We start from the raw sequence: 42,132 nt of genomic DNA, 5'->3' as shown, positions 1-42,132 counted from the left end.
GGCACTGTTGCAAATAGTCGGTGGTGATAAACTTATCATCCCCTTTTGCTGATGGAGCTGCACATGAACCCATTCAAAGGCCGGCATTTTCAGCGTGACATCATTCTGTGGGCCGTACGCTGGTACTGCAAATACGGCATCAGTTACCGTGAGCTGCAGGAGATGCTGGCTGAACGCGGAGTGAATGTCGATCACTCCACGATTTACCGCTGGGTTCAGCGTTATGCGCCTGAAATGGAAAAACGGCTGCGCTGGTACTGGCGTAACCCTTCCGATCTTTGCCCGTGGCACATGGATGAAACCTACGTGAAGGTCAATGGCCGCTGGGCGTATCTGTACCGGGCCGTCGACAGCCGGGGCCGCACTGTCGATTTTTATCTCTCCTCCCGTCGTAACAGCAAAGCTGCATACCGGTTTCTGGGTAAAATCCTCAACAACGTGAAGAAGTGGCAGATCCCGCGATTCATCAACACGGATAAAGCGCCCGCCTATGGTCGCGCGCTTGCTCTGCTCAAACGCGAAGGCCGGTGCCCGTCTGACGTTGAACACCGACAGATTAAGTACCGGAACAACGTGATTGAATGCGATCATGGCAAACTGAAACGGATAATCGGCGCCACGCTGGGATTTAAATCCATGAAGACGGCTTACGCCACCATCAAAGGTATTGAGGTGATGCGTGCACTACGCAAAGGCCAGGCCTCAGCATTTTATTATGGTGATCCCCTGGGCGAAATGCGCCTGGTAAGCAGAGTTTTTGAAATGTAAGGCCTTTGAATAAGACAAAAGGCTGCCTCATCGCTAACTTTGCAACAGTGCCAATCATACGTCGTCGCTTTTTATCATAAACCGCAGAACGAGCAGGCCCGGGATCGGATTGATATGATCACCGGACGCTACAGGCAAAACATTTTTGGCCAGTCCGGAGGTGAATACTGGAAGGACCTGTTTTGCTGGCCGACCCATGTTGTTGAGCATGGGCATAAAATCGGCATCGTGGTTCCAACCTACAAAAGCTACTTTTTCTTTAAATACGGCTCTAAAAACGATGATTTTCTTGGCATAAAAGGTCGTGAAAAGGAAGGCAAATGGTTTGCCAGCGCCAGCAACCAGAACAAATTTCTCGACCCACGTGAACGAGGCAATACGCTTACCTATCTCAAGGTCTGTCTGCTGCTGACAAGAGCCGTCAGAAGGATGCATGCGGCAGGTCTCTGTCACAGCGATCTAAGCTATAAAAACGTGCTTATCGATCCAGAAATGGGACATGCCTGCATCATTGACGTAGACGGCCTGGTTGTCCCTGGAAAGTATCCTCCCGACGTGGTGGGCACCCCGGATTTTATCGCTCCGGAAGTGGTGAAAACCAGTCATCTTTCCAAAGAGGATCCGAACCGCGTATTGCCAAGCATTACTACTGACCGTCATGCGCTGTCGGTGCTTATCTACATGTATCTGTTCTTCCGTCATCCGCTACGTGGCGGAAAAATACATGACATGTCGGATGAAGTACGTGATGAGACCTTATCTATGGGTGAGAAGGCACTCTTCATTGAACATCCGACAGACAAAAGCAATGCAGTCAAAGTCAGTCAGCTATCGTCCTTTTCACTGCCCTGGGCTGACCCGGAGAAAATTCCTTACACCATCATGGGCCCTTATCTGACACCTTTGTTTGAGCGCGCCTTTATAGATGGCTTACACGATGCCACTAAACGCCCGACCGCCGATGAGTGGGAAAGCGCCCTGGTTAAAACAGTCGATCTGATACAGCCCTGCCAGAACAAGGCGTGTGAACAGAAATGGTACGTTTTCTCGGGTAAGACAAAGCCGGTTTGTCCCTACTGCGGTACGCCATACAAGGGTAAATTACCGGTTCTAAATTTATATTCTTCCCGAAAGGAAGGCAGTTATCGTCCTGACGACCACCGGTTGATGGTGTGGAGCGGGCAGTCAATCTATGCGTGGCATGTGAATCGCCTCATTGCGCCAAATGAGCGTACAACCGATTTGCAAAGGAAACGAGTTGGGTATTTTGTTTTCCATAACGATCAGTGGTGGTTAGTAAATGAAGGCATAAATGGGCTTATGTCATTACCGGATAAACGACAGATTGCCATTGGGGAAAAAATTGAACTGACGAATAACGCTCAGTTTGTTCTGTCAAAGGAGGAAGGCGGCAGGCTGGTCGTCGTTCAGTTAGTAGAAAACTAACGGACGCCCATAACGACTAAAACGTTCTGGCAGCATACTGAACCTGTTTAATGAATCACTATATTAAGCTGTGTCAAATTTAAGCTGCCAGAAAAACTGACTGTCTGTGCCGGATATGCGGTACACCTCCTGCGGCAAGGGTTTAATGCGCAAAGCCCAATTTATTTATAAGAGTGAATAGTTTTGTGGCTCTACCCTGCCGCTCTCCTTTCCTGTGTCATGGTTTTTAACATCTGAAATACTGACATTGTTAAGCCGGTGATTGTATAAGGCGATGCGGACAATCTCATGAAGATATTCAAGTTCGTTTTGTGTCAAGGACTGGCCTTCCTGGGTTTTTGAAATCATTTCCTGCCAGCAGATCAGTCTTTCGTAACTGACATGTTCGCTGTTTTCCAGGCAGTGCAACCTGAAATAGCGAAGGAACAAAGGAAATTCATCGGTCTGAGCGATGTCATAAGCCCGAACCGTTAACCGACACAGACATACAATCGTATCCTGCTGTAACCTGACTAACGCGTTATGACTGCCCGGAAGGATATCAGGCAATTTCATCTTACAGTCAGCAAGGCGCTGAAGAAGAGGCCCTTCCTCTGAAGGCTCCCGTCCCCGATACTCCTGAAGAGGTTCAGATTCAAGTTCATGCATTAATGGATGATATAGCCATTCCCGGGAACTGGTCTCATCAATGATCAGGCTTTCAATGCACTCACTGTATGTTGTTTTACGTCGCCCGAGCTGCACCTGACTGATTTCATATTCAATATCTGGAAGATCGATACGCAATGCGGCAACTCTTTCGGAAGGATGAAGGTGGTCAAAGGTTAACTTCGCAGAAATGCTACGATCCCTGTCCAGAAAGACGGCCACACATAAATCATTAACCTTTACGAACAGATCAGCTGTGCCTCCGAACATACTGCCGCTTCCAATAACCTCATTCAGTGAAACCGGCCCACCATCGTCGCCAGCGAGAAGATTTGGGAAACCAAGAACCTGGTGCTCGTTGATGACTTCAATAATTTTTCCCCGGATGGCTTCCATCAGACCATCACAGTCACCGGCTACAGCAGTACTGTGTGAGAAATGCCAAAGCTTGACCTCCCCCTGCTTTGCTAACAGATCAGTTTTGCAAGCGGGGCAGATGCAGTTACAGTCGATACCCCGGCTGACCTCTGTAATATCTAAAAAGAGTCCTGATTCTCTCTGGAGTCCAAATGGAATACCAAATGTGTAACTCTTACGCATGGCTGCACCCCGTTTTTGATAATTATTCAAACTATATCCGAAATAACGGAGGAGGATTTCTGTAAAACGAATTAAAAGAAATGATTTTTTAGTTTTCCAGATTAATGTTTGACAAGAATCAAATGAGAGCCTTACAAATATGGAGAGAGAAGTTTAGGTAAAGTAACTTTTATCACAACTTCTAAAATTAAGGAGAATATCGGATGTATTTAGCAGTGGGCTTGGCTTATGATTAAAGTCTTTCTCCGAACTTAATAAGAAAGTTAAAAAGACAGGCTATTACAGTGCCTTTAGCCCCGAAAGGGGCATAAACTATTTTCAAATCCAGACACAGTCTTTTTGTTGTGCCAATATCAATAATTACTCGCGAACAAAGGTCCACACACTCGCAGGAACTTTGTCATATAACTTTTTCATTGTCAGTTCAGCTTTACGATGATCATAAGCACCAGAAATTTCAAGAGAGGCGACACCCGAGTTTTTTTCACATAACCTTTCAAATACTTTTTCGAGCGTTTCGAACGAACTACACTTACGGAATTTCATTAAATAAGACTGCTTTGTGTCAGACATAATCAACCTTCTTTAGACAGGCCTCAACTGGCCAGGGATAATCTTAATATCATTTTTCACTTAAGCCTAACGATTTCACAACCTTTTTCGTTGTTTCCACCCTGTTCATAACCAGGTACATGAGTGCTAAAATGACTGTAAATAAAACCAGTGTATCCCGGTGAGCAGGATGAAGAATCAATCAGTGATCAGACAGTTTTCGGAAAGCGAATTGCATCAGCAGCTGGAAACGTTCGGCAACCATGATAAACAGCTTTCACGCTTGATCCGTTACTTTTCCCATCTGAGATACAACACAGCTAAAACCTATCTGCACTGGCTACGAGTATGGAACGAATGGTATCAGGCGAATGCCCGGTTGCATACAGACTGGCCAGTAAGTTCGCTCCCCGTGTCTGAGGAAGCTCTGCTGGCGTTTATGGGGCATCTTGAAGGCAAATTGTCACGAAGCAGCATAAACAGCTGTCTTCAGGCCTTAAACAGTATCCATAAAAAAGGGCTTAACCTGCCCGGGATTATTACGTCTGAAGCATGGTACATGCTGGAAGCCTTAAAACAATCGGAAGCCCGGAAGCGAAAGACGACTAAACAGGCAACTCCCTTTCTTATTGGCGATCTCAAGGCTCTGATAAAGTTACGCAGTACTACAAACTCAGTTCGTAAGCTTCGTGACCTGTGCCTGATCTGGACAGGCTTTGAAACACTGCTCCGTTCATCCGAAATTCGCCGTATACGTCTGAAAGATCTGTCTCTGGATAGTATGACCGGTGAATTTAACCTGACGGTATACCGTACAAAAACGAACATCAGTACACTTCTTACCTACCGGCTGACACGTCAGTTAACTAACTGCCTCTTGAGATTGATGAACCTTGTGAAAATGGATCAGCACAGTCATCCGGATGAATACCTTTTCCAGGCCGTAAATTTCCATGATACAGGCTATATGCCACCCGGCTGGAAGCTTCGGAGTAAAGGGAATGAGCTATCTGAGCTTCTTAAACGGCATAACCTGCCCTACCGTGCTAAACAAAGTCTTCTGAACGATGAAGATGAGGAAGACACTGTGGACGATGCCGGTATGCTCAGCAAAAATTCCCTTTTACGGGCATTTAAAGAAATGTGGAATGAGCTTTATCCAAATGAGACTAAAACCCGTTACTGGACAGGGCACAGCGTTCGTGTAGGCGGTGCGATACAGCTGGATATTGAAGGTTACTCGCTACCACAGATTATGGAAATGGGGAACTGGTCGAATGAAGAAATGGTTATGCGCTACATTCGCAATATTGAAGCTGGTAAAAAAGCCATGATCAAGCTTATGCGAAATGCCTTTGATGAATAGCGCCCTCACGGGCGCATAACTTTATTTTTTCTTGAACGGGTTAAGTCTGGTGAGATTAGAGAGTGCCCCTCCCGGAGGCAAAATTCCCGTCCTTTTATATTTGTACACGCCATTTAATTTCATTGTCTGGATTCCAAGATTAATAAGCGTGACAAGTTTAAGGGTATACAGGAGTGTAAATTGGGGAGCAACCTGAATAAAAACTAATAACAAGCCTGCACACATTACACGTAGCCATGCCGCGTACTCCATGCTCAGCGGACGCTTGAAATAGAATCTTTCGAGCAAATCAACTGTCTTATTACTGATCCACGCCGCCGCCACTGAGAGTAACAACACGATGCACACCATAATGCCCAGTTCCATTTTCACTCCCTTCTCTTTTAGTCTGTTTAAGTTGAGGCTTAGCCACAGTAGTTTTGTTTTTTGCTTTTTTCTTAGGTTTGGTATGGTGAAACAGAAAACAATCCACCATTACCCAACCATTTTTATATCGAGCCACCAGCATCTTCTGGCTGGGGTAATGAGCATGAAACAGCATTTTCACGTCCATGGTGCCCATCAACGACTGTTTGCGCTTTAGCTCATCCTCAGCCATCTGAAATTCTTGTAAGAATTCTGAAGACAGACGCTGACGCAGAATTCTTATGGCACTGGAGTTTTCATCATTCTTTGCCAGGTGCCCGAAGCGTACAAGTGCCTTGTGGGTTATCTGGATGGGTCCCAGATGAGAGCTGAGCTGTTCGTACTGCCAGAAGTAGGTCAAATCCACCTTAACCCAGCTGATGCTGTCCAGCAGAGCCTCGTTCATGATGGTTCCGGACATAGGTACCATTGTCAGCCTGGCCAGACGCATATGTATGTAGTCCGTAAGCAACCTCAGCGACTCAGGAACGTTTTTATTGAGTAGGAGATGCTGAAGCACCGGGGTTGCGGTCTGCCAACACAGATTGCGCCCGTCAGGCAGGAAAGCAAACTTTTGATCGTCAGGCGCAGAGTTCGAAGCGTTTTCCTTACGAAGCAAAAAATAATGGCCGCACAGCAGCTCTGCTCTTACCTGGTCCTCGTCAGGGTCATGTCGGGCTTTACTTAGATCAACGGTTAGCACAACGCGGTTAATCGCATCAGCGTGATATTTTTTTACCCAGACGCAGACACGATAGAGACGCTCATCGATTTTCTGGCTGGCTGTGGAAATCCATTGCATTGTTGTTCCTTAATTTTCGGGGCTGACAATGAAAATGCCCAGCTCAGCCCCCGGCACGAGTTCTGTATATTTCAGGCTCAGCTTCCGTTGGTTGGACGGACCCTGGCTGTTTTCAGGAGCCCAGTCAGAGAGCGTTTTTAATTGAGGTATGTTGCCTGCTGCGAAAATGGGCAAGGATGCTTTTACTACTGAATAATCAGTCTCAGCATATTTATTCCCGTTTCGTTCCTGCCCTTCAGGCCTAAATGCAAAAATGTGAGCAATCGGAACAGGGAAAGAGTTAGTTCGACAAAGGCGATAAGATTCGCCCTGCTTCAGTGGGTGAAATTCAAGACGGTGTAAAGCCTTATCGATATTAGACACGACATTCAAATTGGTAGTTGCTACATTTTTTACTTCTGAGGCTCTCCTGCGCTCCAACAAACTCACAAGTTGCTCTGCTGTTTTAACTTCCTGGTTTCGGTTTAGCCGCCATGAAAAAGTAACTTTTTTAAGCTGGGACTTGATGAAAAGGATATTTCTTGTTGAGTGCATAGCGACAAGGCCCGGGAGCTTCTTGTGCACTTTATCAAAACGGACATTCTTTTTATTATCGATACGCCTCATTGCCGCAGCAAAATCATTTTTTGCTTCGTTTATAGAAGTGATCAAGCTTTCGAGAAGATCTGCTCTTTCGGGGACAATGATTAGACCCGGGTATTTAGTGGTTACTTTGGTGGAATCATGACTTAATGACTCTATGTCATCCACACAGATGTCAGTAAGTGCCTGAATAATTTCCTCAACCGAAGCATCGTCTTTAATACTAACCCTGATGGGTTTAACCTGCTTCAAGCGCTCTTCTGTTCTAGATACGGTGGAGACAGTCATCAGGTTTGCCATCATCGGGGGGGTGTTCGAAAGAAAACACTTGAGCGAGTCGATGCGTTCCAGAATCTGGTCACGAAAATAGGGCAAATCGTCATAACTCATACGTTTCTCCAGGCTCATGTTATTTCCAATCAATTTTGCTGCCCAGGCTGACCTTGCAGAACATAAATGTCATGTAAACCTCTAAAGAAGTCATTTTGAAACAGCTTTCACAGCATGCGATTTATGTTCGATAGGGCTCATGAACAAAGGATGATAATGGAGACGCCATGGATAGTGGATAGTCTTACCCACCTGGGTGATCCGATTGAGGCGAAAACGACCATTTATACAGTCAACTGACCAAAGCCCGGGAGAAACTAACCTCTTCCAGCGGTAAAAAGAGAAACCTGCAACACAGAGGTCATGCTCCAGGAAATGTTGAGTTTCGACGACGCGAACTTTTATCAAAAACCCCAGCATTGGCGAAAACCAGATCAACAACCATGTTGGCGGCAGGATGACTTTGTTCAGGAGATGATCTGTCATAAGCAAGGCAGATAACATCAGAAAACTGATAGTCAACCACAGGGCCATCCAACCGGCCCATACGCGGCTCAGACAGGGTTTCCATTCGAGAAGAAAAAGTTTTTTATGCATTCTGCCCCGCCTAATTTTAATGTATTGCCGAAGTATGCTGCATCATGATGGTGGTGCGGGGAAAGATTTCAAACTTCCACAATTCTGAAGCCGTGTTCCAACCATGAAAGATCCCGTCTCCACAGCGAGTGTTAAAAGCAAGAATTTCATCCCTGACCTGGTAAGCGAGCACTTCTGGCATATCAATAAACTCAGGTAAGGAAAGAAGAATTCCATGGATAACTTCTCCGGTTAACTTACTCATAACCTCTTCCTCAGACAGGGCAGCGTCCGGGAACAAACACAACGGAAGTGAAAAACAACATAGGTCAAGACCAATAGCAGCCCTTCCTGCGTCGTAGCCTTCTTCATTAACGACAAAACGAAAGAATTTTTCTGTCTCACCCCGTAATGATGACGGTCCTTCAGACGGAACTTCAATACCACTGAAGACTTTATCGGTCCAGTTGGTAAAAGGACTGGTGAAAACCCAACAAATTAAGGATAACGCCAGCTCTTCCTTAAACATACGTTCAGTGCCGGTAGTTCTGGAAAGTTGCTTTTGAGTACTCATGTTTTACCTGTTGCATGAAATTATTGATGTTATATAAACACAACCGGCATTTTATCTAATAGGTTTGAAAACACTAAAAATCGCAAATGCTGGTACCTTTCTGTTTTAAGAGATTTTCAAGGTAAAGTGAGGCTAGATCAATTGGCTGGTTCTCTTCAAGACAGGCTCGCACAAGATCTTCAATAGAGACCGAATCAACCCCCCTTCCCTGTAAAATTTCTTTAGCAGATGCCAGCGTTTTATGAACGCTTCGACTTAGTTGTAATCTGACTTGTGTGCGGGTATCAAAAAGACAATCTTCTGTGACACTTTGTGAAACGGTTCTACTCATTGAAAAATCACTCCATTTCTGGGATCGAATGAAAATTAACAGCTATAGATGTATCAGGTTTCCCATTTTCTACGATACTCAACCACGTACGCGCTGAGATTTGTTGTTCACAGACGAGTATGTAACCTGTTCCCTGTTGATGATGTAGCTCAAGAGCTTTTAGGATAGGCTCTGAATGAGGTCCGAGAGCATCACGCGTGTGAATAAGCGTTTGCTCTGGCAATACGTTGCTAAGCATAGACAGCAGAACATTACGCTCATCCTCATTATCCGACAAAACAAGAATTATACGAAAACCCGTTTTTATACGAAATCTGATTTCTGAAACTAACTTTCTTAATCTTAATTTATATATGACCAGGCGGAATCGAGTCATCAGTAAAGAGACCACTGTGAAGATAACGATTACTGCGCCATATTTTGACCTGTAGAACCACCAGTTAAGGCCTCCAGCAACTATCAGGATTAACATTAAAATTAAACTCCCATAGAAAAAAAGTGCTGGGTAGCGAGTTGTCTTTCCTTCAATTAGTGCTGAGGCAAATATCAAAATGGATATTCCGTAAATTACCCAGTCAAAAATACTTTCTCCAATCATTCTTTAGTGAACATCCTTAAAAGTGGAAATGTAGGTTTATGGGTTTATGCATTTTCCTGATGGCCTTGACAACCAAGGATTTCACAGAAATTGTCACAGTGTGAAGCTGTAACAAAGCGCTCTCCACGTTCGAATCGCTCAACCAAATCCTTTCTTACTTCACTTCCAGGTTTCTGGAAGATGTACTCAAGCTGGAGATCCTCGGCCGTTGAAAGTAGTCGTTCTATGCTGAAATCAACATGGTAAAAGCAAAACTGATTATCAACCGGGGGAAAGTTGCTTTTGGTACTGTTCTCGTTTTTGGATTTTAGTTCATTCATGAGCTCTCCTTGGTTGAGAACAGTATACAAATCTCTTTAGGGATTTTTTTTCGTTAATAGCACTTTTTTGAGTTTAAAGAGTATGTTCATACCAGAGCATTAGAGGCTACGAAAAGGATAATGGAATTAGAAAGATAGATTTTAAGTGGTGATGTAAGGTGGGATAGGTAGAAGAGGAGTAGACGCTTGTAAGCGAGGCAAAAAAAAGGCACGGAAACCGTGCCATAAGAGTATGTGAGAAAAAATCAAAATCAGGGAAAGAATCAAGCAGCTTGTGAAACTGAATCTCCAACTGCAAGATTTAAATTTCTTAGGTTATCGAAAACTTCAGATACTAAGTCATTACGGTCGTGGATTTTAATCCGCCCACCGGTTAACTCTGAAACATAAACGGTATGGCAGAGGTCAGTAACCACTTCGCCGTATTCATCAACGACTTCCAAAGATGCAATCATCGGAATATAAGAAGCCGCAGCATAGCTCTCATAAATACTTATTATGGAGTCATTGTTGCGTCGAGAAATTACCCTACCAGAAGGTAAAGCCTCATCTTCCATATAGCAATCAGATAGGTCCTCACAGAAGTCATTTTCTTTAAGTGAAATATTAAGGGTCAATTCACTGTTGATAGAGCGTGAATAAGAATATTCACTCAGTTTATAGCAAGCCAAACTTATATCACTAAAAGTTTCATAAGCTTTATAGAGGCTCGATGTTATAGACTCAGATACAAATGTTATTAGTCCAATAAAATGAGTATCCCAGAACTGTTGCAAAGCAAAACGGGCAATCATAACCTGACCATCAACCTGCATCAGTCTGTTATATTCATCCCGGTCATAACCTTTCGACTGAGAAACATCATTAGACATGCTAAGAACTTCACTACAAACATCATCATATTCAAAACGGCTAGTTGCAAAGTGTTTTCCTGAAATCTCAAGGTACTGACCAGAGACTGCGTCAAACACCTCAAGAAAGTAACAGAGTCGAGATTTTAAAGATTCTCTGTTTAAAGCTTCTATTTCATTCTCAGAGATACTATCGACATATAAATCAACAGCATTCTTGAGTTCAATAGCTTTGATATTACAGGTAAAAGAAAGCTCGTCACTTTGACAATGGCAAACACTTAATACTATATCCGCCTCATCAAAATCTATGCCAAGATAGCTCAGAACTGCTCGGACATAGTTTTTATCATCAGATGAATGTGTCATATACACTACCTCAAATTTGAGAGGAAGTGCCCCAGAAGGGAAGCGACTTCCCCACTGGGTTAGATAAAAGTTTGGTTAAGCTAAAAGAAGATGCCAGCGACAGATTTTACATTGTCATAGACAAGTGTCTTCAGCCAACCAAAGTTACTTTTTTGGACTGAAGCAAAAGGATCATTGAGACGCGTTACGAAAATCGTCAAAAGCTTCAGTTATTAGTAATGTGCGATCAGTTACTCTGTATCGGTCATTACTTTCGAGAGATACGTAAGTTGAATGCGAAGAATCACAGACAACACGCCCTCTTTTATTGATCAATCTTACTTCCATCATCACCGGCACATTGATAATTGAAGCAACATCGGTATAGAGGGATATGAGGGCATCATTGTCACAATATAACGCCCCGTTCCCATCAAATGTATCGTTAAACTTAATATATATATCTGGCATATTTGCCGGATAATCATCAGTATTGAAATCAATGCATAACTTTAAGTCATCATTAATACGGCGATTAATCTTATGCTGCCCAACACGTACAAAGCCATGTTCAACAGCTTTGATAATCCTTAAAGTTTCATTAAGACAATCTGTAATTCTTTTCTCGACAAATGAGATAAAGTCACCAAAGTCGGAATGAAAAAACTGTTTAAGTGCAAATTTCGCAACTAACACTTTCCCATCCACCTTCATTTTATCGAGATAAAGATTTCTTATAGCATCAGTAGAAGAATTAGCTTTAGATAACTCTTCACAGTCATTAATAATCATTGAAACAATATCAATAACTTTAACTGGGCTTAAAGTATTACTATATCCGCGAATATCAAACGTAAAAAATCCGAAATTCTTAAATACTCCAAGAAAATAAATTATTTTTTGTTTCAAAAGAATAGAATCGGAGTAAGATGCGTTGTGCTTTATTAGTTCAGATATGTAGAGATCCAACATACAATTTAAATTATCGATATCTACATCGTAATCAAAGGTTACTTTGTCGAACGAAGTATCAGATAATTGAACGGTTATATCGTCAGCGGGAACATTAAGGCCTAAATTTTGATAAAGAAAGGCACTAACAAATTCCACGTGGTCAGATTCTTTAAACATTTACACTACCTCATGACTAAAAAGGAAGTGCTTCCCACCGGGAAGCAAGTTCCCGGATGGGTTAGATTAATTATAAAAGAGTTCTTCAGAAGGTACATGCATTTCTGGTTTGAACTGTTTTAAGGAGTTGTTTATAGCTTTTCGATATAACCCTGAAGAGTGTGGCTTAAACATTTGATATTCCGTAACGAGCAGAGGAGACGTAAAGCATCCTAAGTTCACTAGTGAAATATTTGATGTTTCTTCACAAACATCTAATTCAGCGTATATCCGCCTCTTCATTACCCTGCCTGCTAAATAGCGACGAACATGATTTATAAACTTGTCCGCATCTGATATAGAATTAACTATATAATCAGATGTGACTATCTGATTAGATACAGTTTCAGGTATAGCTTCGGCTATTATTTTTACGTTCATTTCATAATCAACACTATGGAAGCAAGCAAGAATTTGTGGCTTCGCGCTTTCTAAAATCTTTTCAAGAACAGAAAAAATCAGAGAGAACTCGTTTAAAATTCGCTTTTGTATAAGTCCATGTAGATGTTTTATGAAAGGAGAACCGTGTTCAACAAGGCCTAGTATAAGATCCTTAGAGGCCAAATCTGAGCGGTAATAAACGTATTCTAGATTATCCCGGTTAAATCCTTTGATAAGCAAATCAGGCTGCTCTGAGACCAGTCGTAAATGAGTTGAAGCTATAGAAACTTCAAAACGAAAGTTCGCGAGATTTACAGGGCCTGCTTTTAATGTAGCCGCTTCGGAAAAATAAATGAAAAGAGGATGCAAATCATCGTTACCACAGTAAAGATGGTCTGCGCCCTTAAGATATTTCACCAAATGAGGTAGAAAAGATATTACTGGAATATCAGCCACAAATCGAATATGCCGAAATGGTTTTGAATCCAAATATATATTTTCCACTACAGCGCCAACAAAACCCATTTTAACAAGAATAGATTCAACTAACTTTTGTATCGCATTCATTTAAATACCCTCTTAATAGAGGGATTTCTCCCAAAGGGAGAAATCCCTATGGGAGAAAATAATTTTAATTAATAATTGTAGCGAAGCGCATGTTCTTTTTCACTAAGATGGTTTTCATATTCCGACTTACCAGAACTTAAACACTCTTTGAAAAAGACCTTTGAAAAATTCTTCAAGTCACTTCGGTTGTTAATTTCTTTGTCAGACATCAACTTAGCTGAGTGTGAGGTATCCACAGGCCCCAACCACCATTCATATTTAATATAAACACAATTGGTTTTTGTATGTCCATTTAGAAATCGTTTTGCATTTCTAAGTATTTTTCTACAACCGTTAAGGTCTGAAAGTAAGATATCTGGAGCAATGAGCTCTTCCAGAATATGACCAGGTAAGCCTTTCCTAAAAAGCTCAACATCGTAACTACAATACCAGTCACGATAATTAAAAGCTTTAATAAGTCTTTCAGGTGTATCCAAAGATATCTTATTCAGGATTTTTAATGCAAAGCATACAGCATCTTTTAACAACTCGTGCACCTCAACATTGATAAATGAGAAAAACGAGCTTAATTCTTTCTCTAAGGAATTATACAACTTACCGTAAATATCCTGAGAAAAAAGATACTGCAATCTTTCTTTATTATAAGTGCAATTCGAAATTGAATAGACTTCTCCTCTTTCGATTTTGCACCCTTCCCTTAAAACTATAGGAAACCTCAAATGGTTAACAATGAAAGAATGATTCTTTCTTTGCTTCAAAGCATCTAATTGAAATTTCGTAATTTCCTCCAGATTTGCATCTTCAAAACCTGGAAAGGGAATATCACAGAAACAAGAACTATATGCTTTTGCTGATTCATACATAAACTCCAGTGAAACATCAGCATCAAAAGACATACCAGAGAACATGCCCTGCCCATTGTCTAAAAATGTAATGTTTTTAACCTGTATTTTTTTATGTTGAACAACCAAAAAGGCATTAATGATTTTTTCGATAATTTTCATGTGATCCTCTCTCAATAAAAAAGGGATCACTCCCATATGGGGTGTGATCCCCACATGGGTATAATTTAATTAAAAATCTGTAAGACCTAAATCTTTATTTCTACCACAAACTGTAGAAGATATAAGACGTTTTACTCGCTTTCGAGCACTTCGGCCTGACGTATCTTTCAAGTACATCGGTAATGACAATGATGAGATTTGATTACTTCGCTTATGATGGCAGACTATATAGCCCTGCCTCCACCCCGAACGCACAAACTCACGGATGCGGTTAATATATGCCGAAGCTTGAGATTTTGTACTTATCGATTCAGAACACTTTAAGTTCTGTTCGATAGAGTAAAGCTCAGCCGCCATTAATTTCACCTCATACAGGTCATCCCCATAACTTATAGTTTTCAACAGCTCTTCCTTTTCCCGAATGAAAAATACTTGCTGCATTCCAAGGATCAGGTCATAGGCCTCTCGAAAGAGGTCGATAAGCTTATTACGAACATAAATCATAAACTCCTCAAAGTGCTGAAGCCAGAAATAAGCCGCATTACTTATTTGTGAATTGTGAGAACAAACAAGCCCTTTAGCAAGCTCGACCTCTTCCTCCCGAAAAGTAAAGTTACTTTTCTTAAACCGACTTTGTTCAAAAATGCTTTGATGCATTTCTATCCATACAGAAACAAAACCGAGGGATTCAAATTCTTCGTTTAACAAATGTAAACTTTCGAAGATTTTCTGAATTTCGATCCCGATGTCATATGACAGTGGACATTCTTTTATAGAATAAACATAACCGGGTAGGAAGTGAGATAAATGCTCAGTTCGCAAATATAAACTGAATTTAAGTTCTGTCAGTGGTTGTTTCAAAGATAATTTAGATGATTCGCTTATATTTACTGGTTCAACACCATTTCTAATCAAAATAGCTTTTACCAGGTCCGTAGCTAACTTCATACAGCCTCCAGTCGTTATTGAGGCCTCCCTGATGCAGGTTGGCCATCAGGGAAAATATGTAAATCAATTAGCAACCAATCAGACCGTTGCCATTACATTGTCAATGTATCTGACAAGGGATGGGCGGTCGTCCTGTAAGGCAAAACGGCGAAGGTCATCAAGATTATACGCAGGAAGATAATCAGCGTAACCTCGAATACGAAGGTCCTCAACCACAACTTTTATATACTCAAATCGTCCAAGATTTCCTTTTAATGGGGGTTTTCCTGGACTAGACAGCATATCGTCTGCTTGCTCCCATGTGATTTCTTTAGCTTCACCACTATGTAGATCAAGATGGACATATATGAATGACTTATAATCTCCACGGCAACGAAGATAATATTTCGGATAGAAATATTTGTCACAACGCAACAAACACGTTCCTGAAGGACGAACTACGTACAACAGGTTTCTGTCATTTTCTAATATGCCATGTTTCAAAATCGTTATATCTATCTCATTATCATGCAGCAAATAGCATGACGATGGTTCATTGACGATGCGCGATTTTATAACAGCAGCAAATTTATTAAAAACTTCGTTAGTTTGAAAATTCATTAAAATGCTCTCCGATGTAAAACGACGAGCATCACCATAACGGTAATACTCCCGTTATGGGTTTTAATAGTTTATGGAATAACCATGTCATACAACCGACCATAGCCAGTAGTACCGCACATTTATTTAACTGAGCAAGCATCTCAGCCGTGAAAAGACCTTAAAGGCAGGTAATTATCACGAAGGAAAGCGGTTATCTTATCAATACAATTTAAAAAATAATATTGATAAGATAACCCCCCCCGCAAAATGCGGGGGAGTTATCGTTGTTACAGCTGATTAAGACATTCAGGAGCCCAGTGAATCGGGAATCCATCCTGCCCTGTTAACTGGAGAACATCGTTCCAGTCGATACCCTTTTTCCCATCAGGAATATCTTGTGCTGGTTCGAAGACTTCAATTGTCAGCTTTGATGCGGGATATCGTTTAGCCAAAAACTCAACCATGCGGCTTTGAAGTCGCTGAGCAGCTTCGATACCGGCACGAGTGCCTTGTGAGTTAGCAATATCCTTATCCGCCCAGATATAAAAGTTTATATATTTTACATCCGGCGGAGGCAGTAAAAAATCAGGAACAGTAACGTTTTCAAGGCACCATGCGGAGCTGGCTGCCCAGCATGGTGTTGAAGTCGCTTCTACAACAGAAAGCGCATTCTCGATCCCTTCAGCCACTCCCAGTGTCCAGGTCGAACTACCTGAATCATAGTGAGGGTCAAACAACTGAATTGAGCCACCTGTCATATCGGCAGGAGGCTTCATCATCAGCTTTGGATTTTCTACAGGTGCCTTATCACCGTTTTTGTCTACGTATGTTCTATGGATAGTCAGAGGCCGACCTCGGGTGTCACGATAGATTGCAATCATTCCCGGATAGATAATCGATTTCTGCTTATCTTTATCCCAATAGTAGATCCGGTTATTAAAGCCTAAATCCTTTGGTAAGTGACTCAGTAAGCGGGAGATCCCACGATTACGGAGGTACAAAGCAACAGGAGTATTAGGCTTTATTTCACCGGTATAGTGATACATCACATCAAGTTTTCGCATTCGCTTTGCCACTTCCTCTCGGTCAAGAGTTTCTGTGGCACGAACTGCTGATTTATAGCGTCGTTCATTTTCAATGTCGGCGTCAGTTAACGGAGCATGCAGATCCATCCCGAAAAAATCTGAGAGAATCTTTTTGCAAGTCTGCGTTTTACTTAATTCATAATATTTCGCCAGAACATCAATTCCGTCGCAAAACTCATTTACCGGAAAGTCATTATGGATCGCACATCCGGTATAAAGGTCTTTTTGCCGGAAACGAAACTTCGATTTCCCTGCGCCAGTAAACGGGCAAGGAACCTGGCTCGGGGCTTTTGCACAAGCGTCTTTGAAAGCAGGTATTCTTTCGAATATATACTTCCAGCCAGACACTTCAGCAATTCGAGCATGAACGAGTTTAATAAAGTGTTCAGATACTTCCTGTGGTTTACGACGAAGAGCCGGGGATGCATAAGTCATGATGATCTCTCTTATCTGGCATTGTGAGTTTCTCAATGCCTTCTGCGGTGCAGAAGACAGGGAGAAACCCACAACGCAGAATTTAAGAAAGAGGGCCCGGGGGCCCTCAACATTTATGCTTCAGTCGTGAAGCCATTATTCTCAAGACGCTGTATGTAGTTATCTACAAGTAACGCAGCCTGCTGGCTATTACCCTCCGCTATAGTGACTTCGCGGAAGATTCTTTCCTGAGGGCTATCATTGCTTATAACTTCACCAACACGTCCGAAAATACGGACTTTATGCATCGAACCGACTTTTTCATGTTCTACACGGTAAGTTTTTATCTGAGTCATATTTTGCTCCTTATTCCTTCATGGAGCAAAAAGACCCACCGGGGCCTTTTTGCCCCGATTGGGTAGAGTTTATTAAGAAAGTATTTGATGAACTAGCTTACTGACTTCAATAGACAATAAAGAAGTATCATCAACTGTTACGAAAGTGTCCGTTTCAAAACCAATTATTTCATCAGTCTTAATACCAACACCAACGATTTCTATTCCATTACATTTAGCCTTTTCCATAACTTCGACGATAGTAAATTCCGATTTATTCGGATAACCATCAGTTATAAGAAAAATTATTTTCCTATCGAATTGGCTGTCAAGTAACAGATCAACAGCTGCCATTAAAGCAGATCCCGTAGGGGTATAATAACCCTTACATCCAAGAGTGAATTTCGATAGAGATTCCTCAACGCTTTGATCAAACGTTTTGATAATCTCAAATTCACTTTCCTTGAAGGGAAAAACTATATTGGAGACATGCATTTTTGACAAACTTTCAGCGGCCATCGATAAAGCAAGATCTGACTTAATGGCATGAATATATCTTTCATCATTAGCCATTGACGCTGAAATATCACGAACTAATACGAGGCCAACATGCCCTCTATTTTTAGATTCGCTTTGAGCTCTGAAGACATCACGAACTCCCATTTGTGACAGAATTAATCGATTTCCATCGAAGGTAATTCCACGCTCATGAGTTTTGTTTCGGCCACGCATTTTAACCTGCTGTAAAACAGACAAGTCGCTACCGATTGAATGACTCAGAGACAAAGCCTCATTGTAAACATTCAAATCGATAAGGAGATCAGGGATATCCCATTCAGAAGCACCGAATTCGGCTTTCACGTCATCGGATACTTTTGATGCAATACCTTCAATCTCTTTAGCCAAAGCATCGTGATAATCTTCGCTATCCTCATCACTGCTAAGAAAGGCATCCAACAAATCTGCCAGTATCTCCCATTGAGCCGATGAAAAGTTACTTTCATCTTCAACGTTAGTCGAACTGGCTTCATCTGATTCACTCTCGGAAGGGTTAATCGCATCAGTATCGTCTTCAATAATGTTATCACCCGTGGGATTGCCACCGGTGGGTTCATTATTTCCCTCGTTATCTTCAGCAAGTTCTGAAGGCTCAGAACATCCCTCTTGAGCAAGATCAGCGTTATCGGAAGTATCTGCCTGACCTTCACTATCGTCCTCAGAATCATCCTCACGACTATCAGTCGACGTAAGCGATTTATCTTCTGATTCGGTATCGGTATCGGTCTCGGATTCATCATATGCCTCCTGCTCCTCCTGCTCTGTCTGCTGCTGTTGTTCCTTTGCCTCATCCCGCAGTCTCTCTAAAAGAGCCAGGGTCTTACGAGCAAGGGATTCACAGCCCTGAGTATTTTCACAACCAAGAGCATCATGAAAAATTTCCTCAACATCAGAAATTACTGGAGAAAGTATCTTTTGGGCATAGTCAAAAAACGGATCGAGGGTTTCTTTGTGACCTACCTGCTGAAGGACTTTTACTCGCAATGAGTTAAGCAGATACCACTCAATAAATAGGACAGGATTTTCCGGACGAGAAGATATATCAGGAGTCATCCTTCCGGCTTTAACCATCAGTGCGTAAGTGGCTGCAAGCCGCCGCTTTGCATCCGGATAATCGTTACCAACCTTCTCTTCCATCTGTACATCATCGAACAGATTTATAAGCCCGGTAAGACGTTTTGCCCTGCTATAAGCTTTACGTTTCTCAGCGAGGCTCTCAAACTCTGCATTCATTCCGTCATCGAAGCGTGTAAACCCTTCAGATGACATGAGAACACTATTAAAGGCGTCACTGTAAACCTCACTGACGGTATAGCGACCATGACCAGCTTCATGACAGGTAAAACCTTCAATCAGACTGACAAAGTCATCATCGCTATAATCGCCGTTTGGTAAAACACAAACTTTATTGACAGGATCAAAATACGGTCCTTTGGTATTGTCGTCTATTACAACTCTTACATCGCCTAAGCCGCTAATGACTTTTGCTATATTCTGTAAACGCTTAATATGGCGCGGCGATGATTTAAGATCTAATTTCATAGAATACCTCTTTATAAAAAAGGGGTACTCACCCAGATGGTGAAGTACCCATCTGGGGTTTTTAATAAAGCAAACAGTTACCAGCCTTTGAGCTCGATATCAAAACCATTTTCAGCATTGTCTTCCTGTTGCGAAACTGATTTCTCAGGTTCAGCTACAGAATCAGTGTTTGAAAACGTGCTGTTTTTTATATCGTTCTCTACGACAGGTTCAACCTGAAACACATTTGTTGAATCTAAAATAGCTTCAATACCTGTGTTCTGTAGCGCGTTCGGTTCTGTTTGTGAGCTTTGATTAAATGATCTGGTAATAGATTCCAACCAGTCAGTAACCTTTTGCTCTCCTGAAATAATACGCTTTAACATTGAAGCATCACTCATGAAATAAAACCACTGCTGTAACACCGCAACGTCGCGAGGTTCAGAAATGGCACCTTTAGGTAAATTATTCATTATGTGTTTTATAGCTTCTGCAAGTACTGCCGCCTCTTTATGTATAAACATGAAGCTAATGATCTTATTTTGCATTTGCTTCAGTCGGTCAATAGTACTTGAGCGCAAATTATTATTTTTACTAATTTTTTCATAAACCCTCATTGCTTCTTCTGCCAGATCTGTTATCAATTGTTCCTGATAGTAGTCCTGGGTTTCATCACCTTCAACGCTAATAGGCGTAAAAGGAATAAAGTGAGCAATATTAAATCTAAAGGATTTTATGAAATCATCTTTAGTTAATTTCAACTGATCAATCAAAGAAGACATTCTTGGGCTTCTATTTTTTTCAGCCTCAATATGCATCTCATAATTGTCTACAACGTTTTGAATACCTGCCTGAAACTCTCGTTCAATCTCTTGGGCCCCTTCCAGAAACTCTTCCATACTGGAAACTGGTAAAATCCACATATTGCTATAGCGGATGCACAAGCGTGAGCAAAGGGTTGATATTCTGCTGGTAATCGTACTTTTGAAGCTAAGGGCTTTTATGTCAATCCAACGTACTTCGCTTTTAGATACGCTTTTTTGATCCGTAATATCATCTCCATCATAAGACAAATCGATTTTATCGGTTCGACGCGATCCTTGACAGCCACTTATTTCAATTTTTGTTATAACTGCACCTTCCAGTAAATCTGGATATGATTTTGCAAAATTCTCAGAGATTTGTTTTGCAGATACTTTGTTAAGCATTGAAGTATTTAAAGTCATGGGTTTCTCCAAAAAAAAGGGGAAACCCTCCCCAACGGGAAAGATTTCCCGATAGGGTTGATATTAAAGCTTCTCTGGTGCAATTAAAAGAATACCGGGAAACTCAGCGGCAACATCATCATTGCCCATTGCTCCCTGATACATATAACCTTTTAATTCCATTTCTTTAATTAGACCTTCCATATTTATTTTACCATCATGATAAAACAATAAAGAATAGTCGTTATTCAGTTGCATAAGTCCAGTAAAATTAGTTCCGTTTTTTGCTATAGCAATGGTAGCAGCACCATCCGTACTTAAAAACGCACTAAATTCAAGATGGGATAACTCTGAGATACAAATATCAGAGGTTTCATAACAAATCCCATCTAACTCGACTTTTTTGCTGTGAAATACTCCAGCGATTTATCCTTGTCTTCGCCAAGAGAAAGATCTATAGCTTGAAGAACAAGATCGACCACATGTAAAGGTAAAGCAGAAGCAAAAGCTATTTTGAAAGTGTCAAGAAGACTAAAGGTTTTTAACGTCATCGACGTGCCAACCCAAGCTACTAATTGACGAATATCCATCACACTGTCTTCTGTACCAGAGTCATTTACTGCAATCGCTACTCTTACGAACTTCTCAATGACCTGAAAAGGCAAAGAGCTATATCGTTTAGTAAGCACATTGGTTAAAGCAACTTTGTCGGGCTTCTCCATTTCAACTATCAAGAACCGCTTTATAAAAGCTGCATCTTGACGTTGAGAAGAAACGAACCGGCGAGCGCCTCCACTCATGTTTGTGTTTGCAGTACCAATAAATCGCGTGTAGCCATTAGCAGTTATAACCTCACCACCATTAGCACTGAGTGACCAGGGCTTACGTTCAATGGGCATGTGAAGTTTTGCTGCCGTATCAGGATCGATTTTGTCCACTTCATCCAGAAGAATGAGGTGACCATTACGAAATCCCGTTACCAAATCGCTGTGTACAAAACCTGTATTACCACCATTAAGACTGCGCTCACCTTCAAGCTCATCAACTCGAATATTGCTGTTGATCTGCTTAATTGTCAGCGGCCAATTCATCATGTGGCTAATGTACATTACCATTTCAGTCTTGCCAGAACCGGACTCACCTTTAAGACACACACTTAAATCTATATCCGGACTGATAAGCAGTTTAACCACTTGTTCAAGTATTCGGGGATTTGGTATGTAGTCTTTGTTCAGCGGAGCTCGATACGAGGTTTTAGTTTTGAAAACAGGCACAGCCATCTTTGGATCCATTTCTGGAATACCAAAAAGGTCCTTTGCTAGAACTAAAAGATACTCACCTTTATCCACATAATGTTTTAACTTTATAACATCCGGGGAAAGAAGAGCTTCTAATTTTTCATAAGCATCAGAAGATGTTTCATTTAACTTCATAGCGGCATTAGACATTTTTAACTCCGGTAAAATGCAAACACCGCCCTCTGGCAGATGTTTGCCAGTGGCATTTTATTTGAGATTCATTTGGCAAATAGTTGCCATCAGTTTCCTGATTTGAGGCACATTATAACCAAGATGATTTCCCACTATTTCAAAAGCTTCAGACATGATCCATTCAAAATGATTTTCGAATATTGGATTTATTTCTAACTTGCCAAAAGCGTTTCGTTTAGTTAACAGATCACATGAAACAAGCTCGTCAAACAACTCTAATGTGGATTTAAAAGCTTTTATGTAAACATCCATAATTTCCCTGTCAGTCCATTTAACAGCCAGTTTTTTTTCTGACATTAAATAATCCTGATCAAAGAAGATGTCCCAGCCCATATCGTCATTGCAATCATGCAAAATGATTTCATCATCATTCCTGCATTCAGCTAATTTCGTGTTTTCACTAATCGAACGATGCGAATGATAATAGAGCCATGATTTTAATTCCGCTCTAAATTCACATGCATCAAGTCCATGAGATAAACAAGTGTATTCAAATGATTTTGACATATACCACCGTGTTTCAGCTTCTAAAAGTGGATTCACTGTGATATTACCATTGTCATCTTTGAAGAATAACTTTCTCCTCAACACTAGTTCTTTAATGATTTCCAAAGACTCTTCCATAGCGGATAGAAAAACAACATACACATCCTCAGGGGTCCATTCTATTACCAGACCACCCAAATCTGGGTTATATTCTTCAACCGAATATAGATAATCTGTTTCTGCTGCAAAATTAATTGTATGCAAAATCTGATTTTTAAGTAATTTGGATTTTTCATAAAGGTGATTTTCACGCCTTTCAGAATCATAATTTATCTCAGAAATGTTACTTTCATCTGATTTAAAGTTTAATCCGGACGTGTATGCATCATTTAAATGCTCTTTGGGTGAATCAACTATTTGCGTTATTTCATCTTCATCTATATCGAATATAGAAAAAAAACTAAGTTGATTACTACTTATTGCAGTAGCCCTAAATTTTTGTTTCATGGGGACTCCAAAAGGAGAAATCCCATGAAGGGATTTCTCCCCTTTAGGGTGGGTTTAATGTCAGATCTGATTAAAGCTACTTTGTCCAAAACCTTTTAGAGGTTTAGGTATGTGAGCCAACTTACTTGTTGCTACCACTCTCATGTAGTCAAGAGGATGTTCTCTCCCTTCAATCATAATAGTATCGACAACAATATAACCGGAGACCATCAACTCATCACCCTGATTTATACCAGTGAAACAGGTTGAATACATTTCAGGCGACACCTTGATTTGAACTGAAAATTCTCTCTCAGTGATTTCACCATCAACTTCTGTCTTCATCCTATTTTTGAGCTTTATTAACAAACCTATACTCTGGTCAGTCATTTTTTTCTCCACAGCACTGATAACTATCCCGGACACTTTTACTTCATTGATATATTCAAGATATGACATTTTCCGCTCCTCGATTTGTTCAAAGAGAAGCCCCGTTAGGGTTCCCCCTTAACAGGATTAAATAAATTTATTAGTTACATACATGAACGTGCAGACTACCAAACAGGCAATTCCGGCAATATGTAACCAATTTCTTGTTGGTTTAGTTGGTGCAATCGCTAAAGAGTTCTCCAACTTCTCTGTTACAAGACGTCGATTCTCTGCTTTAGCCGCATCATCTAAATATTGAGTTTCACGCTTAGCGAGAGTCTCAATTTTCGATTTTATTGCATGGTCCCATCCTTTAGTTTCAAAAACGCTTAACTCACTAAAGGTGTGCGTCATGAGATCTTCTGGGAAACCCAGTTTTTTCATTAACGGACGAATGGTATCATACATTTTTTCTACATTTTCGTAGTGGGCCTTTACTGCGACATCAAAACGCTTACGTAAAGTTAATTTTTCACGTTTGCAAATGATGTCCGAAACCCAATTTATTAACTGCTCATTTTTGAGTTCACTGGCTTTTTCAAGTGAGTAATCCAGATTATCCACGTCAAGAAATGAATTTAATCCGTATTTTTCAAACTCCTCAACAAGATATTTATCCAGTTCAGTTAAGCTTTTAAAAAGTGGTACATCTGGGGAAGCTTTAAGAAGCTTATAAGCTCCTTCGAAATCAATTTTCTTGACCACGAGCTCCACAACATCCACATGATAATAGCTTGAATAAGCAGAAAGCTTTTCGGCCAACAAAGACACAGGCTTAAGAGACTTAAGTTCAATGATATTTGGGCCGTCCTCATTCAAAATAACAATCAGTTCATTATCACGTTCTGTATATTTCATCAGAACTTCTAAGAGCTGTTTGTTTAGCGCCTTATCCATCTCTGGAATAATTTCACTAAAGGTTTGATGAAGGGCTTTACTGCGAGCTTTATTTTTAGACATTTGGGGTCACCTATATATAGTAAGAAGGAAGAAACAAATTTTTGTTTCAACACGAAGGCAAAGCCTGTCATTCATCTCCCGTAAGCTATGAACCGCCTGATTTATACTATCTGGCATTAGAAGTACGCAACAAAAATAGCCCCAGGAGGAGCTAAATTAGTTACGGTTTGGTAAATTCAGATTGCCTTTTGCAGGCATGGGAAGTGCACCAGCGACAAAGGTGACATTTTGCCGGTGGTGTCTTACAGCTTGTTTAAGCTGGCCGCTTTTCACGGCTAAATCAACGCTTAACGCGAAAGTAACTTTAAGCAAAGTTACTCAAATTTGGGAGCTGATATTTAAGCTCATTGTTTTTATACTATAGCTTTAAGCATAAGTAAATGCCCATATCGAATTATTCTGTATAAAGTGGAGAAATTCGAATATTAGCTGCTTCTTTTATCTTTTCTTCACTGCATTCTCTTAAAAAGAAAGAAGGATCACCATACCACATTACAAAAAGTTGCTTTTCTGCACGCGTAAATCCAACATAAAGCAAACGTCTTTCTTCTTCTATTGCCTCCTCCCCAACTGATCTTTTACTTGGTATCTGATCCGCATTACAACTCATTATTATTACTTTATTCCACTCAAGACCCTTTGAACCATGCAAGGTTGATAGGACTACTTTCTCTGGGCTGTATTCCTCGTCCTTCTTCCTAGGGCCTAATGACATTGCAGCAGCACGATTTATCATATTCATCCAACCAGTCTTTTCTGCCCACTGTTTACAAGTGTCTAAAGCAATTTTTGTTAAGGTTGCTGTACCTTTATTACTCCTCATCTTGATTGACGACGATTCCATCCATTTCGTAAGGTTGGCGAAACGTTTTGCTATCTCAACTTTATCAGAACTTTCCTGGGTAAAGCGCACGAAGTTTGAATGTAATGTTTTTGTTTCGAGAGAACTGTCCTCCGGGATGGCAAGGTCGCCAAAAGTAACTTTTCTTCCTCTCATACTCAATGCCACTTCATCCAAAACTGATTCCTGTTCTCCAAACAATGCCAATACTCTCTTCATTAAGCGAGGATCATTTGATTGTCGGAAAAAGGCCATAAGGCTTAACACATCGCTTGTTTCTTTTTCATCCCAGAATGATTTACCTCCGTAACGAATTACTGGCTGTTCGATCAAACTTTCTAGCTCATCCAAGTGAGCATTATTGCGGCTTAGAATTGCCCATCCATGTGGATCCTGATTTATAAGGCTTAAAATACCCTGTATCTGTTCCTCCATATCTACATATGAACGAAAAGTGACCTTTCCCCCTCCCTTTTTTGCCGAGCGTAACTCTTTGGCATAACGGTAAACATTCTTTCCTATCAGTGCTCCGGCCACCTCTAAAATTTCAGGTTCACACCTAAAGCATGTGTTTAAGTAAAATATGTTAGGTCTGAAGTGTTTTTCAAACTGTTGAAATATTTTGACTCCTCCTGAGGATCTGAAGGAGTAGATGGCCTGATCATCGTCTCCAACTATACTCGTATAGACTCCAGCTCTTGTATGCAATGCTATCCATGAGAATTGTATAGAGTCAGTATCCTGAACTTCGTCTACTATCAAATGTGTCAAATCTAACGTGCGCATTTTTCCCGAATGCATTTGACCGACAACAAATTTTGAAAGAGCATTGAGGTCCGCCACATGGTCTTTCTGGCATAACGCCTGATAGGTATTAAACAAATGGATCTGTTGTCTGTTATGCCGAACTGAAATCACATCCGTATCCATTTCTCTGCCGATAGCATCAATAACGAATTCAGCTTCAGCAAACTTCATCGTTACACCGGATTCTTTCAAAGCCCGGTGAATGACAGATCTCTGTGCTGGCCCTATCAACATCTTTCCCGGCCAGCGAATCATGTCCAGTTGCTTCTTAACGAGTCCGTGAAAAGTATCCACCAGCACCCGGTCAAGATCCTTCTTGCTCAATCGCTTTTGTAACTTTGCTGCAAGTGCGTTTGTTGCAGCGCGAGTAAAGGTCACCATCCCGATTCTTGCATATGGATACTTTTTGAGAATCGATATAACCGCTTCTATCATGGTGAACGATTTGCCTGATCCAGGCGCTGCTATCACCATATTGTTTGCGCTAGCATTCTCGATAACAGGTCTTTGCTCTTCTGTTGGCTTACCCATTTCAACCTCATTACTTCGTTTTAATAATTATACATTTTTATAAAAGCGCTTTTCTTGTGTACTGCTGGTTCTACTGGAAATCACTTTTTTTCCTTTTTTATGCAATCAGGTTGTTTGTGAAACGCGTGACTATGGAATAATGGTTCCATCTCCAAAAGACATTACAAAAAGGGCTTTAAATGAAACTTTTACGTTTAGTATCTCTGGTCTCTTCTGTCGTCATTGGTTTTTCCCTATCGGGTTGTGCCGGTGACACCGGCACTACGCCAGGCACCGCTCTGAATGCGTACAGTCACGGCCAGTACTGGCATGCTAATGCAAATGATTCTGTCGCCAAGAATGCCTATTCGTTTGCTGGTTTCGACGTTAATTTTAAGGAGCAAGAGGTTACTCCTGGAGGGGATGCCGACAACTTTCTTTCTAAGTATCTCATCAATAGTTCGATGGGCTACGTAACAGGCGGTCTAAAAGGTTTTGGGATCATGAGCCTCAGCTCTTTGTACAGTTCTTCTGACGCCGAATACATCCAGGTCAATCAATACCTAGTGTTCGTCCCCAATCCAAAAAAATTGCCTTACAATGATGAAAGTTTGGTACGTGAGGGAGCTAAGTATGTTTTTGAGCATACAAAAGCAACTCAGGCCTCATTTGGATACAACCCTGAAAAACAGAAAGCAGCTCTGGCCACATGTAAAATTGATATGGCAGTCGTCAATAAATGGAGTACCTGTGATCTGCCCTCTAAGCCTGATGCTGATGTTTTCCCTACAGATTCAATGTACAGCTTTCAGGCGATTCGCCCCGCAACAGGAACCGAAATTCCTGAGCTAAACCTTCCCGCTGGTGATTACGCTGTAATTCGTTATGTGTTCATCCCATTTAAAGGAAACGAAACAAGCTCTGATTTTTCGGGTATCATTTTCCGTTCTGATAGCCCAAATACAACAACTCCAGGGGGTGTTGCAGCCTCCATCAACGGAAAAGATTATTACCTCTTTACCGGTGAATACGGTAAAAAAGGCTTCCCAGAAAAAACATTGAAAGCCAAGTAATTAAAAAAGGGGCCTAACGGCCCCTTCTTCAATATTTCGGCAACTGCTTGCCCGTAACCGGATCCAGCGTAGTTGAACCTACCTCACATATGGCCGGTCGAGGTAAATAGCTACAATCTACATTTTCCTCTTTTATAGCCTGAGCATTTTCTTGTCTGGCCTTTATCATATTTTCTTCACCGCCCATTGCTTCCTTGGTACGTTCTGATGGAAGTTGATAGTTCTCATTCTGGAATGGTAAGTTTTCCACAATTGATTCTTCGGAGAATTTTGAATATTGATCAGGAACTTCTCCTACCTGAACTGCATCATTAATCCACTCCGTCAGATCAATTTTATCGAAATCCAGTTGCTGTATTTGCTTTATTGATAGCCCCACGCAATTAGAGGCGACAGGGTCTATTCCTAATTGCGGATAAGCTTGTTGCATAATAACGCGTGACAACATGGAATTATAACAGCACATGTCTGTTGCTTTTTTAACGCATTTCTTTGTGAAACCAACATTCAGATATTTGACGCATCGTTCCGTATCTAATGTAAAACAGGATTTTTGATTCTTATGAATAGAAGCTTCCATCTCTTTCTGGTCGCATGCTACCAACATTTCTAAAAGCATTTTAGTGACCTGATAGGCTGTATAAATCCAACCGATCACGTTTAATGCAAGCATAAAGTTTTGAACCGCAGCCGAGAAGACAACCTCTCCTCCGGTAGTAGCAACGTTCTTAAAGACAAAGTCACGAACTGTATCTGGTAGCAATTCGTAGGCTTTCTTCATTGCCATCTGCTTAAGCTGACCTATACCGAAGCTGGACATTGTTTCCTGTGCCAACTGGCCAGCACCTCCTGCCCCTCCAGAAGTTGCGGAAGACCCAACTGCCCTGCTTAGATTACCAGCGACGTTTTCATATACGCTCGTTAAGGAGCTCGTGACGTTGTTCCACATTTGCCCTACTGTTTTACCAGCTGATGCAGTCCACTCTCCGACCGCATTAGACATAGAAGCCCATGTACCTGTATCACCGCCGGTCCATTTTATTAGCTGAGCATTAACTCTGGTCCAGTTTGTGTTTCTGATCATAGATCCGGCAAGCATGATACCTTCAAGTGCTCCTGCGGTTCCCTGTGGTGCTTCGCAGCAGTCCGTCTTTGCCAGGCCATTTACAAAGCCTACTGAACGACCACACCATTCAGGTTTTCCTTCAAAGACGGAACATGAATTGGCATCGTTAGGGTCTTCGCATTTGGCTTCGCCCTGCATGTACTGAACCATGTTTGAATAAGCCGCAACTTTTCCAAAATCGTTGTTCTCTTCCTTTGGCCCAGTTTCGCATGTTCCACCTGAACATGGGATCATGCCAACACAGGCATTTGTAGAAGATTCAACCTCCCGAACTACATCCTTCCCTCTGTCACAGGTGTATTTCTGTTCATACATGTAGCAACTGTTAGTGCCCTCATCGAACCAACCCTCTGCACATGTTTGTTTATCGAGTACACATGCTGCATCATTTTTATAAGCACTACATGCATCAGGCATACTCTTTATTTCTTCATAGTTGTAACAGAGGTCCTTTCCATTAGCGTCTTTCATAATTTTTCCACTAGCGTCATAAGAGCAAATTTTGTCTTTGGCCAATGGATCACAAAAGTAGCCTTCAAGGTTTGTCTTCCAGGTAAGAAATCCTTTATCACCTTCATACAGAGGCTTTGCCAATGAAAGCACGCTTTCCGGAAGCCGTTTTGTGCCAACATCCATATCTTTAAACCGATCGAAACGGCAGAATGTATTCGGAGCTTGTACAGCATCGTAACAACCAGCTGGTTCCTGGACGTGCTTATCTTCGAGCTTCATATTTTCAAAAGTCAGCTCAACCTCAAAATACCCTTCACCCTTCCCACCAACCCATACTCTGGATGCCATTGTCACTTCTCGATCAGGCTCCTCATACACCGATTTTCTGACCTTATCAGTCACATCGTAAACCTTGTCGAGTTTCCACGATTTTTTTAACTCCCAAGATCCCTTAGGAGCCGGATAGTCACTTTCTCGATATGCACCATCTATGTGAGCAAAAATCTGCGTGCCATCAAGTGTTACCCGCATGTGGTCATCCCACTCCGCGTTAACAATCTTTGCTGAGGCCAATTTTGCATCCGGATGGAATTTTAATGTCAGTTCGTTATCATATACCCCGTCACTCCAGTAGTTGTCATCACGGCGACCAAACCATATACGCACACAATTATCGCCGCACATCGACATGTCTCCGTTTCCGCCTGAAATGTAAACAGGGACTGAAAAATCACGGGTTATCGTGCAGCTGCTGAAGTTATCTTGCTTAGGCGAGTTACAGTAGAACTCTTTGTAATCAGGATAGTGTGTGGTTACTGTTTTTTTAGAGGTCTCAACATTACAGTTCTGAAGCCAGTTTCCAGTACCAGCAACAGCATTTGTTATCTCATTTCTCCCCGCAGTAAACATGGGATCGTTAGGCTTTATAGATGATGCCGGGTTGTCCTTGTTAGCATTTACGAGGGTGCGGTAGGCAACGCCATCATAACTTTGAGCATCAAATAACTGGCTTTTCCGATTCTTTATATCGTTTACAAAGCCATCCTCATCCCCATAACGATCTGCGGCATTGAACTTAATATCGCTGTGCTTTTGCTCTGAGCTGAAAATCTCTCCGGTATTTGTTTTGGTTCCAGGAGTAGTATTGGGATTACTGCTTATACCAATGTTGCCATTAGCATCCCGAGAGAGCAGCTTTGCCCCTTCCTTGGTATAGTTTGAATTGATTGTCCCTCCAGACATACTCGGCAGTTGTACGGCGCTACCAATGGACTTTCCATCGGATGCGGCATTTTTCATGACACTTTCATTTGAGTTCCCTGCCCCATACTTTCCGAGATTAAGATTAGCGGATTCGGCTTTACCCACGTATTTCTCGGTGATCTTCCCACTGACATTCTCGCCTGAATCCGCATTCTTGTACTTCTCAACAATGTCCTGAGCACTGGTTGTCGCATTGCGATTTGCGTTAGGATTAGCAAGATTAAAGTTACTTTCGAGCTGGTCAAATATAGCGTCTGCCGCATAAATACGAGGAGTCATTACCATATTTATGAGAGAGATATAAAAAGCCCAACTCATAGTATTGGCAATCATTGATGCAATAATAGTTGAAGCTATCGTTTTTCTAAGTTTCATTATTTTTACCCTTAGAAATCAAGCGCCTGGTATATATCTGACGCAACAGTCATTGTAACGCCACAACATATAGACATAATTATCATTGCCTATTTTTTTGCGCCCACCTTTAAGGGTTGACCAGTCATGTACCGAATCACCAAGACGATGACAGCAATCCGGCCCTTTCGCCTCAGGAGTTGGGAAAAGCATTGAAAGCCGATACTGGGAACGAGGTGTAAAGTATTCCCACGTTTTCTCACACATTGCGTCTGCTCCCATCGTTCGCATCAGCATTCCCTGGCGATGTAGTTTAGTCAGAAGACGCTGGGTTATCAGTGAACTCGTCCTTACAGCGTCATCATTTGCGTAAATGTGGCCGGTTAATGGATAAAGGTTGCCATCGCATCCGGCACAAAAGTATGCAGCGAGATTATCCTTTCCTGCTGTTACTGCTACACAGTCAGCAGCGCACACCATTGAGGCAATTGGGTTTGCAAAAACTACTGCCTCTGGATTCAGGACGAGTGTAAGCAGATCACTTTCCCACATAGGGTCCACTTCGCTTATATAGGTCAGGCTGGCATCTATATAGGGTTCAGCAGTGCACTCGCCAATAATCAGTAATTTGAGCATTGTCATGATTGGGAACTCCCAAAGATGAACATCGTAAAATCCGGCTTCAGTTGCTGTCATTGGCTGATTTGTGTTGCTTTTACCAATATCAAACTGCGATTTTTGAAGCATCGTGCCTTCAAGAAAGGGGCTGCACCAGGGGCTCTTTACAACTTCAACAATCTTCACCGGCTGAAAGAAGCTCAATTGCCAACCTATTTCCGGTACGCCGTTCTGATCTGTGCAGTAGCAACCCGGACGTGAAGGAGCAGCGCCTTCTGGAGCTGCCCCTATGCCCATTATCCTCATGGGAAAAATGCAGCTCCAACAGATATTCTTAATCAAGCCCTGCCACACTCCAGCTGACTGACACATAGCCCCAGGGACTCCAGCATCTGCTGCCATAGCCATACCCGGTATAGAAAGCGAAAGCATAACTGCTACAATGAACTCTAAAAGTAACTTTTTGAATTTTTTCACCATCATGCTCACTTGGATGTAATAAATGTTGCAACACTTTCGATATAGTCGACGGCTTTGGTAAAATAACTTCTCATCTGGTCCGGATAATTTAGCGTCAGCCATGTTGCAAAGAGAGCGCCTATAATAAATCCGAGTTTCATCTTATTTTTCCTCTGAAAGATTTGGGGCTCCGATACCACGGACTTCTGCCTCGCTAAACAGGGTGATCCGGAATTTATCTTGGTCAGTAGTTATAAGCGCAGGTGTGTTTTTAATCTGAAAGCGTGAGATGATCTGTTCGTTAACTTTAAACACCTTACCGTTAAATTTTTCACGTAAATCATTTAGGTGATCCCATCCATTATCTTTTTGGATACGGGTAAACATTGGCATTACTTTTCCACTACCCAGACGTTGTCGATACTGCTGCTCAGCCCATACCAGCTGGCCCGGATTGAGTGGATCGAAAATTATCATCGTCAGGTTTTGAGGAAATCTCGAAAGTGGATTAATCAACTCACCGGCGGAAGCTATTACACGGCCCTGCTTATCTTTTACGTCCTGAGTGACCCTCACTGTAGGGTCAATTAAAAATTCTTTGTGTTCCTGGGCAGGAGGGAGGTCGACCATCCATTGATTTTTCCATGTGTCAGAAACGGCCCTTTTTTTTGCACCTTCCCAGTCATATTTTTGTGCACGTTCTTCCAGTTCTTTAATGATGCTCTTTTCTTCAACGGGATAAGTGGTACCAGCAACCGGGAAAATATCCTGATCGGGTTTTTTAGCAAGTTCTCGCTGAAAAAACTCAACGTTGAAGGAGCCTACCATTTTTGCAAAACGAGCTTGCTCCCTAGAAATAATTGTCGGTACTTGAGTTACTTGATACTGACTGAAGCTATCAGGATCAATTGTAATCAAAGGAGATTCAAATTTTCCTTTGACAATCATTTGGTTTATTGCTGCCTGTGTCTCTGGTAGCCGAGTAGTTCCTTTCTTTAGACCATTGAAAACTACACGAGCTTTATGCTCTGAGGCCGTACGTAGAAGGTCTTCCAGTACATAATCCGGCAAGCTAAATGAAGCAAAGATCGTTATTCCATTTTCAGTTGATAGTGCTTCTTCACGTGTGCTATCCATTTTTCTTTCGAAGTCAGCAGCTGTGATGCCCGAGGAACCAAACAATTTTTCGATATTTTTAGATTGTCCTCGCATGACTTCCGGCTTATTTTCCACAGCTTTCAGAGCCGCTTCATTAAGGCTGGCGTTTTCTTGAATTTCATCACGTCTTCTAATTATATCGTTGACAGCTTCAGAGTTATTACTTTGGGCCCTGATAGCCTGGGTATGGTCTATAACTGCTTGAACACTATCCGCATTCATACCGGGGACGTAACCACGGTTTATTTGCTTGCTCAGGTCCTGGTTTTTTTGGAGTGCTTCAGCTTGCGCTATGTACTTCTGCACATCTGGTGATTTTAGCGTAGCATCAAGGCTAAGAGCCCCATCTGGCTGCTGTGCACCTTTAGCCTGTGCCCCAAGCCCTTTTGCTTGCTGAGCGATTAGGTCAGCATCATGTTGATACTCAGTGCTTGCATTTGTATTACTTAAAACTGCACATAACGCAAGTCCAGGAAGTATTGGTAAATATTTTTTATTTACATTAAAAGATCGCATATGTTTTCCCAATTACTGAATTCAGCTTTACTGTTCCCCAAAAACGGGAATCCCATGAGTGATCGGTTTGCCCAATTAGGAAAACTTCGCCTTCAGGAATTATCAATTCTTTTTCAATCAAAATGGACGGAATATTGTATTTCTTCGAAATACGACGTGCATTAGCTTCAAAAAATTTGTCCCCGTTATAAACCCCATCCATTGTTACTTTAAGTTTGTCACCGCCCACACCGGCAACAATTTTTATGACTCGTTCATTTTCTGGGATAAAACGTACCGATTTCGGCATGTTAAATGCTATGAGTTCACCAGTTTTAATACTTTTATCCGAATGATCAATCATATAAAAATCAGCAGGCAGGCACCCATTCAATAAACCGTATCCAAATGTATAACGGGTGAAAAAGACACACATAACGAGAATCAGCAATAAAATATTAAGGGGGACATACCAATCCAGTATAAGCAGCCCTCTCTTTTTAGGTATGTAGTCGCTCATATTTTTCTCACTGGCACTGAAGAATATTTTTACTAGGCAGATGCACCTCTATCCAAGTAACTATTATCCATGTTTTTCAACGCTCGGAAGTCTGCAAACTAACCTAATATTCACCTATAAGAATGTTAATTCCTCAGCATGTATACGCAGCTTTGTTAGCGGCCATGAAAGATGCCTTTGGAGCAAAGTTACTTTCCGACATTAATTTTTCAAAGGTCCAATTATTGGGTATAAAAAAGCCGGGACATAATGTCCCGGCTTTATATTTAAAAATTAACTACTCACTGCTTGGTATTGATACAGTGTTTTCAGACTTACTTGCCTCTTCAGCCGGTCCGAAAACTGTCACGTGCTGTGTTGCAAAGTCTCCACTATCATCATAAGCAATTACTTTTATGTCCTGCTTACCACGGTTAAGGTTTTTAGAAAGTGTAGCCGTACTACCGAAAACGTTCCTTAATTCGCCGTTGATGAACCATTCATATCTAACCATTTTTCCATCAGTATCATCACATTTATTGGTAAAGCTCCAGCTTAGGTTGGTTTCCGTGTAGCTCAATGTACAATTAGGCACTGCGTTTTTAACGACATCAAACTCAACAGATGCTGAACCTCTCTGTCCAAGTTTACTAACAACATCAATTGTAATCTCGTATTTCTTTTCTTTTAAACCCGAGATCAGTTGAGCCCAATAATTTTTGCCGCTGGGTATTACTTCACCGTTCACCTTGTATGTGACCGTATCTATCGAGTCCGCCGAATGAGATAGCTTGATGTTTGACCTTAAGGTTACATCGAGTGGAGCTCTCATATATTTGTTAGAGAACTTGGGTGTCATCTCAACGTTCATTGGCGTTTGTTCATCGACAACAAAGGTATTTTCGATACGCTGTTCATTGTTTCGGTTATCTTTGAAAACAACCATCAATGTATATTTGCCAGGATTTTCAATTGTAAATTCTTTGGTGTCACCTTCATCTTTAGTGATTACCAGATTCTCTTTGTCGTAGATCCATTCACGGGAATAAGTAACACCAGGATAGTCTCCATCCTTAATACCGCTCAACGCAACGCGTAGGGTGGTCGGTGCCATGTCGTATTTAAGTTTGGAGCTTATTTTCATCTCGGGAAATTTATAAACCCACGATTTGACAGAAACTCTACGGGTAGAAACCGTATTCTCCTTATTGTCCGCTAACCATGCACTGTATTCAAAAGCAGCATATCCCTGTTTATCCAACATTTGCTCAGTAAGGGTAACAGACAGTGAAGAGCCCTTAAATGTCTGGCCATCCGGTGTTTTCCATTCTTCAACTACGTTATTACCATTCTGGTACTTACTGTTAGGGTTCGTGAACTTACCTTCCAAAGTAACTTTTTGACCAACCTCTACCTTTGAAACCCCCGTTACCGAGACAGAAAGGCGCTTGGGTTTTGCGGCTGCCAACCGAGCAGACGTTTCCTTCCATGAAGACTCCTCTGCCAGTTCATCGGAATCAAGGTAACGCATCCGGGCATAAATCGTAGACGGTAGGGTATCAGCTGAAGCCACAGTGTAAGTTGTATCTCCCTGCACCCAGTTGACTTTATCCTCTGACCAGAGAACCTCAGCGGTGCCTGCTGGTATAGGTTCATCGTTATCAAGCAGGGTTACAGGTATATCTGAGCCCTGAAGAATGTCTGTAACATCTATACTGAGCTTAGGCTGCTTGTAGGTAACTACCGTTAAGGCATCTGTGTAGGAAATCTTGGATGTGAATTTATTAGTCATTTTTGCCCTATAAAGCCACTTTCCTACTTCTGTCTTTTTGATACTTACACTTCTCTTTCCGGTCATGTCGGAAAGCATGGTCCAGGTTTGACCATTATCAGAGGACTGCTGCCATTCGGTGGGGGCGAGTGCATCAGAGTTAGCCGTACTGGCAGATTTGAAGCTTACCAGAGTACTAAGTGGGATCCTTCCGATAATAAGGCTTTTCGACAGGTTACCCTCCAGTTCCTCACCTTTATAGATTCGAATGCCTACAGCACTGGTCTCACGTTTCATTTCAAAATCAGAGAATGGCGATCTGACCTTAGCCACACCAACCAGACGCATATTACCCAGATCCATATTTTCAATTTTAATCTTGGTTTCGACAATGCCCGCATCATTGACCGGCAATGCTTCAGTCAGCGCAGTTCTTTCGTATGTAGTTTTATAACGGCCTGTTTCTGGATCTTTGCCGTATACACTTTTTTGAGAGTATATCGTGACGTCCCATTCTCCCATTGTTTTACGGTCAAATGCACTTTTACGTGTGGAGTTGTTATAACGCCCCACTGTTACCTTTAAGGGCACTTCAAGAGATGTGGCTGTTTTTTTGTCATCCACTTCCATCGATGCTCGAATATTGAAATCAGGCACCGTATATACGTTGAGGGTGTCTGTAGTTCTTAATTCTGGATCCTTTGAGTATTCTACAGCTATGTCAAAGACGTTCTTTGTCCACAATGGTGCAGCAGCAACCTTGACCCTTTGTACAAAGGTCGTTGCATCGTTGTTTGAGGAACGATTTTTAAATGACGTTTTGACAGCCTCAGAGCCGTTTTGAGAGACGATCATCGTAACGTCAGCTGGTACCACCTTCGCTAATATTCGAGCGGCCTCCCCCCCGGTCGTATAAGCCAGAGCAGTGTTCGGATTGATGCCTGCTATGACTTTATTCTTTTTGTAAGAGATGATCGGGTTGTATGGTAATTGTGTGGTCAGAGTACGGCGATTCCTTGCGGAAACCGCTTTAGAGCCCTTCCCGTTAATCATATAGACTTGATAGTCGAGCAGATTCTCACCTGTTTTATTAAAGAATCCAGTTAGACCCGGGGTACGTCCTTTAAAATAGAACTCCAACCCATCAGGGACATTGTTCCACTGAGGGTAGCATGCTGTAACATCTGATTTTTCCCCATACCAGGCGAGGTAAGCATTCGCATTTTCCTCTGTGGTAAACAGAGTGCATTTATCACCAGCTGTTTGACTAAGCAGGTCCGTATACTGACGTACGCGCGAGTAAAGAGTTACGTTTTTTTCCAGATTCTTAAGAGTGAATCCAGTAGGTTGATAAGTGAACACGGTACTGAAATTTACGTTTTTTCCATAAAGGTTTTCAGCCACCACAGTAATCTCGTGATCCGAATTAACTGCTAAATCGTCTCCAACCGGCAGGTAGTAAATACCTTTATAATTTGTAGGTGTTAACGAAACTACTTTGTTGTCTATTGTTACTGATTTTATGTCAGCAACCCCAGCCTGCCCCTGGAAAGCTGCAACGATAATCTCGTTCAGGAAGTATACGGGTGCTCGTTTAGTTAATACCTGCCCATCTTTGAGAACCATAAGCGTTGGGTTATCAGACAGCATCAGTTTGCTTTCAGGCTCAGTGTACGTAGAAGAGTTTTTGCTCGTATTTTCTACTGTAAAAGTCGCTGCGTAGGACCCGTTTATAAGATCCGTTAAGTCAAAGATATAGAGGTACTCATCACCGACTTTTTGAGGTCCACTTACCGGCTGTAAAGTTCTACGTAAAGGGGTTGCCCAGGACTGTTTGAAATCAATCTCAGTGCCATCATCTAAAGTCACTTTAGTCGTCGGCTTAAACACGCCATCCGGAGTCATAGTGAGCGACATAGCTGTTGGGAGCCACCATTCACCTTCTGTTTCTTGCTGGGGTACCTTAACGGCCACAGCAACGGTTTTGGCTCCGGTATAGATGTCCTGGCCACCTACTTTGATTGTTTTAGCCTCATCGGTAAAATTCCAAAGTGTATGGTCTACTACAGGAGGCCGATAATCCCAGTTAACAACAAGCTTTTTGGATTCAGGAGGTGCGAAATAATTATTCTTAGAGTTTGCTGTAATTGTGATATCACGTGAACCCAAAAGTTCATCTGTATCACTGGCCTTAATGCTTCCAACTTCAATGGTACAGGAAGTTCCGCCAATAGGTACTTCACAGGCGGAGCCTGAACCTATTGAGATGTATTGAATATAATTGCGGGGTTCAACAGAAACAGCGATATCTTTGATCGCTTCATCCTTTAAATACGATTTGAAAGAAAAGCCGTCATAGACTAATCCGTTCAGGGATGATTTAAGACCGGTGATAGTTGGTTTTACCGGTGCCACACTTTTGATTGAATATTCACCTTTTACTATTTCAACTTTTTTCCGTTCAGAACCAGAGAAGTAAGAAATCTTGTAAGGTAGTTTTAAATCACCGGTGGTGTTGGGAACGCCTGAAAGAGTGAAGCCGTTAGAAGTTAATCCCAAGGTATTGGGTAACCACTCAAAAAAACAAACGAGGTTATCAACAGAGGAAGTCGCTCGATCATCAACCGTTACATTACAGGCTGTGCCTGCACCTGAGGCAGTGATAGTGTTAGAATTAACGTATGCAACAAAGTCGCCCGGCCCCGGGTCAAAGGATACGGCTGGCAAATCAGCCTGTAGCTTTCCTGAAATCATAATCGCTTCAGCATAGACCGCTTTAATCGGAGCAATTAAAGAAAACAACAGGGCTAAACCTAAACCTGATTTTCTCATGACGAATACCTGTTTTTCTGAGCAAAATTAAACTCACTTTACGATGAAAAACAGAAATATCCGTTCGTATAACATTTAAAAAAACCTGTATTTTTCCGTATATTCCGTATGTTAATGCGCTATTTTGAATTCTTGGCTTCAGATAAGCGAAGCGCGGTAATTATAGACTCGGAGCTTACCCAGGGCGTTTTTTGAGCAAGATATCCAAGTATGTAGAGGCCAATTTTAACGCAATCCATTTGTGAGACGGGGACCATGTGCATGAAGGGTTTTAAGCCATCTTTATCGACTGGAACTATCCCTGCGGATAACAACAAACCGCCCCTCTCGTTTGGGGTAACGCTTATATTTTTGTATACGACGTGGCCATGATGTGAGGTTTTCCTCTTATCAATCTTTAAAGTATGCATGATTCTAAGAAATACAGATGCCATCTGCATAACTTCATTCGTCGACAATTTTAGAAGTACAGAACGGTTTGAGCCCCAGTCATAATCTTTTTTTGCGTTCCTTGGAGCGACGTGCAATGTAAGATAATAATTATCAATCTCATTTGAAAAAGGTGAAGGTTTTGATGAGCTAACATCTTCATTGTTCATCTCAATGACAAGGGCTGCATCCTGACCAAATGCTTTAACATTATGGTTTTTAAGAGCGAAGTCTGAAGTTGCCATATAAAAAGTCACTTTTGATAAAACCACATACCGCCTAATGATTCATCATCGGCAAGATGCTTGAAATTTGATAGTGTAAATCCTGTTTTGGTTTCAGAAATCACCAGGCTGTAAGATGCCGTATGTACAAGGCGAGAATTGTTTAGATCAAGATCATCACAAAAACCAGGGCTTTTGACGGGGTCAGCCTTTTCAACAAAAGTTACTTTTGAAGCGATGCCGTTGATCACGATTTTCTCGTTATCAGCAATTTTAATGTTTAAAGAAGGCGAGCTTTTATCACATGGCAGGAAGAGTGATGTCTTTTTAAATGTGTTTCCAGTGAAGTCCAAAAGGTCAGGTTTAACCGGAACATTGTTTAGGATTTTATAAACTCCAGCAAATGCACATAACACAACAAAACCAGATAAAACATATCTAATCTTAGACTTCATCCCCCAGTTCCTCTCCTAAAAGTTTTAACGCGCTTACGCACATAAGCCTCAACTGATACAGTAAGTTATCAGCGGTTATTCCACCAACGAAGGTAACTGTACGTCGTATTGATGCTCCGCCAGGCTCGCACTGGATATGGCCAATACCAGAATCACGGAGGAAGTCATTTTCTGCACTTACAAGGTCTGACTCTACAGGTGGAATGATAACTTCAATGAGTATTGTATCAACTGGGGCCCACTCCCAATCGAACTTAAGAGAGGAAATTGGGGATATAGAAACAAGAAGCTCATCAATATTAAAAATTACGGGTTTTATTCCCATAACCTCAGACTGAATGAAGTGGCTTTCTACCATAACTACCGGAAACTCTGAAATAGTCAGAACTCCGATTAACTGGTCTCGGCGTAAACCATGTATTAGTGAGTTGCGAGATAGCATTCGATCAGCCTTTATTATAATAATCAATCATTTGGGACAAGGACAAAAGGGATTACAGAAACGAAGATTCTACATGAACATCGTTGTCAGTGACCTTAGGTCCATCGGGTATAAGGGTATCAAAAAATCCTTACATAACCATTAAACCACAAAGACTTTTTACGTAAAATAATAATTAAGTACCAGATTTATTAAGATAATTCTTAGGTTTTTTACAAATTTAGGAAAAATCCGCACTTCCTGTAACAGCATCCAAATTAACCTAAAATACCGTTTCATTAACAGTAATTTTACAGATTCAGCTGAAGCCTGAGTTTATTATAACAAAAAAAAGGCCAGCAAGTATGCTGGCTTTCCTGGTAAGACAAGTTGAACTCAGAAGTCGATTGTACTGTCTCTCACCTATCTTGCCAAAGTCGCTAGTCGCTTGTTTGCCTTAGCTTTAGATTTTATGCTTATGGAGGCGGTTTGATTTTCATCCGATACTTTTTCTAGCACTGGCACCACAGAGGAAATGGACTTTTCTTTTGAAATTTTGGATGCACCTGGGCTTTGTTGAATAAATCAGATTTCGGGTAAGTCTCCCCCGTAGCGGGTTGTGTTTTCAGGCAATACGCACGCTTTCAGGCATACCTGCTTTCGTCATTTTGTTCAGCGCTCGTACCAGGGCCATAGCCTCCGCAACCTGACCATCGTAGTCACGCAGCGTCAGTGAACCCCCGAACAGCTGTTTTACCCGGTACATCGCCGTTTCCGCTATCGAGCGACGGTTGTAATCTGTTGTCCATTTCCACCGCGCATTACTCCCGGTCATTCGCTGATTAGCCACTGCACGGTTACGGTCTGCATATTCACCGGGCCAGTAACCCGCACCTTTTCGGGGAGGGATAAGCGCGCTGATTTTCTTACGCCGCAGTTCATCGTGACATAGCCGGGTATCGTAAGCGCCATCGGCGGCGGCTGACCTGATTTTCCGGTGGGTTTGCCGGATTAACCCGGGGAAGGCCTCTGAGTCCGTAACATTGTTCAGCGACAGGTCAGCGCAGATGATTTCATGTGTTTTACTGTCAACGGCGAGATGCAGCTTACGCCAGATACGGCGGCGTTCCTGGCCATGCTTTTTGACTTTCCACTCGCCTTCACCGAAGACCTTCAGCCCGGTGGAATCAATTACCAGGTGTGCGATTTCACCCCGGGTGGACGTTTTGAAACTGACATTAACCGACTTTGCCCGCCTGCTGACACAGCTGTAATCCGGGCAGCGTAGCGGAACGTTCATCAGAGAAAAAATGGAATCAATAAAGCCCTGCGCAGCGCGCAGGGTCAGCCTGAATACGCGTTTAATGACCAGCACAGTCGTGATGGCAAGGTCAGAATAGCGCTGAGGTCTGCCTCGTGAAGAAGGTGTTGCTGACTCATACCAGGCCTGAATAGCTTCATCATCCAGCCAGAAAGTTATGGAGCCACGGTTGATGAGGGCTTTATTGTAGGTGGGCCAGTTGGTGATTTTGAACTTTTGCTTTGCCACGGAACGGTCTGCGTTGTCGGGAAGATGCGTGATCTGATCCTTCAACTCAGCAAAAGTTCGATTTATTCAACAAAGCC

The 42,132-nt window shown here is 41.8% G+C and carries 37 protein-coding genes; 4 read left to right on the top strand and 33 right to left on the bottom strand.

The window, feature by feature from the left end:
* Window positions 1–63 precede the first annotated feature (63 nt).
* Together OGY08_RS11965 and OGY08_RS11960 are read left to right on the top strand one after the other, a co-directional pair.
* Window positions 64–768: an IS6-like element IS26 family transposase gene (locus tag OGY08_RS11965; RefSeq protein WP_001067855.1), complete on the top strand. Its 705-nt coding sequence runs from the start codon at window positions 64–66 to the stop codon at window positions 766–768.
* A 9-nt stretch (window positions 769–777) separates the two neighbouring features.
* A complete protein-coding gene (locus tag OGY08_RS11960; RefSeq protein WP_286565890.1) occupies window positions 778–2,214 on the top strand; it encodes a helix-hairpin-helix domain-containing protein in 1,437 nt (478 codons plus the stop codon).
* A 165-nt stretch (window positions 2,215–2,379) separates the two neighbouring features.
* Here OGY08_RS11960 and OGY08_RS11955 read toward each other — a convergent pair whose 3' ends face one another.
* Both OGY08_RS11955 and OGY08_RS11950 read right to left on the bottom strand, forming a co-directional pair.
* The gene (locus OGY08_RS11955; RefSeq protein ID WP_001232447.1) at window positions 2,380–3,462 is read right to left on the bottom strand and encodes a competence protein CoiA family protein; all 1,083 of its coding nucleotides are present in this window, start codon (window positions 3,460–3,462) and stop codon (window positions 2,380–2,382) included.
* Between the two features lie 360 nt (window positions 3,463–3,822).
* Complete coding sequence (locus OGY08_RS11950; RefSeq protein ID WP_001285422.1) at window positions 3,823–4,035, bottom strand: Hha/YmoA family nucleoid-associated regulatory protein; 213 nt, start codon at window positions 4,033–4,035, stop codon at window positions 3,823–3,825.
* A gap of 169 nt (window positions 4,036–4,204) precedes the next feature.
* On the opposite strand from OGY08_RS11950, the gene OGY08_RS11945 reads away from it, so the two are divergent.
* Window positions 4,205–5,380: a tyrosine-type recombinase/integrase gene (locus OGY08_RS11945; RefSeq protein WP_000795949.1), complete on the top strand. Its 1,176-nt coding sequence runs from the start codon at window positions 4,205–4,207 to the stop codon at window positions 5,378–5,380.
* Window positions 5,381–5,681: 301 nt separating this feature from the next.
* Here the strand turns inward: OGY08_RS11945 and OGY08_RS11940 are convergent, their stop codons facing one another.
* The 22 genes from OGY08_RS11940 to trhI all read right to left on the bottom strand — a co-directional run bounded on the left by OGY08_RS11940 (window position 5,682) and on the right by trhI (window position 26,897).
* Complete coding sequence (locus tag OGY08_RS11940; protein ID WP_001198595.1) at window positions 5,682–6,587, bottom strand: hypothetical protein; 906 nt, start codon at window positions 6,585–6,587, stop codon at window positions 5,682–5,684.
* 9 nt (window positions 6,588–6,596) lie between these two features.
* Complete coding sequence (locus OGY08_RS11935) at window positions 6,597–7,559, bottom strand: DNA replication terminus site-binding protein (protein ID WP_000119428.1); 963 nt, start codon at window positions 7,557–7,559, stop codon at window positions 6,597–6,599.
* 90 nt (window positions 7,560–7,649) lie between these two features.
* On the bottom strand, window positions 7,650–8,096 hold the full coding sequence (locus tag OGY08_RS11930; RefSeq protein WP_265217411.1) for a hypothetical protein: 447 nt from the start codon (window positions 8,094–8,096) through the stop codon (window positions 7,650–7,652).
* Window positions 8,097–8,112: 16 nt separating this feature from the next.
* Window positions 8,113–8,649, bottom strand: a complete 537-nt coding sequence (locus OGY08_RS11925; protein ID WP_000107167.1) for a hypothetical protein — start codon at window positions 8,647–8,649, stop codon at window positions 8,113–8,115.
* Window positions 8,650–8,987: 338 nt separating this feature from the next.
* Complete coding sequence (locus OGY08_RS11920; protein ID WP_000578891.1) at window positions 8,988–9,578, bottom strand: hypothetical protein; 591 nt, start codon at window positions 9,576–9,578, stop codon at window positions 8,988–8,990.
* A 44-nt stretch (window positions 9,579–9,622) separates the two neighbouring features.
* Window positions 9,623–9,898 (bottom strand): hypothetical protein, encoded by a 276-nt coding sequence (locus tag OGY08_RS11915; RefSeq protein ID WP_001004201.1) that lies wholly within the window; start codon window positions 9,896–9,898, stop codon window positions 9,623–9,625.
* Between the two features lie 263 nt (window positions 9,899–10,161).
* Entirely contained in the window at window positions 10,162–11,118 is a 957-nt protein-coding gene (locus OGY08_RS11910; protein ID WP_000149830.1) for a hypothetical protein, read from the bottom strand.
* A gap of 171 nt (window positions 11,119–11,289) precedes the next feature.
* Window positions 11,290–12,228 (bottom strand): hypothetical protein, encoded by a 939-nt coding sequence (locus OGY08_RS11905; protein ID WP_000472041.1) that lies wholly within the window; start codon window positions 12,226–12,228, stop codon window positions 11,290–11,292.
* Between the two features lie 66 nt (window positions 12,229–12,294).
* Complete coding sequence (locus OGY08_RS11900) at window positions 12,295–13,215, bottom strand: hypothetical protein (protein ID WP_000991697.1); 921 nt, start codon at window positions 13,213–13,215, stop codon at window positions 12,295–12,297.
* Window positions 13,216–13,283: 68 nt separating this feature from the next.
* Complete coding sequence (locus OGY08_RS11895) at window positions 13,284–14,219, bottom strand: hypothetical protein (protein WP_000691119.1); 936 nt, start codon at window positions 14,217–14,219, stop codon at window positions 13,284–13,286.
* Between the two features lie 69 nt (window positions 14,220–14,288).
* Window positions 14,289–15,167, bottom strand: a complete 879-nt coding sequence (locus OGY08_RS11890) for a hypothetical protein (RefSeq protein ID WP_000762003.1) — start codon at window positions 15,165–15,167, stop codon at window positions 14,289–14,291.
* A gap of 78 nt (window positions 15,168–15,245) precedes the next feature.
* Window positions 15,246–15,767: a hypothetical protein gene (locus OGY08_RS11885; protein WP_001011130.1), complete on the bottom strand. Its 522-nt coding sequence runs from the start codon at window positions 15,765–15,767 to the stop codon at window positions 15,246–15,248.
* Window positions 15,768–16,036: 269 nt separating this feature from the next.
* Window positions 16,037–17,269, bottom strand: coding sequence for a DUF7146 domain-containing protein (locus OGY08_RS11880; protein WP_000220379.1), 1,233 nt, complete (start codon window positions 17,267–17,269; stop codon window positions 16,037–16,039).
* A 113-nt stretch (window positions 17,270–17,382) separates the two neighbouring features.
* Window positions 17,383–17,604 carry a hypothetical protein gene (locus OGY08_RS11875; RefSeq protein WP_063624499.1) on the bottom strand — a complete coding sequence of 74 codons (222 nt, stop codon included), beginning with the start codon at window positions 17,602–17,604 and terminating at the stop codon, window positions 17,383–17,385.
* 72 nt (window positions 17,605–17,676) lie between these two features.
* The gene (locus tag OGY08_RS11870) at window positions 17,677–19,683 is read right to left on the bottom strand and encodes a VWA domain-containing protein (RefSeq protein ID WP_000762700.1); all 2,007 of its coding nucleotides are present in this window, start codon (window positions 19,681–19,683) and stop codon (window positions 17,677–17,679) included.
* A 77-nt stretch (window positions 19,684–19,760) separates the two neighbouring features.
* On the bottom strand, window positions 19,761–20,888 hold the full coding sequence (locus OGY08_RS11865; RefSeq protein WP_000174396.1) for a DUF3150 domain-containing protein: 1,128 nt from the start codon (window positions 20,886–20,888) through the stop codon (window positions 19,761–19,763).
* Window positions 20,889–20,951: 63 nt separating this feature from the next.
* A complete protein-coding gene (locus OGY08_RS11860; RefSeq protein ID WP_001176645.1) occupies window positions 20,952–21,125 on the bottom strand; it encodes a hypothetical protein in 174 nt (57 codons plus the stop codon).
* A gap of 131 nt (window positions 21,126–21,256) precedes the next feature.
* Entirely contained in the window at window positions 21,257–22,315 is a 1,059-nt protein-coding gene (locus OGY08_RS11855) for an ATP-binding protein (RefSeq protein WP_000063335.1), read from the bottom strand.
* 57 nt (window positions 22,316–22,372) lie between these two features.
* Window positions 22,373–23,350, bottom strand: a complete 978-nt coding sequence (locus OGY08_RS11850; protein WP_000810361.1) for a hypothetical protein — start codon at window positions 23,348–23,350, stop codon at window positions 22,373–22,375.
* A 60-nt stretch (window positions 23,351–23,410) separates the two neighbouring features.
* Window positions 23,411–23,788, bottom strand: a complete 378-nt coding sequence (locus OGY08_RS11845; protein ID WP_000120822.1) for a hypothetical protein — start codon at window positions 23,786–23,788, stop codon at window positions 23,411–23,413.
* A gap of 57 nt (window positions 23,789–23,845) precedes the next feature.
* The gene (locus OGY08_RS11840) at window positions 23,846–24,718 is read right to left on the bottom strand and encodes a hypothetical protein (protein WP_000041927.1); all 873 of its coding nucleotides are present in this window, start codon (window positions 24,716–24,718) and stop codon (window positions 23,846–23,848) included.
* A gap of 394 nt (window positions 24,719–25,112) precedes the next feature.
* On the bottom strand, window positions 25,113–26,897 hold the full coding sequence (trhI, locus tag OGY08_RS11835; RefSeq protein ID WP_000517885.1) for an IncHI-type conjugal transfer helicase TrhI: 1,785 nt from the start codon (window positions 26,895–26,897) through the stop codon (window positions 25,113–25,115).
* A 179-nt stretch (window positions 26,898–27,076) separates the two neighbouring features.
* Here trhI and OGY08_RS11830 point away from each other — a divergent pair, with 179 nt between their 5' ends.
* Window positions 27,077–27,949, top strand: a complete 873-nt coding sequence (locus OGY08_RS11830) for a hypothetical protein (protein WP_265217406.1) — start codon at window positions 27,077–27,079, stop codon at window positions 27,947–27,949.
* 28 nt (window positions 27,950–27,977) lie between these two features.
* Here the strand turns inward: OGY08_RS11830 and trhN are convergent, their stop codons facing one another.
* The 9 genes from trhN to OGY08_RS11785 form a co-directional block, all read right to left on the bottom strand.
* On the bottom strand, window positions 27,978–31,166 hold the full coding sequence (gene trhN, locus OGY08_RS11825; RefSeq protein WP_000776701.1) for an IncHI-type conjugal transfer protein TrhN: 3,189 nt from the start codon (window positions 31,164–31,166) through the stop codon (window positions 27,978–27,980).
* 18 nt (window positions 31,167–31,184) lie between these two features.
* Entirely contained in the window at window positions 31,185–32,240 is a 1,056-nt protein-coding gene (gene trhU, locus OGY08_RS11820; RefSeq protein WP_181231580.1) for an IncHI-type conjugal transfer protein TrhU, read from the bottom strand.
* A gap of 144 nt (window positions 32,241–32,384) precedes the next feature.
* Window positions 32,385–33,896, bottom strand: coding sequence for a TrbC family F-type conjugative pilus assembly protein (locus OGY08_RS11815; protein ID WP_001256132.1), 1,512 nt, complete (start codon window positions 33,894–33,896; stop codon window positions 32,385–32,387).
* On the bottom strand, window positions 33,883–34,395 hold the full coding sequence (gene trhF / locus OGY08_RS11810; RefSeq protein ID WP_001286760.1) for an IncHI-type conjugal transfer protein TrhF: 513 nt from the start codon (window positions 34,393–34,395) through the stop codon (window positions 33,883–33,885). The genes OGY08_RS11815 and trhF overlap by 14 nt, the downstream gene beginning before the upstream one ends.
* 277 nt (window positions 34,396–34,672) lie before the next feature.
* Window positions 34,673–38,977, bottom strand: a complete 4,305-nt coding sequence (gene rsp / locus OGY08_RS11805; protein ID WP_001232109.1) for an IncHI-type conjugal transfer protein RSP — start codon at window positions 38,975–38,977, stop codon at window positions 34,673–34,675.
* Between the two features lie 119 nt (window positions 38,978–39,096).
* Window positions 39,097–39,651 carry a plasmid transfer protein gene (locus tag OGY08_RS11800; RefSeq protein ID WP_000235773.1) on the bottom strand — a complete coding sequence of 185 codons (555 nt, stop codon included), beginning with the start codon at window positions 39,649–39,651 and terminating at the stop codon, window positions 39,097–39,099.
* An 8-nt stretch (window positions 39,652–39,659) separates the two neighbouring features.
* Window positions 39,660–40,085 (bottom strand): hypothetical protein, encoded by a 426-nt coding sequence (locus OGY08_RS11795; RefSeq protein ID WP_000836981.1) that lies wholly within the window; start codon window positions 40,083–40,085, stop codon window positions 39,660–39,662.
* The gene (gene hdtA, locus OGY08_RS11790; RefSeq protein WP_000952689.1) at window positions 40,075–40,527 is read right to left on the bottom strand and encodes a H transfer determinant A; all 453 of its coding nucleotides are present in this window, start codon (window positions 40,525–40,527) and stop codon (window positions 40,075–40,077) included. Before hdtA ends, OGY08_RS11795 begins: the two co-directional genes overlap by 11 nt.
* 604 nt (window positions 40,528–41,131) lie before the next feature.
* Entirely contained in the window at window positions 41,132–42,100 is a 969-nt protein-coding gene (locus OGY08_RS11785) for an IS5-like element IS903B family transposase (protein WP_031942297.1), read from the bottom strand.
* Window positions 42,101–42,132 lie beyond the last annotated feature (32 nt).

This window comes from Citrobacter sp. Cpo069, from assembly GCF_030332785.1.
Classification (GTDB): domain Bacteria; phylum Pseudomonadota; class Gammaproteobacteria; order Enterobacterales; family Enterobacteriaceae; genus Citrobacter; species Citrobacter portucalensis.
This window is presented reverse-complemented; position numbering and strand designations above follow the sequence as displayed.

What these genes read in the sequence shown, in the direction of transcription:
- OGY08_RS11965 (WP_001067855.1), top strand. Translation starts at nt 64, where the DNA reads ATGAACCCATTCAAAGGCCGGCATTTTCAGCGTGACATCATTCTGTGG.
- OGY08_RS11955 (WP_001232447.1), bottom strand. Translation starts at nt 3,462, where the DNA reads ATGCGTAAGAGTTACACATTTGGTATTCCATTTGGACTCCAGAGAGAA.
- OGY08_RS11950 (WP_001285422.1), bottom strand. Translation starts at nt 4,035, where the DNA reads ATGTCTGACACAAAGCAGTCTTATTTAATGAAATTCCGTAAGTGTAGT.
- OGY08_RS11945 (WP_000795949.1), top strand. Translation starts at nt 4,205, where the DNA reads ATGAAGAATCAATCAGTGATCAGACAGTTTTCGGAAAGCGAATTGCAT.
- OGY08_RS11940 (WP_001198595.1), bottom strand. Translation starts at nt 6,587, where the DNA reads ATGCAATGGATTTCCACAGCCAGCCAGAAAATCGATGAGCGTCTCTAT.
- OGY08_RS11935 (WP_000119428.1), bottom strand. Translation starts at nt 7,559, where the DNA reads ATGAGTTATGACGATTTGCCCTATTTTCGTGACCAGATTCTGGAACGC.
- OGY08_RS11930 (WP_265217411.1), bottom strand. Translation starts at nt 8,096, where the DNA reads ATGCATAAAAAACTTTTTCTTCTCGAATGGAAACCCTGTCTGAGCCGC.
- OGY08_RS11925 (WP_000107167.1), bottom strand. Translation starts at nt 8,649, where the DNA reads ATGAGTACTCAAAAGCAACTTTCCAGAACTACCGGCACTGAACGTATG.
- OGY08_RS11920 (WP_000578891.1), bottom strand. Translation starts at nt 9,578, where the DNA reads ATGATTGGAGAAAGTATTTTTGACTGGGTAATTTACGGAATATCCATT.
- OGY08_RS11915 (WP_001004201.1), bottom strand. Translation starts at nt 9,898, where the DNA reads ATGAATGAACTAAAATCCAAAAACGAGAACAGTACCAAAAGCAACTTT.
- OGY08_RS11910 (WP_000149830.1), bottom strand. Translation starts at nt 11,118, where the DNA reads ATGACACATTCATCTGATGATAAAAACTATGTCCGAGCAGTTCTGAGC.
- OGY08_RS11905 (WP_000472041.1), bottom strand. Translation starts at nt 12,228, where the DNA reads ATGTTTAAAGAATCTGACCACGTGGAATTTGTTAGTGCCTTTCTTTAT.
- OGY08_RS11900 (WP_000991697.1), bottom strand. Translation starts at nt 13,215, where the DNA reads ATGAATGCGATACAAAAGTTAGTTGAATCTATTCTTGTTAAAATGGGT.
- OGY08_RS11895 (WP_000691119.1), bottom strand. Translation starts at nt 14,219, where the DNA reads ATGAAAATTATCGAAAAAATCATTAATGCCTTTTTGGTTGTTCAACAT.
- OGY08_RS11890 (WP_000762003.1), bottom strand. Translation starts at nt 15,167, where the DNA reads ATGAAGTTAGCTACGGACCTGGTAAAAGCTATTTTGATTAGAAATGGT.
- OGY08_RS11885 (WP_001011130.1), bottom strand. Translation starts at nt 15,767, where the DNA reads ATGAATTTTCAAACTAACGAAGTTTTTAATAAATTTGCTGCTGTTATA.
- OGY08_RS11880 (WP_000220379.1), bottom strand. Translation starts at nt 17,269, where the DNA reads ATGACTTATGCATCCCCGGCTCTTCGTCGTAAACCACAGGAAGTATCT.
- OGY08_RS11875 (WP_063624499.1), bottom strand. Translation starts at nt 17,604, where the DNA reads ATGACTCAGATAAAAACTTACCGTGTAGAACATGAAAAAGTCGGTTCG.
- OGY08_RS11870 (WP_000762700.1), bottom strand. Translation starts at nt 19,683, where the DNA reads ATGAAATTAGATCTTAAATCATCGCCGCGCCATATTAAGCGTTTACAG.
- OGY08_RS11865 (WP_000174396.1), bottom strand. Translation starts at nt 20,888, where the DNA reads ATGACTTTAAATACTTCAATGCTTAACAAAGTATCTGCAAAACAAATC.
- OGY08_RS11860 (WP_001176645.1), bottom strand. Translation starts at nt 21,125, where the DNA reads ATGCAACTGAATAACGACTATTCTTTATTGTTTTATCATGATGGTAAA.
- OGY08_RS11855 (WP_000063335.1), bottom strand. Translation starts at nt 22,315, where the DNA reads ATGTCTAATGCCGCTATGAAGTTAAATGAAACATCTTCTGATGCTTAT.
- OGY08_RS11850 (WP_000810361.1), bottom strand. Translation starts at nt 23,350, where the DNA reads ATGAAACAAAAATTTAGGGCTACTGCAATAAGTAGTAATCAACTTAGT.
- OGY08_RS11845 (WP_000120822.1), bottom strand. Translation starts at nt 23,788, where the DNA reads ATGTCATATCTTGAATATATCAATGAAGTAAAAGTGTCCGGGATAGTT.
- OGY08_RS11840 (WP_000041927.1), bottom strand. Translation starts at nt 24,718, where the DNA reads ATGTCTAAAAATAAAGCTCGCAGTAAAGCCCTTCATCAAACCTTTAGT.
- trhI (WP_000517885.1), bottom strand. Translation starts at nt 26,897, where the DNA reads ATGGGTAAGCCAACAGAAGAGCAAAGACCTGTTATCGAGAATGCTAGC.
- OGY08_RS11830 (WP_265217406.1), top strand. Translation starts at nt 27,077, where the DNA reads ATGAAACTTTTACGTTTAGTATCTCTGGTCTCTTCTGTCGTCATTGGT.
- trhN (WP_000776701.1), bottom strand. Translation starts at nt 31,166, where the DNA reads ATGAAACTTAGAAAAACGATAGCTTCAACTATTATTGCATCAATGATT.
- OGY08_RS11815 (WP_001256132.1), bottom strand. Translation starts at nt 33,896, where the DNA reads ATGCGATCTTTTAATGTAAATAAAAAATATTTACCAATACTTCCTGGA.
- trhF (WP_001286760.1), bottom strand. Translation starts at nt 34,395, where the DNA reads ATGAGCGACTACATACCTAAAAAGAGAGGGCTGCTTATACTGGATTGG.
- rsp (WP_001232109.1), bottom strand. Translation starts at nt 38,977, where the DNA reads ATGAGAAAATCAGGTTTAGGTTTAGCCCTGTTGTTTTCTTTAATTGCT.
- OGY08_RS11800 (WP_000235773.1), bottom strand. Translation starts at nt 39,651, where the DNA reads ATGGCAACTTCAGACTTCGCTCTTAAAAACCATAATGTTAAAGCATTT.
- OGY08_RS11795 (WP_000836981.1), bottom strand. Translation starts at nt 40,085, where the DNA reads ATGAAGTCTAAGATTAGATATGTTTTATCTGGTTTTGTTGTGTTATGT.
- hdtA (WP_000952689.1), bottom strand. Translation starts at nt 40,527, where the DNA reads ATGCTATCTCGCAACTCACTAATACATGGTTTACGCCGAGACCAGTTA.